Origin of the sequence: Rhodococcus parequi, assembly GCF_046042785.1 — a bacterium.
Taxonomy (GTDB): domain Bacteria; phylum Actinomycetota; class Actinomycetes; order Mycobacteriales; family Mycobacteriaceae; genus Prescottella; species Prescottella parequi.
The window spans coordinates 1-51,063 of the sequence record NZ_JBDLNV010000012.1 but is presented as its reverse complement, the minus strand read 5'-3'; the positions used below and the strand labels follow the sequence as shown (position 1 = coordinate 51,063).

Genomic DNA, 51,063 nt, shown 5'->3' with positions numbered 1-51,063 from the left:
CCGGCCGCTCCGGCACCGGCCGCTCCGGCACCGGCTGCCGAGCCCGCCGCAGAGCCCGAGCAGCCCGCCGAGCCGCAGACCGAGGCCGCACCGGCCGAGGCTCCGGCGCCGAAGCAGGAGGCGTCGACGCCGCCTCCGCCGCAGGCCAAGCCCGGCGCGCTGGGCTTCAAGTCCGGCGCCAAGGCACCGGGCCGCAAGAAGTAGTTCCGGAAAACGCGGAAAGCGCCCCCACCGTCCGCGGTGGGGGCGCTTTCCCGTTCAGGTACCGCGCGACCGCGGCCTCCGTCAGGACGTCACGACGGAGGCGGCGGCGGTCGCGATCGTCACGACCGACAGCACGACCAGCACCGCCGCGCCGGCCGGGCGCAACTGCGTGAACCCGTGCCGGAGGCGACGTCCGCGCCGGTGTGCCAGCCCCAGGATGACGACCATCGTGACGAGACCGAAGGCTCCGGCGAGGGCCCCGACGGGCGATCCCGAGTCGGTGAGCTCGTGCACCATGAGGATCGCCACGGCGGACGCGGACAGCGCCGTTCGCCGCCACGCCAGCGCGGTGCGTTCGGGCTGCAGACCGGGGTCGCGATCGTGGACGGCCGCGGCGCTCCCGCTCACGTGAGGATCATCGCGACCGTGGACACCACCGCGATGATCGCCGTCCCGGCCGCGAGCAGCATCATCAGCGGTGACGACGGCAGCGCTCGTGACCGCACCATCGCCTGCTGCACGCCTCGCCAGCGCACGAATGCGCCGACGGCCAGGACGGCCGCGAGGACGAGACAGCCGAGCGCCACGATCTCGGTCGCGACGGCGGAACCGAACGGGGACACCAGATGTCCGACCGCGACGCCGCCGGCCAACAGGCCGAACGACGTGCGGATCCACGCCAGGAAGGTGCGCTCGTTGGCGAGGGTGAATCGATAGTCCGGCTCCGTCTCGGCGTCCTCGACGGTCTGCTCGGGTAGGTGGGTTGTCATGCGTAGTACCAACTTTCGTCGCGCAACAGTTTACGCGACGACACCGCGGCGACTACGGTCGCCACAGCTCCAGGCGCGGCACACCGGGCGTCTCGAAACCCATGACCTGCCCGTAGAACGACAGCTCCGCCTCCCGGGCACTGACGATGGTCTCGACGCGCCGGAAGCCGTGCGCCTCGCCCTCGTAGGCGAGGTAGGCGTGCGGGATCCCCTTGTCCAGCAGTGCGGTACGAAAGCGCTCGGCCTGCGACGGCGGGACGATCGGGTCGGACAGGCCCTGCAGCAGCAGGACCGGGCAGGAGAGGCCGTCGACGTTGTGGACCGGCGCGCGCCGGACGTACAGGTCGGCGGCCTCGGGCAGCGGGCCGATGAGGCCGTCGATGTACCGGGACTCGAAGTCGTGGGTCTCCTCGACGAACTGGACCAGTTCGGCGACGCCGTAGTACGAGACGCCGCACGCGAACACGTCCGACGTCGTGAGCGCCGACAGCACCGTCCATCCGCCGGCCGAACCGCCCTCGATCGCGAGCCGGTTCGGGTCGGCCAGGCCCGCGTCGGCGAGTCCGCGCACCGCGGCGACGGTGTCCTCGACGTCGACGATGCCCCACTGCCCGCGCAGCCGGTTCCGGTACTCGCGCCCGAAACCGCTCGAGCCGCCGTAGTTGACGTCGACGACACCGATGCCGCGGCTCGTGAAGTACGCGTACACCAGGTGCACCGCGGGCGCGACGTGCGCGGTGGGACCGCCGTGCACGAAGGCGACGTACGGCGGCAGTTCACCCTCGGGCGCAGTGAAATTCGGGTTGCGCGGTGCGTAGACGAGGGCGTGCACCTCACGTTCGGGGCCCTCGAACGTGAGCGACTGCGCCTCCGGCAGGTACTCGACGTCCGGCAGGTCGTCGACCGACAGCCGGATGTCCGTGAGCGTGCCGGTGTCGAGGTCGAGCAGCCGCAGTCCGGACGCGACACGGGCGCCGCCGCAGCGCAGCAGGATTCGACGCCCGGCGACGTCGGCGATCTGTACCGACGCGATGCCGTCGAGGACGACGTCGGACAGGGCACCGGTGGCGAGATCGAGCAGCGCGAGGGTGTCGGTGCCGACGGTCCGCGTGGTGAGCAGGTTGCCGTCGCCCAGCGCGACGTGCCAGACGGCACCGAGTTGCCACAGGGGCGCACCGAAGTCGGCGTCGATGGGACGAACCGGGGTGATCTCACCGAAAAGGTTGATCCGGTAGAGGTTCCACCACCCGCTCCGGTCGCTGACCACGTGGAGCGTCTCGTCGTCGGCCCACTCGGGCTGGAGCACCGATTCCTCGGTGCCGCCGAGCAGCACGTTCACTTTTCCCGTCGCGAGTGTGAGAACGCGAAGTTCGGTTCCGTCCCAGGGCATCTGCGGGTGGTTCCAGGCGATCCACGCGAGTCGTGTGCCGTCCGGGGACAACCGCGGGTAGGCGAGGAAGTCGGACCCGCCCACGATCGATCGCATCGCGGACTCGTCGTCCCCGGCCGACCCGTCGAGCGGCACCGCGCAGATGTCGCGGATCACCGATCCGCCGCTGTGCCGCTCACGGACACACCACACCTCGTCGCCGACGATCGCGAGGTCGCCGTAGCGGTCCGACGACGGGGTGGACGTGAGCGGCGTGATCGGCACCGGCGCGACGTCGATGCGGGGGTCGAATCGGTGCAGCCGCTGGTCGCTGAACTCGGCGAACACGAGCGCGCCGTCGTCGGTGACGGTCCAGGCGCCGCCGCCGTACTCGTGGACGCGGGTGCGCGCGTTCCACGGCGCGGGCAGAACGTCCACCGCCTCGCCGTCCGCGCCGCGCCGGCGGATCGCGGTGCGCCCGCCCTCCGTGGGACGCAGTTCGGACCACCACACCTCGTCGCCGACGAAGCGCCCCCCGTCCACCGGATGGCCGCTCGCGGCCAGGTCGGCAGCACTGATCGGTGAAATCCACGATCCGAAGGGGGCGGTGGTGGCTGCAGTCGTCATGTGGACAACCCTAGCCACGGACGCGCCCCCACGACGTAGCGTTTGCCCATGACTCCGCAGATGCCCCGGCACCTGCCCGCGCGGTTCGTCGAGGCACCGGTCGCGCGGTTGGCGACGGTATCCGCGGACGGGGCGCCGCACCTCGTCCCGGTCGTGTTCGCGGCGCTCGGCGACGTCGTGTACACCGCGGTGGACGACAAGCCGAAGACGACCCGACGTCTGCGCCGACTGTCGAACATCGCCGCCACCGGGCGGGTCAGCCTGCTCGTCGACCACTACGACGACGACTGGTCGCGCCTGTGGTGGATCCGCGTCGACGGCGCCGCCGAGGTGGTGGCACCGCATTCGGACGCCGGGACCGCTGGCGTCGACGCACTGGTGGCCAAGTACCACCAGTACGAGTCGATGCGCCCGACCGGCCCGGTGATCGCGGTGCGGGTGTCCGGTTGGCGTGAATGGTCGGCGTCCTAGCCGATTCGCGCGTCGTACACCCTTGTGACACAGGGCACATCGGGTTCACGATGAAATGACCCTGTCTGTATTTCGTCCTGGAAGGACGGTTTTCTCATGACACGCAGGATTGCCGGAACTCTCGCTGCCTTCGCGATGATGCTCTCGCTGGCGGCGTTCGCCGCACCGGCGGCATCGGCCGAGGAAGCGACACCCGCGCAGGGATCGGTGGGGCTGTGCCTCGTCATCCCGCTGGGATCGCTCGTGTATCCCATCTGCATCTGACGTCGACCCTGTCGCCCGCGCGACATTTGTGACGATTCCCGACCGACCCCGAGCGCACCCTCCGATATCCGTTTGCGCTCGAGTGGAAGTATGGAGGCCGTGAGCACTCCAGAAACCGCCCGTCCCCGTCGGCCGCACCGCGCTCTCGAGCAGTCCACCAAGCTGCAGAACGTGCTGTACGAAATCCGAGGGCCGGTACACGCGCACGCCGCGCGACTGGAGGCGGAGGGACATCGGATCCTCAAGCTCAACATCGGTAACCCGGCGCCGTTCGGCTTCGAGGCCCCCGATGTGATCATGCGCGACATGATCGCGGCTCTGCCTTACGCACAGGGCTATTCGGAGTCCAAGGGCATCCTCTCCGCGCGACGTGCGATCGTCACGCGCTACGAGCTGGTGCCCGGATTCCCGGAACTGGACGTCGACGACATCTACCTGGGCAACGGCGTCTCCGAGCTCATCACGATGACGATGCAGGCCCTGCTCGACGACGGCGACGAGGTACTCATCCCCGCGCCGGACTACCCGCTGTGGACCGCCATGACGAGCCTGTCCGGCGGCACTCCCGTGCACTACCTGTGCGACGAGCAGAACGACTGGAACCCGGACATCGCCGACATCGAGTCCAAGATCACCGACAAGACCAAGGCGCTGCTGGTCATCAATCCGAACAACCCGACGGGCGCGGTGTACTCGGCGGAGGTCCTCAGCCAGCTCGTCGACCTGGCCCGCAAGCATCAGCTCCTGCTGCTGTCGGACGAGATCTACGACAAGATCCTCTACGACGACGCCAAGCACATCTCGCTCGCGACGCTCGCGCCCGACATGCTCTGTCTGACGTTCAACGGTCTGTCGAAGGCGTACCGCGTCGCCGGCTACCGGTCGGGCTGGGTCGCGATCACCGGGCCGAAGGAGCACGCGGCGGGCTTCCTCGAGGGTCTGGATCTGCTGGCGTCCACCCGCCTGTGCCCCAACGTGCCCGGTCAGCACGCCATCCAGGTAGCGCTCGGCGGCCACCAGAGCATCGAGGATCTGATCCTCCCGGGCGGGCGTCTGCTCGAGCAGCGCGACGTCGCGTGGGAGCGGCTCAACATGATTCCCGGCGTCTCGTGCGTCAAGCCGCGCGGCGCGCTGTACGCGTTCCCGCGCCTGGACCCGAACGTGTACGAAATTCACGACGACGAGAAGCTCGTCCAGGACCTGCTGCTGCAGGAGAAGATCCTCATGGTCCAGGGCACCGGCTTCAACTGGCCCGACCACGACCACCTGCGCATCGTCACGCTGCCGTGGGCGCGCGACCTCGCGGTGGCGATCGAACGGTTCGGCAACTTCCTGTCGAGCTACAAGCAGTAGCGGTCACGACACGAAGAACGCGACCCCAATACTGCGAGATTGCTGCGCTATAGGTAGATTGACCGATTGGCACCATCGTGTGCCCGTAAGCGCCTCGTCTTGCCCCCTCCCCCCCTGGGCGACGAGGTATCGGTGGCGGGGACGACCCCCCCTGCTCCCCGCCACCGTCGCTTACCGCCGTCCTCGCTAGCCTGATCCGGTGCGGAGACGAATCCGATGACATCCGAACTGTTCTCCCGTCGTGAGCAGAGTCCCGGCCATGGGCACGGGCACGGCCACGGACACGGGCACGGCCACGGACACGGGCACTTCGACGGGCCGGCGCCCGTCGGGCCGACCGCTGCGCGTGTCGTCGTCGGCCTCCTCGTAGCCATCGCGATCGCAGTCCTCGCCGGGGCCGTCCTCCTCTGGCCGAACAAACAACAGATCGACATCCCGCTGCCGTTCCAGAACGCCGGCGGCGGCGCGGTGACGACCGAGGCCGGCACCGTCGTCGCCCAGGACATCGCGCCGTGCGGCAGCCCGTCCGCCGGACGGGCCTTCTCGGGCGCGCCCGCCCCGGCACCGGACTCGGGGGCGGGATTCGACTGCCACCGCAGCGTCGTGACGATCGACTCCGGTCCCCACGCCGGCACTCGCACTCTCCTCGAGATCGTGCCGGGGCCGGGACAGCCGAACCTGAGCGTGGGCGAGCACGTCCGTCTGGTGCGGCAGACGGATTCGTCCGGCGCCCCGATCTATTCGTTCAACGACTACTCACGCGGCTTCCCGCTGGCCCTCGTCGTCGCCGCGTTCGTCATCGCGATCGTCGCGGTCGCCCGGTGGCGCGGTGTTCGTGCGCTGCTCGGAATCGTCATCGCGTTCGGTGTCCTGGTGGTCTTCACGCTGCCGGCGCTGCTCGACGGCAAGCCCGCGATGCCGGTCGCCCTCGTCTCGGGGGCCGCGATCCTCTTCGCAGTGCTCTACCTGGCACACGGGGTGAACCTGCGCACGAGTTCCGCGCTCCTCGGCACCCTCGCGTCCATGCTGGTGGCCGCGGTGCTGTCGGTGATCGCGATCCGGATGACACACCTCACCGGGCTCTCCGAGGAGCAGAACACCGACGTCCAGGCCTACATCCAGCACGTGAGCATCACCGGCCTCCTGCTGGCGGGCTTCATCATCGGCTCGCTGGGCGTCCTCAACGACGTCACGATCACGCAGGCGTCGGCCGCGTTCGAGATCGCGTCGATGGACGAATCCGCCACGCGACGCACCATCTTCGCGTCGGCCATGCGGGTGGGCCGCGACCACATCGCGAGCACCGTCTACACGCTGGTGCTCGCGTACGCCGGTGGCGCGCTCCCCCTGCTGCTGCTCTTCAGCGTGGCCGGCGGTTCGATGGGCGACGTGCTCACGGGCGACGCCGTCGCGATCGAGATCGTGCGATCGTCGGTGGGCGGCATCGCCCTCGCGCTCTCGGTGCCGCTCACCACCGCGATCGCCGCTCTGCTCGCCCGCCCCCGCGGCGCTGTGACCCCGCCCGCGCGACGCCGCGGTGGACGCCACTCACGCTGACCGACGACGCGTCAGAGCCCCGGGATCTGCGGGATCGGCGGCAACGGCAACGAGTCGAGCGGTGGCAACGAGTCCAGCGGCGGCAGCGGTGGCAGGTTCGGCAGCCCGGTGAGGGCGTCGAGCACGGTCGTCAGTGGATCCGGAGCAGGTTGCGCGGGCGTGCCCTGCCGGGGCGTGCCGTTCGCGACCGGCCGGGTGTCGGCCGGCGGCGCGATCCGCGGTGCCTCCACCGGGGCGGATTCCGGAGTCGCCACCGGACTCGACGGGGGCGCCGACGGCGGTGCGCTCGCGACCGTCACCGACGACGTCACCGGCTTGCCCGCCGATTCGTCCGGTGCCGAACCGAAAAGAGTTCTGCCGTAGCCGAGTCCGAACCCGACGACCGCGAGGAGAGCGAGCATCACCCCGGCCGCGCCGGCGCTGCGGACCTGGCGGCGGGACACCGCGCGCCGGGATCCGCGACGCCGGGAGCCGCCGCGGTGTGCAGCCGGTCGATGCGCCGGCGGGGCCGCCGGCGGCGCGTCCGCGGCGAGCAGCGCCGCGCCCGACGCCGCCGACAGCTCGGGATCGTCCGGCACGACGACGGGCAGGCCCGCCAGGTCGGCTACTCGCTCACGCATCGACGCGGTGCGGGCTCCGCCCCCGACGAGTACCACCGCGTCGGCCCCACGGCCCGACTGCGTCAACAGTTCGTCGGCGAGGTCGACCACTCCCTCGATCCCCGCAGCGCACACGGCGACCCGCTCGGTGGCGTGCACGACGCCGGTCTCCGCGTCGACGACGCTCACGGTCGACCCCGAGTACCCCAGATCGAGCACCACGACGGTTCCGAGGCCGGTCGGCAACCCGGTGGCAGCCAGATGCGCGAGGACTGCGGACAGTTCCGGGATCAGGCGATAGTCGACGACCCCTTCCCGGCGCAGCGCGGCGTCCAGGGCAGCGGCGCGCGACTCGTCGGTGTAGGCGATGCCGACGCAGGCCGTCGATCCGGATTCGTCGTCGCCCGCCAGCAGCACGCCGATCGACTCCGCGGCCAGAGTCTCCGGGTCGTGGCCGTCCACCACGAGTGTCCGATGCTCGGGAAATCCGGGGTCGCCGTCTGCACCGGGCGCTCGGCGGCGCACGATCCGGACGAATCCGGACCCCACCGACACTCCCAGAACCCCACCCATGAGCCGCCTTCGATCGAGGGCGCGCCCCGTCGAGGTTCCGACCCGGCGCGAACTGAACGAGCCGAGTCTATACAGTCGGACCTACACTCAGCCTCATGCACTTGCTCTTCGTGTGTACCGGAAACATCTGCCGGTCACCCATCGCCGAAAGGCTCAGCGCGGCATGGTCCGCACGCACCGACACCGCCGACATCACGGCGTCGAGTGCAGGAACGCGCGCGGTTGTCGGGGCACCGATGGAACCCACCGCAGCACAAACCCTTTCCCGCCTGGGTGGATCGTCCGACGGTTTCGTCGCGCGTCAGATCAATCCGGTCATCGCATCGTCGGCGGATCTGGTCCTGACGATGACCGAAGAGCATCGCGACACCGTGCTCACACTGAGCCCGCGGCATCTCAAGCGCACGTTCACGCTCCTTGAGGCTGCGCACATCGCCCGGTCGATCGGCCGAGGGACGGTCGCCGAACTGTCGGCCGCGCGGGGATCGGTCGGCCGGCCCGAAAATGCCGACGTCCCCGATCCGATCGGCCGCAGCGCGATCGTGTTCGGGGACGTAGGCAACCGGATCGAGTCGGCGCTACTGGACCTGCTTCCCCGCCTGAACGGGTAGCGGAGCCGGACTGACCTGCGTGGCAGGGCTTTCGATCTTCTGAACCGGCGCGTCCGAGTCGTAGTAGTACGAGTACTCGTAGGCGCCCTTGCCCTTCGACGGAGTCATCGTCAGGATCGTGCCGAGTACGGTCGCACCCACACTGCGGAGGTTTCCGACCGCGCGGGTCACCTGTTCCTTCTTGGTCTGCCCGTGCTTGACCACCACGAGCGCGCCGTCGACCTTGACCGCGAGAACGGCAGCGTCGGTGACGGGCAGCAGCGGCGACGCATCGATCACGACGAAGTCGAAACGCTCACGCAGATCGGCGATCAGCTTCTCGGCGTGGGTCGAGCCGAGCAGTTCGCTCGGGTTCGGCGGCAACGGGCCGGACGCGAGGACCGAGACGTTCGGGTAGGAGGACGACTGCAGGACGTCGTCCAGATCCGCCTGCCCGGCGAGGACGGTGCTGAGCCCGACCGATCCGATGAGGTCGAGGTACTTCGCGACGCGCGGGCGACGCAGGTCGGCGTCGACCAGGGCCACCGAGTAGCCGGCCTCGGCGATGGCGAGCGACAGGTTGATCGCAGTGGTCGTCTTGCCCTCGCCCGGAAGCGAACTGGTGATCGCGAGCACCCGCGGCGGGTTGTCGACCTCGAGGAACTGCAGGTTCGTGCGCAGTTCGCGGAAGGCCTCGGCGCTGCCGGAGTAGCCGTCGTGGAAGGCGATGGCGGCCTTGGCCTCCCGGTCCTTGTCGAACGGAACCGTACCCACCAGGCCGACACCGGCCAGCTCGTCGAGCGTCTCGCGGGACTTGACGGTGTTGTCGAGGCGGTCACGCAGGATCGCCAACGCGATACCGGCGAGCAGACCCACCACGAAGCCCAGCGCGACGTTGCGCTTGGTGTTGGGGCTGACCGCGCTCGTCGGCGTCTTGGCGGCCTCGACGACCGTCGCTCGTGCGACCGGTTCGACGCCCGCCGCCGGTGCCTCGAGCCCCTCGATCTTCACGACCAGTTGTGCGGCGATCGCATCCGCCAGATCCCGGGCGAGTTCCGGCTTCGCGTCGAGCACCGAGATGTCGAACAGCACGGTGTCCGGCACCGGGGTGGCCTTCACTCGCCCATTGAGGTCCGACGGGGTCAGATCGAGACCGCGCGAGTCGATGGCGTCCTGCAGGACGTCCGCTCCCGTCGCGAGCTTGGTGTACGACGCGACGCGCTGCTGCGAGAAGAGGTTGCCCTGGTAGGCCTCGTTGACCGAGGCACCCGACGCGGTCGAGACGAACAGGCGGGAGGACGCCTGATACATCGGGGTCGCCACGAGCGAGGCCGCCAACGCCGCGAGTAGACCGACGATTGTCGCCAGCGCGATGATCCTCCACCGCGACTGCACGATGCGTAGGTAGTCCTGTACTTCCATGTGCCCGATTCCCCGTCCTATTTCCTTTGCCAAGCTTTCGATAACCTTATGCGCGAGTCGATATCACGGCTCGCCTCCCGTCGTACTCTCGAGAAGTCCCGCCACGCGGCCCAGTACGTCGGCAGAACCCATCTCCGCGTGGGTGCAGTCCACGAGATGCTCTGTGATCGAGCCCGCCACGTACGGCTCCCACAGCCCTCCCAGGGCGGGCCGACTGTCGGGCTCCTGCGCCGCGACGAACAGTGTCACGTCGCCGTCGAAGATCCGGGGCCGGTGGAGGTACGCGATCGCCTCGAGTGCCTCACCGGTCCGCAGTACCTTCTCGACGGTCCGCGCGTCCAGCCCGTCCGGCGTCTCCGCGATGGGCACGTCATCACGCGGTGCGGCATCGGGGACCGCGGTGGCCGGCATCGCGTCCAGAATCGACAGGCTCGCCACGTCCTCTCCCAGGTCTCGCAACCGAACGGCCATCTCGTGTGCGATGTTTCCGCCCAACGACCACCCCAGCAGGTGATAGGGGCCGTGCGGCTGGATCCTCCGCACGTGGTCCACGTAGCGAGCCGCGAGCTCCCCGATCCCGCCCGGAAGCCGGTCCTCACCGGTCGCCTGGAGTCCGTACAGCGGCCGGGCACCGACCGACTCCGCGAGGCCCGCGTAGCACCACGCGAGTCCGCTGACCGGGTGCACACAGAACAGCGGTGGCGCAGTCGTGTTCGCGGGATCGTTCAACGCCACCACGGTTCCCAGCGGATCCGTCTCGCCGCCCCCGGCAACGACACGGTCCGCGATGGCCGCGACGGTGGGGTCGGCGAGGAGTTCGCGCAGCGCCACGTCGTAGCCGTGGTCCTCGCGCAATCGCGCGGTCAATCGTACGACGCCGAGGGAGGTCCCGCCGAGTTCGAAGAAGCTCCGGTCCCGAGGAACGGAACTCCGACCGAGCACGTCGGCCATCGCGGCGGCCACCGCCCGCTCCACCGGCCCTTCGGGTTGCGTCTCGTCGTCGACGTCGCCGGGGTGGTCGAGATCGGGAGTCGGGAGGGCGGCTCGGTCCACCTTGCCGCCCGGCGTCGTCGGAATCTGCTCGACGTCCACCACTGCGATCGGAACGAGATGGCGCGGCAGCACTCTCGCGAGATCGGCGCGCACCCGCGCAGCGTCGACGGTGGCCCCGGCTCTCGCCACCACGTAGGAGACCAGCGTGCGTTCGCCGGCTGCCCGCCGGATCGGCACGGTGACGGAGGCCCGGATCGGCGCGAGTGCGGCGAGGACCGCGTCGATCTCGGACGGTTCGACGCGCACGCCGTTGATCTGTACCTGATCGTCCTCGCGCCCCACGTACTCGACGGCACCGTCCGCCCGCACCCGTGCCAGGTCGCCGGTCCGGAAGAGACGGGCGCCGGGATCGAACGGGTCGGCGACGAATCTTCCCGCTGTCGTGCCGGGTGCCCCGTGGTAGCCGCGCGCCAGCCCGGCGCCGCCCACGTACAACTCCCCGACCACCCCGGCGGGCACCGGCCGCAGTCGTGCGTCGAGTACACGAACGGTCTTGCCGGCCATCGGAAGTCCGATTCCCACCGCACTGTCACCCGCGACGGCGCCGAGCGTCGCACCGACGGTGCACTCGGTGGGCCCGTATCCGTTGTACAGGCGGTGGCCGGCCCACGCGGCGGCCACGCGCTGCGGGAGGGTCTCCCCCGCCGACACGACGGTCAGCGATCGGGTGAACGCGCCCGGGTCCAGCGTCGAGAGCACCGTCGGTGTCAGGTTCACGTGGGTGACGCCCTCGTGCTCGATCAGCTGCTGCAGATCGGATCCCGCGTAGGTCGACTCGGGAGCGCAGATCAGAGTGGCACCGTGCGCATGGGCCGCCAGTAGTTCGAACACGGATGCGTCGAACGTCGGCGTCGCCGCCTGCAGCACCACCGATTCGGGCGTCACGCCGAGTACACGTTCCTGCAGGTCCACCAGCGTCACGAGGCCGTCGTGGGTGACGGCGACGCCCTTCGGTACGCCCGTGCTGCCGGACGTGAACAGCAGATAGGCGAGGCCGTCGCCCGACCCGGTCGCTGCACCGTCCAGCAGCGCGCGGCGACGCTGCGGCGGGTACGCCGGATCGATCGGCACCCAGGCCGCCCCGAGCCGGGTCAACGCCCACACCTCGACGACCCAGCGCGGCCCGCGGACCGCGTCGACGGGGACGATGTCGCCCGCGCGCACCCCGAGGAGCCGTAGCTCCTCCGACCGGTCCTTCGCTGCGGCAGCCAGTTCGGCGTAGGTCCAGCGGTCGCCGTTGCCGCGGAGCGCCACTCGGTCCGGGTGCTGCCGCACGGTCTCCGCGAGAATCTCGTCCAGGCGGCGCGCGGGCGGCGCGGTGTCCGCGACCAGTGGCGGGTGCTCCGGCAACGCCAGGTCACCGACCGCCGTGGACACGTCCGCGACGGCCTGCTCGAGCAGACCGATCCACGCCGCTGCGAGTCCGTCGACGGTGGCGGGGTCGAACAGGTCGGCGGCGTAGACGACGCGGAGGTTGATACCGTGCCCGTCGCCGCGCTCGGTCGTGTCCCACACCAGGTCGAACTGGGCGGGCGGCGCGGCCGCCGCGAGGTCGTCGACGATGTCCACGCCCGGCAGGCCGGGCACCGCGGGCACGGCCGTCGAATGTGCCAGCAACACCTGGAACAACGGGTGGTGCGCGGGGTTTCGCTCGGGCGCGACCCGGGCCACGACGTCGTCGAACGGGACGTCGGCGTGCGCGAAGGCACCGAGGTCGATCTCACGCACCCGACGGAGGAATTCGCCGAAGGACTCGGCGGGGTCCACCGCCGTGCGCAGCGCGAGCGTGCCGACGAACATACCGACGACGGAGTCCAGGCGAGCGTCGGGCCGTCCGCTGACGACCGTCCCGACAGTGATGTCCTCCCGGCTCCCGTAGCGGGCGAGCAGGGCAGCGAGGGCTGCGTGCAGAACCATGAACACGGTGACGCCCTGGGCGCGCGCAACGTCGGCGAGCGCCGCGTGCAGCTCGGGGCCGACGACCGCGTGCACGACGCCGCCGCTGTGGGTCGGTACGGCCGGGCGCGGACGGTCCGCGGGCAACGCGAGGGGGCCGCGGGGCGCGCCGGCCAGCACCCGCGACCAGTACGCCAGCTGTCGGCCGCCGACACTGTCCGGGTCGTCGAGGGCACCGAGCAGGCGGACCTGCCAGTGCGCGAAGTCGCGGTACCGCAACGGCAGTGGATCCCACTCCGGTGCGACACCGGCAACTCGCGCCGAGTACGCGTGTGCGACGTCGCGCAGCAGCGGCGCGACGGACGCACCGTCCACGGCGATGTGGTGCGTCACGGCGACCAGAATCCACTCGTCCTCGTCGGTGCGCAGCAGCGCGGCGCGCATCGGCGCCTCCGCCGTCACGTCGGCCGGCCGCGCGGTCATCTCTCCGATTCGCCGATCGATCTCGTGGCGTGGCAGACGATTGCGGACGATCCGCACCGCGAATTCGCCGGGCTCGGTGACGATCTGTCGTGTCTCGTCCGGGTAGTACGTCCGCAACACCTCGTGACGATGCACCACGTCGCACACAGCCGCCGCGAGCGCGTCCGGGTCGAGAGAACGGCCGAGTCTCGTGACGATCGGCAGGACGTAGTCGACGCTGTCGGGATCGGCGCGATGAAGCAGCCACAGCCGACGCTGCGCGGGCGCGATCGGTACCGGTTCTGTCTCGGTCCGGACGAGTCCGGGCCGGTCGGTCCCTGCGGCGGTGTCGAGGATTCGGCAGAGTGCCGCGAGCGTGGGTGCCTCGAGGACGGCGCGTGGTGCGACGTCCCGGCCGAGCAACGCCGCCAGACGACCCGCGACCTCGACGGCGGCGAGCGAGTGTCCCCCGACCGCGAAGAAGCCCGCGTCGATGTCGACGGTGTGTCCGAGGACGTCGGCGACCGTCGCACCGACCACTGCCTCCGTCGCGGAGAGTGGACGACTGCTGGACGTGTCGGCGAGGCCGCGCGCAAGCGCGGTCAGGGACCGGTAGTCGGTCTTGCCGTTGCTCGTCGTCGGGATCTGCTCGAGCACGTGCACGCGCGACGGCACCGACGTCGGTGGCAGCGATCGGGCCGCCACGCGCAGCACGGCCACGGGATCGATCCCGGCGCCGCACACGAACGCGACGAGCGCACCGTCCACCGCCGTCACCGCGGCCCGACTGATCCTGCCGTCCTGCAGCAGCGCCGACTCGACCTGTGCGGGCTCGACGCGTGCCCCGCGGATCTTGAGCTGGCGGTCGACGCGGCCGAGGAAACGCAGCCGGCCGTCGGCGCGCACCTGCACCCGGTCGCCCGTTCGGTACATCCGGCCGGGTCCGCACACGGAGGCGACGAATCGGGCCGAGGTCGCCCCCGGTGCATCCAGGTAGCCGCGGGCGAGACCGGCTCCCGTCAGGTAGATCTCGCCGACGCCACCGACCGGAACCGGACGCAGCGCGGAGTCGAGCACCAGGACGCCGGTGCCGGGAATCGGCTCCCCCAGCCCGGCGTCGGCGCCGATCTCGGCGAGCAGTGCCACGACGGTCGATTCGGTGGGACCGTACGCGTCGAGCATGCGGCGACCATCGCACCAGACCCGCGCGGTCTCCGGGGCCAGGCTCTCGCCACCGCTGGCCACGACGCGCAGATCGTCGAGACCGCCGGGCTGCATCGTCGCGAGCACCGCAGGCGTGGAGAGGAAGTGGCTGATCCGCCGCCGTCGCAGGAGGTCGTGGAGAGGCGCCCCCGCGAACACGTCCGGCGGCGCGACGACCAGCGTCGCACCGGATGTGTGGGCGAGCAGGATCTCGAGCACCGCAGCGTCGAAGGCCGGGTCGTAACCGTGCAGCACACGGTCCCCGGGGCCGACGCGGTAGCGGTGCCGGGCCTCGGCCGCGAGCGCCGCCAGGCCACGGTGCGTCACGGCGACCCGCTTGGGGATGCCGGTCGAGCCGGACGTCGTGATGACGTACGCGAGTGTGTCGACCGCCGCCGCAGAGTCCAGCTCGGCGCGGAGCCCGGACCGGATGTCCTCCGGACCGAAGGCGGCCCCCGCCTTCGTCACCGCCCACAACTGCCGCAGGCGTTCGATCGACCGCGCCGACGTGATCGCCACGACGTCGTCGGGGCCGATCCCGTCGTCGACCATCCGGCGGGCCGACTCGTCGGACTGCTCGTCCAGCTCGCGGTACGTGAGACGGTTCTCGCCGTCGATCACGGCGACGCGGTCCGGATGGGTGGCCGCGGCGACCCGCAACATCGAGGCCAGCGTCACGGGCGCACAGGCGGGCTCCGCAACCTCCACCGGGGCGGTGAACAGCGGCAGGCCCCCGACGGTGCTCTCCGGCGAGGCGGCGACGGCATCGACGACGGCGGTGAACTGGCGCACGAGCAACTCCGCGTCCGGGCCGCCGAACCGCGAGACGTCGTGCAGGAGCCGGCCCGTCAGGCCGCCGGACTCGTTGCGCCACAGCGTGAAGCGGAGGTCGAAGTCGGCGTGGGCCGGATCGGTCTCGCGCGCCTCGATGCCGAGGTCACCCACGCGCAGCGCGGGGACCGTGAAGTCCTGGAAAGCCAGCGCCACTTGCGGAGTCGGCAGCCCGGCCGATCGGAGCACCTCCTCGATCGGGGCCGCGGTGCGGTCCAGTGCGGTGACGTCGAAGTCGCGCACCTGTCCCAGCAGGCCGGCGAACGACATGCCCGCTTCCACCCGGGCGCGCAGCACGACGGTGTCCACGAACGGCCCCACCACGGACGCCAGTTGCGGGTATCGGCGCCCCGACACCACTGCCGCGATGCCGACATCGGCGTGCCCCGAGAGTCGGGACACCGTCGCGGCGAGTGCCGCGTGCAGCACCATGAACTCGGTCGCCCCACGTGCCGTGGCCAGGTCCGACAGCCGCCCGGCGACGTCGGGGCCGATCGCGAACTCGATCGCACCGACGGATCCGGGCTCCGCCCCGGGCGCGGCGGCCGAGGGCAGCTCGGCCGGGTCGAATCCCGACAGTGCATGTCTCCAGAACTCGACGTCACGACTGCGTACGGCCGCGTCGCGTTCCCACAGCGCGTAGTCGATGTACTGCAGCGGCAACGGTTCCCACCGCGGAGCCGTACCGCCGAGTCGCGCCTCGTACGCGGTCGCGATGTCCCGCACCAGAATCGCGACCGAGGCGCCGTCGGCAGCGAGGTGGTCGATCTCCACGTCGAGTGTGTGGGACCGGGCACCGTCTGCGCGCAGCACCACACGCAGGGGAGCCGCGTCGCCGTGTCCGTGGGTGTCCTCGGCCGGTCGGATCACCGCGTACGGGCCGGCGGCATCGTCGGCGTACGACGTCCGCAGGATCTCGTGACGCTCGACGACGTCGGCGAGCGCCGCCTCCAACGCATCCCGGTCCAGCGGACCGTGAAGTTCTACCAGGGCCCCGAGGCGATACCGATCGGCGCCGCCCGTCCGACGCTGCGCCCACATCCGTCGCTGAGCCCCGCTGAGCGGTAGACGCTCCGGCCGGGATACCGCGACCGGTCCGCCGTCCGCGGTCGCGAACCGGCCGGCGTCGATCGCGGCAGCGAGCCCGGCGACGGTCGGCTCGTCGAACAGCAGGCGGAGTGGCACCTCGCGCTCGACCCGTGCCCGCAGCTGGGACACGACGGCCGTCGCGAGCAAGGAGTCGCCTCCGGCGGCGAAGAAGTCGTCATGACGCCCCACCTCGGTGCGGAGCGCTGCGGCGTAGGCGTCCGCGACCAGTGCCTCCGTGGGAGTCGTCGGCGCGCTCGTGCGCTCGAACGCCGGTGCCGGAAGCCGCGCTGCGTCGACCTTGCCGTTCGGGGTCAACGGAATCGAATCCGTCGTGAGAATGGCGGTGGGGACCATCGGAGCGGGCAACCGGTCGACGAGTCCCTCGCGCAGCCGCGCCGGGTCGCAACTCTCCGGCACGACATACGAGTACAACGCGTGGCCGGCACCGTGCTCGCGCACCACCGTCGCGGCGTTCTGGACACCCGGCAGGCCTCGCAGGACGGCGTCGATCTCGGCGGGTTCGACGCGGACACCGCGAATCTTGACCTGATCGTCGGTCCGTCCACGGAAGTCGAGCATCGGACCGGTCGGGGTCTCGATCCACCGCACCAGGTCTCCGGTCCGGTAGTGGCGGCGCCCTCCGTGGGTGGCGACGAACCGCTCAGCGGTCCGGGCACGGCCTCCGGCGTACCCGGCGGCGAGGCGGTCACCGGACAGGTACAACTCGCCGGTCACCCCGGGCGGCACGGGCCGCATGCGTCGATCGAGCACGACCGCGTCGATGCCACGGGCGGGTCGTCCGATGAGGGGTCGGTCGGCCGGCGCCAGCGGGCCTGCCCACGTCGCGAAGGCCGTGGCCTCGGCCGGCCCGTAACCGATGTAGAGCCTGCGTCCCTCGCCCCACCGCGTGACCAGATTCGGCGAGACCCGCTCCCCGCCGAGCATCAGCGCGGCCAGGTCCGGGAACGGACCCGTACCGATGCTCGACGCCACCGACGGGGTCAGGCACGCGTGGGTGACGCGTTCGCCGGTCATCAATGCTGCCAGTTCCGGACCCCCGTAGGCGTGTTCACCCGCCACCACCAGCCGGGCGCCGGACATGCCCGCCAGCAGGATCTCCAACAGCGCCATGTCGAACCCGGGGCCGGAGACGTGCAGGACTGACGATTCGGCATCGGCGCCGAAGACCTCGCCGAGGTCGTCGCCGAAGGCACCGAGACCGCGTGCCGTGAGCGCGACGGCCTTCGGGCGCCCGGTCGTGCCGGAGGTGAACACCACGTACGCGACGTCGTCGGGCCGGGTCACCGGGTCCACGAGGTCCGCCGTGCCCGAAGCCGCGACATCGATCCAGTCGATGCCCGACGGCAGGGTGTCGATCCGCTCGCCCGTGGCGACTCCGATGCGGGCGCCGGACACCGAGAGCATCTGCCGGATCCGTGCGTCGGGATGATCCGGGTCGATCATCACGGGAGCCGCGCCGGTGCGGGCGATCGCCCACACCGCCGCGACCGACTCGAGCGAACGCGCAACCGCGCACGTGACCGGCACTCCGGGGCCCGCACCCCGCGAGACGAGTTCACGGGCGAGGGATTCGCTGCGGTCGACGAGTTCGCGATAGGTGACGGTGTGCTCGCCTGCGACGACCGCGACGCGGTCGAGATGGCCCACCGCACCGGTAGCAAGGAGCGACCACAGTCCCGCGACGCGTCCTCCGCCTCCGGACGCCGGAACCAGGGCGCTGTGTTCCGTGCCGGTCAGTAGGTCCACGTCACCGATCACCAGACCCGGATCGAGGGTCACGCGGTCGAGGAAGCGAACCAGGCGCGCCGCGAACGCCTCGACCGTTCCGCTCTCGTACAGGTCACTGCGATAAGCGAATTCGAAGTCGAGGCTGCCGGAGCCCTCGGTCACCGTGACGTGCAGGTCGAACTGCGTGCTCGCCGCTTCGATCGGTGCCGCGGACACGTCGAGGCCCGGGAGCGCGAACCGGGATTCCCCCGGGCGCCGGACCGTGAGCGCCACCTGGAAGATCGGGTGCCGCGACGAATGCCGTTCCGGGGCGATCCGCTCGACGATCCGTTCGAACGGGGTGTCGGCGTGTGCGAAGGCCTCGACGTCTCGCTCGCGCACGTGCTCGAGCAGGTCCGCGAAGGTACGGCCGGCCGCGATGTCGGTTCGCAGCGGCAGCGTCGAGGCGAACATGCCGACGAGTGAATCCAGTCGCGGATCCCCCCGTCCCGCCACGGCGGTGCCGATCACGATGTCCGTGGCGCCGTTGTGCCGGGCGAGGACCGCTGCCAGCGCGGCGTGAATGGTCATGAACACCGTGGAACGGTGGCGTCGACCGGTCGCGGCCACCCTCTCGGCCGGTTCACCGTCGAGGCGGACGGGGACGGTTCCGATCTCGGTGCTCACCATCTCCGATCGAATCCGGTCCTGTGGCAGTGACGATTCGGCGGGGGCGCCGTCGAGCACACCCATCCAGTGATCGAGATCCGCATCGGCGTGCGTGGACTGCCACCGCGCATGGTCCAGATAGTCGAGCGGCAACGGCGACCACCGCGGGCGCCGCCCCTCCACCCGCGCGCTGTAGGCCTCCGCGAGATCGGTCAGCAAGGGATCGAGCGACCATCCGTCGGCCGCGATGTGATGGACGACGATCGCCAGCACATGCTCGGTGTCCGCGGTGCGGTACAGCCGAAACCGCAGGGGCGGAGCCGCTTCGAGATCGAACGGCCGGCGGGCCAGAGACAGCACGAACCCTGTCAGGGCCCCGTCCGGAACGGCGACCGGGGCGAGATCGACGGCGGGAACACCGACAACGTGCTGGAGCGGCCCATCCGGACCCGTCGAGTACGTCGTGCGCAGGATCCGGTGCCGGCCCAGGACGTCGAGTACCGCCTCCTCCAAGGCGCCGACCACCAGATCACCCGTGAATCGCACCGTGAAGGCCAGGTTGTACACGTCGGATCCCGGATCGAGAAGGTGCTGGAACCACAGCCGGCGCTGGCCCGGGGAGAGCTGGCCGCTGTCGATCGACGTTGTGCTCGTGAGCAACTCGGGGCGACGGCGAGGACGTCCCACCCGATCCTCGAGCGTCCTCGCCAGGTCCGCGGCGGTGGCGGCCTCGAACACGTCGCGGACGCCGATCTCGACGCCGGTCGTCGACGTCAGTCGGCCCGCCACCTGGGTCGCGAGGAGGGAATTGCCACCGATGTCGAAGAAGTCGTCGTCGCGACCCGGCGCGGCGACGCCGAGCAGTCCGCTCCAGACGTCGAGCACGACGGCCTCGAACGGGGTGTGAGCTCCCGCCGTGACGAACGGAACCGTGGGAGTGTCCTCGGGGCCGGGCAGGCTCGCCGCATCGACCTTCCCGTTCGCGGTGAGCGGCAACGCATCCATCACCACGACAGCAGCCGGAATCATGTAGTCGGGCAGCACTCGGCGCAGGGACCGCACGATGGTCCGGGTGACGGGGCGGCGATCCGTGGGGGCCGCGCCGGGAACGACGTAGGCCACCAGCCGCCCGCCGCGCACCGCGACGGCGGCATCGACCACACCGGCGTCGCTGCGCAGGGCCCGGACGATCTCGCCGGGCTCGATCCGGTGCCCACGCACCTGCAGCTGATCGTCGGCCCGGCCTCGGAACTCGTACGTTCCGTCGTTGCGCAGACGTGCGAGATCCCCGGTGCGGTACCGGATCGCACCGTCCTCGGCGGCCACGAAACGCCCCGCGGTCAGGCCTGGGCGCGATCGATAGCCGCGGGCCACCTGTGGACCGCTCAGGTACATCTCACCGATGACGCCGGGCAGCACGGGACGCAGCGACCGGTCCAGCAGATCGATCCGCATCCCCGGCAGCGGGGCGCCGATGATGCTGCGGTCCACGGCAACGTCGGGCGCGACCTCGGTCCACGTCGTGTGCACGGTGGTCTCGGTGATGCCGAACATGTTGACGGCCCGGACCGCCGGATGTGCCCCCAGCCACGGCGCCACCCGGCGGACGTCGAGCGCCTCGCCCCCGAAGATCAGCAGCCGCAGGGCGAGATCGTCCGGGTCGCCCGCCACGTCGATCAGCTGACCGAACGCGGTCGGAGTCTGGTTGAGGACGGAGACCCGCTCCCGCACCAGCAGTTCACGTAGTTCGCGTGGATTCCTCGCCGCGAAGTGATCGACCACCACGATGCTGCCACCCGTGCCGAGCGGACCCCAGATCTCCCACACCGAGAAGTCGAACGCCGGCGAATGGAACATCGTCCACACGTCCGACGGCCCGAACCCGAATCCGGCGAACGTGTTCGCGAGCAGCGACAGGACGTTCGCGTGAGACACCGTCACGCCCTTCGGCGTTCCCGTCGACCCGCTCGTGTAGATGACGTATGCGGCCTGATCGCCCCGGACGTCGACGTCGACGGGTCCGCATCGATCAAGATCCGACCGTCCCGGTGTGGAACCGACCACGAGCGAGGGCCTGTCACCGGGGAAGCCGCCGTCGTGCAGAACCAACGTTGCCCCGGCCTGCTCGACCAGCATGTCCAGGCGTTCGCGCGGCTGGGCGAGATCGAGCGGCAGATAGGCCGCTCCCGACCGGACGACCGCGATCATCGCGACGATGAGGTCCACCGAGCGCGGTAGTGCCAGCGCCACCACGTCTTCGGCGACCACACCCGCGTCGCCGAGTCTGCGGGCGAGCGAGCGTGACCGGTCGTCGAGTTCGCGGTAGGTGACGCGCTCTTCTCCCGCCACCACCGCGACGGCGTCGGGGTTCTCGGCCGCTCTTTGCACGAACAACTCGGCCAGGGACGTCACGCCGACGCCCACGCCGCGCGGCAGATCGCCCGCCGCGGCGCCGGGGCGGGCGCCCAGGACGCCACCGCGCGCAGCCGGGTCGATCGCGTCGATCACCACGGCCGGGTCGTCGGTGACCGTCTCGAGCACCCGCACGAGCCACGCGGCCCACCTGCTGACCGTCTCGTGGTCGAACAGGTCGCGCGCGTACGTCAGCACACCGTCGATCCCGGCCGCCTCGCCCATCTCCGGGTCGCGCTCGCGGAGCGTGACCTCGAGATCGAAACGCGTCATGCCGCTGTGGAGTTCGCGAGCGCGGATGTCCAGTCCGGGCAGCGAGAGTTCGGCGGGCACGAAGTTCTCGTAGGCGAGCATCACCTGGAACAGCGGATGGTGCGCACGCGAGGTCCGCGGGGCCACGTGTGCGACGACGTCGTCGAACGGAGTCTCCGCATGGGAGAGCGCGTCGAGGTCGTCGCGGCGGATCCGTCCGAGCAGGTCCACGAACGACCGGGCGGGATCGACGGTGGCGCGCAGCACGACCGTGCCGACCAGCATCCCCACCAGTTGGTCCAGGCCGGGGCCGCTGCGCCCCGATACCGGTGTCCCGACACAGATGTCGTCGGTGCCGGAGAGCCGCGCGAGCAACACCACCAGCGCGGCGTGCACCACCATGAACGGGGTGGCGTCGTACTCCAGCGCCACCTTCTCCACCGCCGCGTGCAGCTCCGCCGGGATCGCGAAAGTGACGGCTCCCGCTGCGGCAGAGTCGGACTCCCCGTCCCGCGACCGGTCGGAGGGCAGCGCGAGCACCTGCGGTGCCGTCTCGAGCCGCTCGGTCCAGTACGCGAGATCGTCGTGGGCGCGACTCCCCGGATCCGACGGATCGCCGAGCAACTGCCGCTGCGCCCGCGCATAGTCGGTGTACCGAATCTCGACCGGCGCCCAGTCCGGCTCCGCTCCGCGGCGCCGAGCTCGGAACGCCTCCGCCAGATCGCGGTACAGCGGCACCACCGAAAGTCCGTCCAGCACCGCGTGGTGCGCGACGACGGCCAGGGTGTGGGACGTGTCCCCGGTCCGGTACAGCGCTGTGCGCACGGGTTGCGCGGTGGTGATGTCGATCGGGCGGGACGCCAACTCCTGCACACGGTCCGCACAGCCGTCGGGCGCCTCGACCACCTCGGGGACCGGCAACGCGTGCTCGACCATCTGTACCGGCCGGCCGTCGACGTCGCGGAGAACGGTGCGCAGCGCCTCGTGGCGGTCGAGCACGTCCGACACCGCGGTCCGCAGCGCGTCCGTGTCGAGGTCCCCCGTGATCTCGAGGACGAACGCGATGTTGTCCGCTGCGGACGGACTGCGACGGGCGACGACCCACATCCGCTGCTGCGCCGGCGACAGCGGGGCAGGTTCGTCGCTGCTGCTCGGTTGCCACGGAACCGGCGACTCCGTGACCCGGTCGAGGACCGCGGCCAGGCCCGCGACGGTCGGGTTCTCGAAGACGTCCCGTACCTCGATGCGGGTTCCCGTCGTGGCACCGACCCGGGACACCAATTGCGTCGCGAGCAGCGAATTGCCGCCGTAGACGAAGAAATCGGAGTCGCGCCCGAGCGCGTCGTCGCCACCGAGGATCTCGGACATCATCCGCGCGACGGCCCGCTCACCGGCGGTGTGGAACTCCCCGCTCTCCGGGCGCGGAGCGACCGGGACCGGCAGGGCGGCGCGGTCGATCTTGCCCGCCACCGTCAACGGGACGCGTTCCAGTACGGTCACCACGCCGGGAACCATGTGCCGCGGAAGCCGTCCCGCGGCGAAGCCTCGGAGCAGCCCGGCGTCCAGGTGCCCACGGCCGTGGACGAAGGCGGCGACCGCGCCGTCGTGCTCGACGGCGATGGCGGTGTCGACGTCCGGATGCGCGGTGAGCGCGGCCTCCACCTCGCCGAGTTCCACACGGAAGCCGCGGATCTGGATCTGGCGGTCGGAACGGGCGACGAACTCGTACTGCCCGTCGGTCCGCCGTCGCACCAGGTCACCCGTGCGATACATGCGTCCCGGACCGAGCACCGACGCGACGAACCGTTCGGCGGTCAGGGCGGGGCGGCCCAGATACCCCCGGGCGAGCCCCGGACCGGCGATATACAACTCCCCGACCGCTCCGACCGCGACCGGCCGCAGTTCGGCGTCGAGCACGGCGGCGACGGATCCGTCGACCGGCACGCCGATCGGCGGAGTCGACAGCCCGTCGATCGGTCGGCTGATCGTCGCGACGATGGACGACTCGGTGGGTCCGTAGAGATTGAGCAGCGTGCGCCCCGGCGCCCATCGGGCCGCGGTGTCCGACGACCACGCCTCGCCGCCCAGCCCCAGGACGCGCACGCCGTCGAGACCGTCCGGGGCGATCTGCGCGGGCACGGCAGGCGTGGAGAACCAGTGCGTGATCCGTTGTGCACGAACGATGTCGGCGATCCCATCGGGACCGTGCACGCCGTCCGGCACCACGACCAGGGTCGCGCCGGATCCGAGGACGAGCAGGTACTCGAGGATCGACGCGTCGAAGGCGGGTGACGCGGCGTGCAGCACGCGGGATCGTTCCGTGATGCCGAACGACCGCCGCAGGGCCGTCGTCAGCGGACCGAGACCACGGTGCGTCACGACCACGCCCTTGGGGAGGCCGGACGAGCCCGAGGTGTAGATCGCGTACGCCGGGGCGTCGGGGTGCGGCGTCGGGAAGTATCCGTGTGCGAGACGTCCTGTGGTGCGTCTCGTGTCGGGGTCGATCCTGTGCGCACCGTCGGGAAGACCGGCGTCTGCTCGTGCGATCACGAACCGTGCGCCGCTGTCGGCGAGGATCGTCGTGATGCGGTGCGCCGGCTGATGCGGGTCGATCGGCACGAAGGCTGCCCCGGACCGGGCAACCGCGAGGACCGCGGTCACGGCGTCGACGGAACGCGGCAGCAGGACCCCGACGAACTCCCCGCACTGCACGCCCAGAGCGAGCAGGTGCCGGGCCAACGACTCCGCCTCCGGCGTGATGTCGCGTGCGGCTCCCGTCGCGTCGACGACGCGGGTCGGTCCGTTCGCGATGTCGGACAGCGTGATCGGTGTCCGCGTCACGGCGAGACCGTGGTCGGGGGCCCCGCCGGTCACGAGATCCGCGATCCGCCGGTTCGGGTCCGCGGCAACCCTGCCGAGGATCGTCTCGAGCAGATTCGCCCAGCCCTGTACCGAGCGTCGGTCCAGGACGGCCGAGTCGTACACGAAACCGAGCTCGAGGCCGTCCGAGGTCTCGCGCGCGGCGATCTCGAGGTCGGAACGTGCGTCCGTTCCCGGCACGGGCCGCCCGCTGACCTCGAGGCCCGGCCACGCGAGGGCGGGATCGGCGAAGCTCTCGTACGCGAGCATCGCCTGCAGCGGGACGACGCCGCAGGCCTCCTGGACGAGGTCGAACGGTGTCGTGCCGTGGACGAACGCCTCGACGTCGAAGTGCCGTACGGCAGTGACGAGGTCGGTGAAGGCCGCGTCGCGATCCACCTGTGCTCGTAGCGCGACGGTGCCCACGAACATGCCGACCAGCGGTTCCAGGAGGGGATCGTTGCGGCCGGACTCAGGGGTTCCCACCAGGGTGTCCGACGTTCCGGTGACCGCCGACAGCAACACCGCGACCGCCGAGTGCAGCACCATGAACACCGTGGCGTCGATGTCTCGGGCGACACCGCCGAGCATCGCCCGTACCTCGGAGTCGAGGTGCACCGTGATGCGCTCGGCGCGACCGGGTGTTGCCGGCCGTGATCGATCCAGTGGCAGGCGCTGGACGGCGGCAGCGCCGTCGAGCGCCCGCTGCCAGTACGCGAGATCGCCGGCGCGGACCCCGGACTCGAGCAGGTCCCGCTGCCAGCGCGCGTAGTCCGCGTAGTCCACCGGCAACGGACTCCAGCCGGGCGCCTCGCCCGCGCACCGAGCGGTGTACGCGGCGGTGAGGTCGGTGATCAGCGGCGTGAAGGAGAGTCCGTCGAGGGCGATGTGATGAGCCACGACGAGGAGTTCGTGATGCCGGTCGTCGAACCGGTGCAGGGCGAATCGGATCGGAACGTCGTGCCCGAGATCGAAGGGTCGCGAGACGAATTCGTCGGTGAGTCCGTGGGATTCGGCATGGTTCCGGAACTCGACCGTCTCGAAGCTCACGGCATCGTCGGGCGCCACGAGCCGGGGCCGCGGTTCGCCGTCGGTGCCCTCGGCCAGCACCGTCCGCAGCTGCGTGTGCCGCCGCAGGACGTCACGTAGGGCGTCGCGCAACGCCTGTTCCGACAGCGTTCCCGCGAGATCGAGGACGAACGGGACGTGGTAGGCGGTGCTCGTGCGATCGATACGGTGCTGCAGCCACAGTCGCCGCTGAGCCGGGGCGGGGAGGGCGGAGCCGTCGCCGGCGGCGTAGAGCGCCGGGCGTTCCGCCGCGCCCGCCACGACGGCCGCCAACCCGGTGGCAGTCCTCCGGGCGAACACGTCCCGGACGGAGACGTCGCGCCCGGTGACAGCGGAGATCCGGGCCGCGAGGCGCGAGGCGCTGAGCGAGTTTCCGCCGTGGTCGAAGAAGTCCGCCGATGCGTCCACCTCGACACCGAGGATCCGATGCATCGCGTCAGCGACGAGTTCCTCCACCACACCGTGAGCCCTCCGGCCCTGCACGCCGTCCGGTGTGGGAGCCCGGTCGGCGAGGGCCGCGCGGTCGACCTTGCCACTCGCGGTCAACGGCAGGGCGTCGAGAAGCACGACCTCAGTGGGAACGGCGTGCGCCGGCAAACGCTCGGCGAGCCACTCGCGCAACCGATCGGGCCGGAGCCCCTCACCGCAGACGAAGGTCACCAGCCGTTCGTGGACCGCGACGGTGGCGGCCGCGCGGACACCGCGACGCGTGACGAGCACCGCGTCGACCTCGCCCGGTTCGACGCGAATTCCGCGCAACTGGATCTGATGGTCGACACGTCCGACGATGTCGAGGTCGCCGCTCGCGCTCCATCGGGCCAGGTCCCCGGTGCGATACATCCGGCCCTCACCGAAGGGCGAGGCCACGAACCGCGCCGCGGTCGATGCGGGCTCGCCGGCGTACCCACGGGCGAGCGACGACCCCAGCACGTAGACCTCGCCGACGACACCGGGCGGGCAGGCCCGCAGGCGCCCATCGAGGACGACGATCGACGAACCGTCCACCGGCCGGCCGACCGGAACCGACGGTGCTCCGGCGAGCATCGTGGGGTCGATGCGATCGCTGACCGCCGCGAGGATCGTGGTCTCGGTCGGGCCGTAGGCGTTGACCATGGTGCGGTGCTCGGCCCACCGCCGGGCGACGGGCACCGGCAATACCTCGCCGCCGGCATCCAACATGCGCAGCGCCGGTACCCCGTCCGACGGGGTCGCCGCCAGCACCGCGGGCGACGACAGGACGTGCGTCACGCCTTCCGCCGCGATCAGCTGGGCCAGTGGGTCACCCGCGACCACGTCGCTGTCCGCGATCACCAGGGTGGCACCCGCGTCGGCAGCCGTCAGGATCTCCTGGATCGAGGCGTCGAACGACAGCGATGCGATGTGCAGCACGCGCGAATCGGGAGTGGCGGTGTAGCCGGTACGGAGGGTCGCGAGCAGACCGGCGATGCCGCGGTGTGAAACCACCACCGCCTTGGGGCGTCCGGTCGACCCGGAAGTGTGGATGATCCACGCGGGGTTGTCGGCACGGAGTGGCCGTACCCGATCGGCGTCGGTGACCGGGGCCGTCGACAGGCCCGGCGCCTCCGGCTCGACAACCAGGACGTCCCCCGGCACCTCCACGTCGCGGCCGATGGCGACCCGGACGAGGCTCAGGTGTTGCGCCAGCCGCAGAGGCGGAAGAGTCGGGTCGACCGGGACGTAGGCGGCGCCGGACTTCGCGATCGCCCACAGCGCCACAACCGAATCGATCGATCGCGGCAGCAGCACCGCCACCGCCGCCTCCGGCCCACATCCGAGCGAGATGAGCCGACGGGCCAACGCCGAGGACCGCGCGTCGAGCTCCGCGTAGGTGATCTCCTCACCGGCCGCGCGCACCGCGACCCCGCCGGAGTGGGCGTGGCGGGCGAGGGCGTCCGGAAGCAGCACTTCACGGGTCGATACCGGCCGCCCCTCCGCGGGGGTGAGTCCAGTCGTCTCGCCGGGAAGGCCGAACGGCACGTCCGAGACGAGCTGCGCTCCGGACGCAGCGAAGGCCGCCAGGAAGGCGAGCAGCCGACGGTGATGCCGGAGAAGGGAATCGGCGGAGTACCGGGACGGGTTCGCTTCGAAATCCACGCGGGTGACCCGGTCCGCTCCGCCGGGGTACACCGTGAGCGACAGATCTTCGACCGGACCCGTCGACAGGACGAACAGTTCTCCCGTGACGGGACCGAACTCCACGGTCTGCGGGAACTGCAGGATGTTGACGATCGGCCCGAACACTCCGCCGAGTCCCGTTCGTCCCTCGCCGTCGGGCAGGTCCCGAAGCATCTCCTCGTAGCGGAAGCGCTGGTGGCGAAGCGCACCCGTCATCTCGACCTGTACCCGCCGCACGAGGTCCTCGACCGTGTCCGACGGAGCCACCCGCACCCTCAGCGGCACGACGTTCGACACCGATCCCGCTGATCGGCGCAGCAGCGCGGTCGTGCGCGCGGACACCGGAAGACTCAGCACGACGTCGTCCACACCGAGTACCCGGGAGAGATAGGCGGCGAAGCCGGCGACGATCGCCGGAACGTCGGGCATCGCCGCCCCGCTGCCGCCGGTGAGTGTGCCGGCGGGGAGTTCACCGGGCGAACGCAGCGCGGGGGTCGAGACCGGGCCCGGCCGATCGGCGATCGAAACGGATGGCGGCAGGTCGACCAGTCGTTGCTTCCAGTACTCCCGATCCGACGCTTCCCGGGTGGTTCCGTTGTAGGCGACGACGCTCCGCCACACCTCTTCGACGGGCGCCGTCGACGTCGGCGGAGGTTCGACGCCCTCGACCAGAGCGGCATACACCTCGGAGATGCGGTCCGTCAGGACCTGCGCCGCCGACCCGTCCATGACGATGTGGTGGGCGAAGTAGTGCAGGTAGTGCAGTCCGTCGCGGAGGCGGATCAGCGTCATCTCCGCGAGGCGGTCCGAAAACAGGTCGATCGGCCGGGTGGTGCGCTCGGTCATCCAGTCGAGAGCGGCCGCATGCGGATCGTCGGCGTCCGAGAGATCCAGGAAGTGCGGCCGATCATCGATATCGGGTACCGGAGTCTGCAGTACGTCCCCGTCGACCTCGACGAGAACGACGGTCCCCGAACCGATGTCGCGAGCGGCCTGATCACAGGCCTCGATGAACAGTGCGCTGTCGATGTCGCCGCGCACCTCGAGGTACTCCGCGACGGTCATGGCGATATCCGGCAACAGCTGCTGCGCGACCAGAAGCGCCTTCTGTGCCGGCGCCAGCGGGAACGGACGCACGCCGACCCCCTCGTTTCCGAACAGGCGTCCCGACAACCCCGTCCCCGAACTGCGTTGCCGCCCCGACGAAGCCCATCCGATCCCACCTGCCAGAATCGGACGGATCCAACTTACTGTGCGTGCGAACCGTTCACCACTTGAACGCTCGATCAGTCCGGATACGGGTTAGCCTGCCTGACAGAGCACGAGCGAAGGGGGCTCACCGCGTGGAGCAGACGAAGTCCGAGGATTCTCCGGTCGACATCGGGGAGGAAGCGCCGTCACGGCGTCGCACGAATCGACGCAGAACCGTTCAACCTGCAGCGACACAACGAAAACGCCGGCGCCGAATTGTCATCGGCACCGCCTCCGCAGCGGCCGTGGCGGTCGCCTGGGGCGGTTATGTCGCGTACGAGGCGAACCAGATCAAGTTGAATCTTGAACAGGCAGCCGGTTTTGCGACACAGACGAAAGATGCTCTACTGGCGGGTAACTCGGAGGAGGCGGCACGCTCCGCCGACGACGCGGACCGATACGCCGCCCGCGCGAAGGACGCCACCGATTCGGTCAGCTGGCGAGTCGCGTCAGCGATCCCGGGCATCGGTGGACCGTTCGACACCACCCGGCAAATCTCCGACGTCGTTCAGGGACTCACCTCCGACGTGCTCAGGCCCGCCGTCCAGGCCGGCGCGGCTCTGTCCCCGGACCAGCTACTGCTGGACGGCGCACGCATCAACCTCGCCGCACTCCGGGACGCTGCCCCGGTGCTCACCGAGACTGCCGCCGCTGCCGACGACCTCGCCACGCGGGCGTCGGGGATCGACAGCACGTTCGTGAGCCAGATCGATGTTCCTCGAGAAGAACTCGTGAATCAGACCGCCGAACTGTCGTCGCTTCTCGGCAACGTCTCGACAGCTGCGGACATCGCACCCGCGATGCTCGGGGCGGACGGACCCCGCAACTATTTCATCGGATTCCAGACCAACGCGGAGGCCCGCGGAACCGGTGGTCTTCTCGGCGGCTTCGGCGAGTTGCACGCGGTGGACGGCGGTGTTCGGGTCGACGAACTCGCGAGCAACCGGGAACTGTCACTCGCCGGCAAGCAGGGAATAGACCTGGGACCCGATTTCGAGCGTCAGTACGGTCAGAGTCGACCCACCACGGACTTCCGGAACAGCAACGCCAGTTCGCACTTCCCCTACGCCGCGCAGATCTGGCGGTCGCTGTGGGCCCAGGAATCCGGAATGCAGGTGGACGGCGTCATCGCGACCGATCCCGTCGCCCTCAGCTACGTACTGGACGTCGTCGGCCCGGTCGTCCTGCCCGACGGTGAGAAGGTGACGGCCGACAACGTGGTGGAGCTGACGGAATCGACTGCCTATACCCGGTTCGGCACCGACAACAACGCGCGAAAGCAGTACCTGCAGTTGATTGCAGGCAAGGTCGTCGAACGAATGACCGGCAAGATCTCCCACCCGCAGGCCCTGCTGGAGGCACTCGGAAAAGCGGCGAGCGAGGGCCGTCTCGCGGTGTGGAGCTCACACCCCGACGAACAGAGTGTACTGGCCGATACGGCACTGGGACATGTCGTTCCGGAGGACGACGCACCCTACGCCGGTGTGGTCGTGAACAATCTGGGCGGCAACAAGCTCGACTACTACCTGCACCGCGAGATCGAGTACACGGCAGACAGCTGCTCGGGCGACACCCGCGCCACCACGGTGAAGGTCCGGTTGACCAACACCTTGCCGCCAGGCGACTACACCAAGTATGTCGCCGGCATGTTCGACAACCCGATGGGCGCACCCGCCGGCACCAACCTGACCAACCTGTCCCTCGTCGCCACCCAGGGAGCGAAGCTCGGCAAGGTCACCGTCGACGGCAAACCTGCCTTCGCCTTCACCGGCGCCGAACTCGGGCACCCTGTCTACGATCTACAGTTCCCGATTCCGCAGGGCAAGACCGTCGAGGTCGTCTACGAACTGACCGAGCCGGCATCCTCGAAGGCACCGGTCGTGCCGGTTCAGCCCCTGGTAGATTCGGCCGTCGTCACAACGGATGTCGCTGTTTGCGCAGAATAGCCCCGTTGTCGGCGCCTCTCGTGGGCATCCGACCGCACGGCGCGCAGACTATCCAAACACCCAGAAACTTGCACCAACGGCGGCACACATAGCCAGCCAGAGGGCGGCGCCTGTTCGGAGAGAACGCCCGGGATAGGCGCCGCCCGAACTTGCGATAAGCAGCACCAGCAGTACAACTTCACGGACAACAACGAACGCGCCCGCCCACAGCAGTGAATGTGCCGCTACCACAGCGATCGGCACCGCCATCGGAATGCCCAAGAACTTGATCGGGGCGGCCCACTTCGTACGGCCCGCCGCGACCAGTACGACGGTCATACTCCACGAGAATAGGGTTGGGATGATTGTGAGACTAATAATTCTCGCCGTGGCGAGGGCATAATCCCACTGGGAGCTTAGTATCGGGCGCAACACGAGGTCGATTCCTAGGAGGGTGACCGCGGTCGCGCCGGCAGAAATTAGCACCGCCTTCGCCAGCACCCGATCAGCGCGTTCACCTATTTGCCTAGGAGTCAAGTCACGATTTGTGAGAAGTTCCGGGCGAAGCACATTCGCCGTCGATGTGGAGACGGCATCACCGCCGCTGCGAGCAACCGAATTCGCAACCGAAAAAAGACCCAGTGCAGTTGACCCCGCCACTGGCCCCATCAGCACCCGGTCCGTCTGACTCTGAAACCATGCGAGCACGGAGTACATCGCAAGATGCCCGAATTCCTTCCCGAGGGGTGGATGAGAACACTCTTCGCGAGTCTCCTGCGCAGCGGGAAGGGATCGCGCTGCCTTTACGGTGAGCAATGTGAAAGTGAGTTCAGTGATCACTATCTGCAGCGAAGAAGCGAGAAGGCTGCGGGTAAGCAAAAGAACCGGAACGCTGATCGCGAAGGACGCAGCAGTCCCGATCAGTTGGTAGGTCGCCAACTCCCTCCATTTGCCAGCCATCTGCATTCGAGCGATTGCCATCACGCGGGCCGCCATGAGCCCCGGAACTGTGACCAGAGGTATCAAGAAGACAACTTGGCCACTCACTTCCGTCGGCGTAAAAGCGAATATTGCGACGAGGCTTACCGAGAGAAACACCATTCCAGCGACGGTGGAAATCCAAGCATATCGGCGCAGGAACTTTTGACCACTCTCTGCAACGACCGCCGATACCGCAATTTGCCTGATCGCGGTGTCGCTGGCCGCCTGATAGAGCGTAGTGGCAAGAATTCCGAGCGCGTAAACGCCGACGATCTCCGGCGTCAAGAATGCTGCCAGACCCAGCATAATGACCGCTGAGGCGGCTCTCGGCAACACGCGTTCCAGAAAGGCCCAAACGAGAGATTTCACAACACACTGCTATCAAGCACTGATCTTGACTTTCATCGCAGCTTCAAAACTGTTGGCAAATGTCAGAGGCGGTTGAGCCGCGCCGAACCATGTTTCTGCGTACTTCGACAGCTTGCGGTTGTTGTTGTCTACAGCAACAACTGGACGGCCCATCTGCAACGCGATCAGCATGGCATGCAATCTGTCAGTGACGATGTACTCGCCTGCCGCCAGCAGGTCAACCCCTCGAGCCAGTCGCTGCGCAGCGATCGCCCGCCACTGGGCGACCGAAGGGTTGAGGAGTTGTCCGACTGGCCCCAAGTACTTCGTCTTCCAACGCAGGCTTGTCTGATAGCTGAGCGGGAAGGGGTCCCGCGGCCAGTCGAAGGAGCCGGAGATCGCAGCGCTTCCTGCGGATTCGCGGTCCCGGCGCGCCAGGACAGCAACCCTTCTCACGGGATCGGGTGCAGCGATCGAACCAAGATGATGGACCGCATCCGGCGCGAGCAGCACAGATTCGAGAACCCCGGACAGTGCGGTGATGCCTTCGCGATCCCTCACACTCATCCTGAGAGCACGCCGCGAGGCAAACTTGACGGCAAACTCACGTCGGGCCTGCTCTGTGTTGAAGTGGATCGATTGGGGTGCCTGGATTAGCAGCGTCGAGTCGCGCAGGCGCGTCGCCAAGCCGTTGCGATGCCTGTCGATCCCGTCAAAGAATCCTGCGATGTTTCCGCCACCATTGATGACGACCGGAATACGGGACTGATAAGCCGACCTTCCGAGCGTTCCGATGCAGTACGTTCGGCGGATCGAAATACCGGACCGAGCGAAGAACTCGTACTGCCCAAGGGCTATTGCAGAGTCTCCCACATTCGGATAGTCAGGAAAGTCCACATAGACGATTTCCTCCACACCCTCGTAAAGCTGCGCATACTTGTCCGCAGCGATAGATTTCATCTTCTCGATGTAGTCCACGTGGCCTCCTCGGTCCTACTGGCGCGCAACTGTCGAATACCGTCATCAGCTCTTGGTCAATGGCCGTGCCGGGTTCCCCGCGACCACGGTTGCTTCGTCGACATCCCTCACGACGACACTGCCGGCCCCTACAATCGCACCACTCCCGACCCGAATCGGACCTATCAAACATGAGTTCGGCCCAATACTGACGTTGTCACCGATGCGAGGCGGAAGACTTCCGTCCTTCGAACCGAGGGTGGTGCTTTGACGAAGCGTCACACTTGAGCCGATCACAGTCCTGTTGTGAACAACAAGCCCGATCCCATGATGAATCGACAAGTTGGGCCCGATCCGCGTAGAAACCGGAATATCAATACCACAGAACCCCAGAGCAGCCACCCGGTAGAGCGCACAAACTAGCAGACCGGACAACCGAGCCGATAAACCCTTTCTCATGCGGATCGCTTGACTCAACCGAAGCAGTGCCAGCACGATCTGAATATGCGGCCGGCCGCTGTTGGCATCCCAGTCCTGAAGAATGCCAGAGCGCATCATAGATATCATTTCGCACCTGCTACTAGAGTATTTCTATCGACATCTCGGCCTTGGAACGTGACTGCGCCAGACTCTGAACGCCGAGACGAACGCACCAGGAATGCTGTCGAAACCACGAGCAGGTAGACCGCAGCTGTGTATCCAATGAGGTTGCTCACTACTCCGTTCACGGCACAAAAAGCGACCAGCCCAGCCAGGACTGCGCCTTCCCATCGCCCGCGTTTGGCCAGCCGAATCGATTTGACAAACAAGAACACGATCAGCGTGACGAGGGCAGCAAGACCAATCAGCCCCATGTCGACGAGAGTCTGGACGTAGATACTGTGCGGTGGCCCCCCCAGGGGCATGATCATGTGACTCGATGCGCCGAGACCGAACCCGAAAACTGGACTGTCACTGGAAATTTCAATGAGTCTTCGCCAGTTTTCCAATCGCCATTGAAAGGAGTCCGGCTTGTCCATCACCGAGACGGAACGCCCCCAATCGAACTCCGACACCCGTGATGCAAGGTCGAAGATCTTGTAGAAGGCGTACATGCCAAGTGCCCCGATGCCGGTAGCAACCGCTCGGTAGCCGAAAGCCAGCCCGGGCTGCGCCCAGAGCACCACCAGCACGCCGGCCGTCGCGCCGACAATTCCACCGAGGCTACCGGTTAGCATCAATGCGGCTAGCGCACCTGCCAACATGATGATGGAGCAAAGATCTCTGCGAGCGAGGGCCATCGCTGCCAGCTGGACTACCAAGATGCCGAAGAAGGCGCCGGCGGTATTGGGGTGACTGAAAGTACCAGCCATCCGGCCCGCTGCATTGACAGCGCCAGGGAGAACTCCTGCCGCGCCGATCAGACCGATGACGACGGCGGGCATGCCCATGATCATCAGGGCCTTCGAACTGTCGACATCTGTGCGCCCAGAGACAGCGAGCAGGAAGAGGCTCAGAACAGAAAGCACTCGGATGCCCTCGGTCAGCAGAGTGTTGCTCGCACCGAAGTGGAACGTCGCGATCGTAACCCAGAGTACAACTGCACCCGAGCACACGAAGATTCGTCTTGAGTACTTTTGTAGGCCTACAGGGATATTCGTCTCACGCAGGAAGAACAGCGCCGCTGCGTAGATGGCCATCAGACTGCACGCAAACCCAATCGGCGACAGCGCAGCAATCCGCGCCCCGGTCGAGATTCCGAAGTCACACAGGGAACGTGTGACCACGAGCGCAATCACCACCACATGAGGAGGCACCACTGGGAGCAACAGCAACACCGACAATGCGACTACGGCAGCGACGATAGTCAACACAGCTGCGACCTCCCTGCCGACGACCGGCTCAACACTCAGCCGCCCTGTACCGGAGTTCGAGACTCTGCTTCGCAGACTTGCACGTCCGGCGGATTCGAGTGACCTCAGGACCGGGCTGAGCTTCCGAAAAGTGGCGTTCGACTGCATTCACGAGACACTCGGCGCGCGAGGCGAACTCTCGCGGCGCCTTACCTGTACGTAGGGCGGAAACGCTGTCTCCCGCCAACCCCAGTAGGGACTCGCTGAGAGCACTGTGCGATTCGACTAGCAGCTCTTCCGTCCTCGACCGCGCCTTCCAGTTTGCATCCTTCGTTACCTGCTGGGTGTGATGCCGGTACAGCAGGACCGGATACGCCGTGCGCTCGAGTCGATATCCGTGAGAGGCAGCTCTCAGCCAGAGGTCATAATCTTCGGCGCCCACATTGCGGTAAAGACCGAGATGTTCGATCGCCGTGCGTCTGAACATCGCCGTTGAGTGTGCAAATGGGTTCTCCAGCAGCAAGAGAAAGGGCGCGGAGTCGGATCCGATACTGCCTGGCCGCGTGGGCTTCAGCCGCAAACGCGAGGGGCCGAGGTGGACTACAGGCGAGAAGATGAAGTCGGTGCCGGCCGTCATGCGTCTCCGCTGCTCTGCGAATCGCCAAGGAAGAGAGATGTCGTCTGCATCCATGCGGGCGATCCACTCGCTGTCAGTCGATGCGATCAAACGGTTCAGACCAGCCGCGAGGCCGCTCGATTCTGCACCGGTGATCACCCTCAACCGCCGGTCCCGAAGGCTCGAGAGAAGCTCCGCGGTGCGGTCGGTGCTGGCGTCGTCGAGTACGACCAACTCGGAGTCTCGTGGCATTGCGATCAATGTTGAGCGGATTGCCGACTTGACGAACTGCTCGCCATTCTTGACCGGCAGTATGACTGAGATCCTCGGCATCGTTCTCAACCCCTCTCGTCGATAGGCACTGTCGCCCACAAACGAGCTAGCTCGGCAGCGATGCCTGCCGGCATCACCCCTCGCGAGCCTGACATGGAGATGACCCGTGCCGGCGCTCCCGCCACGACCCCGAATCTCGGAACATCCTTGTTGACAACGGAGTTAGCTCCGACTACAGCGCCCGAACCCAGATTGACCCCGCCATACAAGACTGCTCCGGGGCCCACGTATACGCCGTCCCCCAGTTGGGGCGCTTCGCCGTTCACCTCGCCCAGGTTGGTCGCCGAATGGATACGGCAGAAGCGGCCCGCACGGACCTTGTCATTCACAACGACACTGCCGTAGTGCGGCACAGAAAGCCCCCTTCCGAACACCCCGGCGGGGATCGAGAGCCCCATCCAGATCCCGAGAAGTTTCAAGTACGCTCGGCGCGCTTCAGCGATGACCCGACAGAGACGACCCTGGCTTTGCAGGAACTCCACATCGCGCATCACGCGCTGGTAGTAGAGGGTGGGGTGTTTCAGCCGATAGTGGAAACGCCAATTGGCCAGCCCGTAAGCGAGCAGATCGGCCCTCTTGAAATCTTTCAAATCGCCGTGGTCAGTGATGCGGTCATGCGCATGCGACTGTGATTGGCTCAGCACTTCAGTTGCCGGCATTGGTCGCACATGCCCATTCGTAATGACGCCGGAGCCCCTCAGCGATCCCGACTTGCGGTTCCCAGCCCAGATTTGCTCGGATCGCGTCGGTGGACCCGCCCGTCCTGAACACGTCTCCGCGAACGGTGCCTTCCCGGCGAACCTCCAGCGACGAACCATGCAGTTCCTCGATGATACTCAAAGCCTCATTGACCGAGACATTGCTACCGCCAGCAACATTCAGCACCGTTCCAGGCTTCACATCGGCAGCACCGGCCGCGATGTTTGCCCTCACGACGTCGTCGATGAATGTGAAGTCCCTCAACTGCTCGCCCGAGCCGAACACGGTGATCGGCTCGCCTCTCACTGCCGCAGTCGTAAATCGAGTGAACGCCATATCGGGTCGCTGTCCAGGTCCGTAGACCGTGAAGTAACGCAGCGACGTAGTCGGTAACCCGAAATTCTCCGCGTACAAGCTGCACAGATGTTCAGCAGCAAGCTTGGTCACACCGTAGGGGCTCATCGGCTGAGGCCGGTCCTGCTCGCTTGTAGGATACGTTTCTGCGTTTCCGTACACGGACGACGAGGACGCATACACCAAACGGGACAGCCCCCGGCAATGCACCGCTGCTTCAAGAAGCTTCTGAGTTGCCGAAATGTTCGCATGGACGTACTCGTCGAAGTCCGAGCCCCAAGACTTCCGAACGCCTGGTTGGCCGGCCTGGTGGTAGACGACATCGACAGAATCGTCCAGCACTTCGATCAGGTTCAGGTCGTTCAGGTCCGACTCGAGAAATGTGAAACCGGGGCGACTGAGCCGCGCCAGGTTCGCCCTCTTCAGTTCAGGCGAGTAGTAGTCGGTGATCGAATCGATCCCAACCACCTCGTGACCCTGGCTCAACAACTCTTCAGCAAGATTCGAACCGACGAATCCGGCCACACCGGTGATGACTGCGCGCATTACCCCTCTGTCCCAGCCGTCAAGCGGCTGACGCGTTGAAGATTCGTTCAATGACAACTGGCGCCTGCAACCCGGCTACCGTCTGGACCGCCGCACTGCTGTCGCATTCGAGCGAGTCCACAATCGCTGCTGCTAGAAGACGCGGATCCCGCTGTCTTACGGTGTAGCCGTTCGTCCCATCCACAATCAATCGCCCAGTGTCCGAACCCTCAGTGACAACCGCAGTCAGTCCGGAGGCGAGTGATTCGACCAACACGCGTGGATACCCCTCATAGCCCGCGTGAGAGGTCATGAGGAAGACGCCACACTCAGCCATTACCCGAGCGACGTCGGCCGGTGCCAGCCTTCCGTGAATCGTCACGCGACTCCGCAATTCTTCTGGCATCGAACGAATCTCCGCCTCGAGTGCGGGGAGGAGCGTACCTCCGCCGACGACATCCAACTTCCAGGCATCACCCAACGTTGCAAGTTCTGCGAACGCTGCGATGGCAAGCAGGGGATCCTTCGGTTCTTCCACTCGACCCACCCACAGCACCCTGTGTGGATCCCGGTCTTGGGCAACCTGCTGTATGACCCTCGGGTCGAACCATGTGGGTGAGAAGATCGTGTTCGGGTTGTGCAGCCCAAGTTGCTGTGCGTAGTCAGGGTTGAATACGACGACATCATCAGCCCGACGAACCACGTGGTGTTCCAGCGCGGCGTGGACCCTGCTCGCATACCGCCAGATCGAATCCGAGGTGGACCCCGTCAAACCGGAGTCCTGTGTGTGGACGAAGTAGGCAAGTGGGCGACGAAAAACCGTTTTGAGGGCCACCGCTGTATCCATTCGATGAGCCTGGAGCAGCCGAAACTTCGGAATACGTCGGCGGTACTTCATCGCGCCCAGCACCAAGCGCAACGAGTGAGGCACCCTTCGCTTCTGGTTCCCCGGGTCCAGGTGTGCGACGGGAAGAAACCAGAACTGTCGATCGCCCACGACGTGGCTCTCCCACCGTCCGAGAACCCGGTCGCGCTCGTTTTCGGTCGAGGCGGCGTCGATGCCGACGATCCCAATCTTCGTGCCCTCTGGGAAGTATCTGCAAATGCCGCGCAGGCAAGTGTCGATACCTCCCGGCGACGGATTTGCAGGGTCGAACTGGTGGACGATCAGGCGGTCAAGCTCTGGCGGAATGGGCTCGACCATCGCAATTCCTTGTTCAGCTTGCGCACGCCGCTGTGCGACTACGGTCCTCACAAAATGCGGGGCGGACTGCGCGTACCTCCGCGCGAGCTTCTTCGGCTCTGTGGCGAGCCGGTGAAGCCACTCGAGCTTCAGCCTCTGCATCGCCACAGGTGCCCGCTTGAGAGTGCCGGCAGCAAATTCGATCGATGCGCCCACACACAGGACGACGCCACGGTCGATCGTCTCCAGCAGCTCTAGGGCTAGAGATTCCTGCCGAGGAACCCCCAGACCGACGAAGATGATCTCCGGTCGTGCGTTCGCGATCCGCTCGAGCAATTCATTGCGGGCAGACCGATTCTCTAGTTCGCTCCGGGGAGCGCATTCGATCGAGACGACATCGAGGCTCGGGTTGGCCCGCGTCAGGTTCTTCGCTGCCAGGACAGCCGAGTCTCCTGCGCCGCCAACCAAGGCAACCGATACAGGCCGCCTACAAAGCTCGATTAACAGATCCGACCCTGGAACGCGCTCGGAATCGAGCTTCCCACGACTGAGGTGGCGGATAGCGCTCACCACCGGCCAGCCGTCGGGAGGAGAGAAGTCCGCGCGGTCGTATGCCTGCTGGAGGATCGGACAAGTCTCTACTTGTTTGACATGCGCGATATTCGGTGTGACCACAAGGTATGGCTTCTCCCCGCGGGCCATCTCGACAATCGTCGCGACGGCCGCTTGGAGACTCGAGGGCATGGTGTGGATACGCCCGAGAGGTTGACGCGGTATCGAATCGAGAAGCACAGCTACCGTCCCATGCCCCTGTAGTTCCAACCTGCGTCGCGCCAAACAGTCGGATCGAGACAATTGCGTCCGTCGACAATGCTGCGTTGACGAACCAGCTTGCCGAGCCTCGCCGGCTTCAGGTCGCAAAACTGCTTCCACTCAGTCAACACGAGTATTACGTCCGCACCCTCGACCGCTTCGTTCACATCCGCTGCGTAGCTGAGTGTGGGGAAGTTGCGGCGAGAATTCTCCATTGCTTTGGGGTCGTAGACCGTGACAGCCGCACCTTGAAGCTGAATCTGCCCCGCCACGTTAAGCGCCGGTGAATCACGCACATCATCAGACTCGGGTTTGAACGCCGCACCGAGAACTGCGACGCGGGTCCCGAGAAGGTTTCCTCCACAGGCCTCGCGTGCCATCTCGACCATCCGGGTACGTCGGCGCATGTTCACTGCGTCGACCTCACGAAGGAAAGTCAGCGCATGATCCGCGCCGAGCTCGCCTGCGCGAGCCATGAAGGCACGGATGTCCTTGGGAAGACATCCACCTCCGAAGCCCAGCCCTGCGTTGAGGAACCGGCGGCCGATACGAGCATCGTGGCCGATCGCGTCCGCGAGGACTGTGACATCGGCATCGACGGCTTCACAGACTTCCGCCATCGCATTGATGAAGGAGATCTTCGTGGCCAGGAAGGCGTTGGCAGATGTCTTGACCAGTTCTGCAGTCGCAAGGTCGGTCACCAGGAACGGGATTCGCTCATCGAGAAGCTGCGCATAGATCTCGCGGGCAACCTCCTCGGCGCGTCCCGGACGCTCACGATCGAGGCCCAGCACGAGGCGGTCCGGGTGGAGTGTGTCCTGCACTGCAAACCCCTCGCGGAGGAACTCAGGGTTCCACGCGACTTCCACCTCGACTCCGGCCGGCGCCAATGCGCGAGCACGCTGACCGAGACGAGCGGCCGTGCCGACGGGAACCGTCGACTTTCCGAAGATCACCGCAGGACGCTTCAAGAGGGGCGCCAAAGTGTCGATCACCGCGTCGACATACGTCAGGTCCGCCGCGAATTCGCCCTTCTTCTGAGGGGTTCCGACACCGATGAAATGCACATCGGCGAACTCCGCAGCTTCCTCGTAACTGGAGGTGAAGCGCAGTCGTCCCGCCTCGATGTTGCGCTTGAGAACCTCCTCGAGCCCCGGCTCGTAGAACGGGACCTCACCGGCCTCGAGTTTGGCCAACTTCGATTCATCGACGTCGACCCCCAGCACGTGATGCCCGAGTTCCGCCATACACGCAGCATGGGTCGCGCCAAGATAGCCGGTACCGAATACCGCCATGGGAGTGCTCATTTGATCTGCCTCAATCCTGGTGATGTGGGGGGTCGACGAAGTCCCGCTTCCGACGTGGAAAGCAGTTTCGTCATCGAGTGGTTTGCCCAGGCCGAGGCCGTCAATATGCTCCACTGCCCGCCGTGACGGCGCGGACGGTCTTGCCGACGATGAGGACATCCTGCATCATCGACCAGTTCTCGACGTACGAAAGATCCAGTCGTACAGTCTCATCCCACGACAGGTCACTGCGGCCGCTGACCTGCCACAGTCCGGTGAGGCCGGGCTTGACGAGCATGCGCCGGCGGACAGTTCCGTCGTAGGCCTCGACCTCGCGGCGAAGCGGCGGCCGCGGGCCGACGACGCTCATCTCGCGACGGAGCACGTTCACGAACTGCGGCAGCTCGTCGAGGCTGTACTTGCGCAGGAACTTTCCGACCGGGGTGATGCGGGGGTCGTCCTTCATCTTGAACAGGACACCGGCGCCTTCGTTCTGACCGAGTAGGGCGGCGACCTGCTTGTCGGCGCCGTCGACCATGGTGCGGAACTTCAGCATCGGGAACGGCTTGCCGTTGATCCCCATTCGCTCGGACTTGTAGAGCACGGGGCCCCTGCTGGTCGTCTTGACTGAGATCGCGGCGATCAGCATCACCGGAGACAAGGCAACCAGAGCCGCCAGAGAGAAGCACATGTCGAAGGCGGTCTTACCGAAGCGCTTCGCGCCGTGGTAGCGCGGCTTCTCGACGTGGATCAGCGGGAATCCGGCGACGGGGCGCATCACCAGGCGCGGGCCGGCGACATCCACGACGCCGGGCGCCACGACCAGATCGATGTTGAGCGGTTCGAGGTCCCAGACGAGCCCGCGAATTCCGTCGTGCCCCAGCTGCTCGGTGGCCGTCACCACGACCGTGTCTGCACCGCAGGCCTGCAGCGCATTCACGACGGTGTACTCGTCGCCGAGAACGGGGATCGCCCGGCCGTCGACGACGACGTGTTCCTCGTCGCGGTGGCCGTAACCCGGTACACAGACACCGACGACGCGGTATCCGGAGGCCGAATCGCGCTCGAAGTTGCGTGTCATCGTCAGCACCGACTCGCGGTTGCCGACAACGAGAACCGATGTGTGGCAGTCACCCTGACGGCGCTTGTGGGTGACGACCTTCCGCATCACCCAGCGCCCGAGCATCAGACCGGCCAGTCCCGCCGGAAACGCGATCGCCAGGTAGCCTCGCGCGATGTCGATGCGGAACAGCAGGCTGATCATGCCGATCAGCCCGAACAACTGGAAGGTGGCGACACCGATCCGCCGATACTCCTCGGCGCCGGCGCCGATGACCCGGGTCGACCGGGTGCGGTGGATCACCAACATCGCGATCCACAGGACTGCCAGGGCAACCGACATCATGGTGTAGCTGAAACCGGAGATGGTGTTCGTCGCGACCGACTGCGCCTCGGTTCCGAAGCGGACGACCTGCGCGGCCGCTACCGCACCGGCGACGATGACCGCATCGATGATCCGTAGGCGACTGACGTAGCAGTGCTCCCACTTGCTCCGCGAATTATGTTGGGGAGAAGATTCATCCACCAAGCGAAGCGGAGAGGACGACCCGTCCCCCGCCTCCAGCCCGGTCCCTGTTTCCAGGTAACGCGAAGCCGTCACGCCTTCACCTCCATCGACCATTCACACGAAATGACCCCCGACGGGTCGATACGTTGTCGAACCCGGGCCGGCACCCGACCGAAGTCGAACCACCAACCCGTCCCATCCGTTCCAGTCCCCCCGGCCCGGCGCCCGAAGGCGACGACACCGGTAGATGTCTCCACCGCCAGACCCCGAGCAAGGCTGGGAAGGCGATGGATTCATCCCCGAAACAGATGCGCTTCGGGTGCGAGTTCCGCTTTGCACCGTCCGCTGTACGCAAACGTTCTAACACGCCCCGGTGCCCGCCAAAAGTCGAACGAACCAGGTCCGAGAGTTGGGCGTTCGTCCGGTTCGGCGCCGACGCGGATTGGACAAACGTCCACAATGAAGGTCGGCGAGAGCACAAAGTCCCATCCGAAATTAACGGGGAGACTGACCCTTTAAGAAATCAGGTACGGCAGTACTACTACCGGGTAACCAAACCGACCTGCGGAGACCATCCGCACTCGGTGCCTGATCCTCTGCCACCTGGTACCGAGAACGCACTACCAGAACTGCCGAGCGCACACCCGGGGGGACCTTCGACTAGGGCGGCAGCCGTCTGAATCGATGCACAAGACTGCCGTATCCCAGCAGGCGGAGAACACTTCTGGACACCTGTCAATGTGATGGAAAACACAAGCGCCGACTTGGTCGCCCGACCGTCGACGCGGATCGGCAGTCGTTCCGCGTGATCGGTGCCTGAAACTTAAACTATGCCAATGGAGCTCGCGCGGCGCCGTCCACCGGAGCGGTCAGTTGGTGCGTCGGCCGGGATGGGTGGGGAAGTTCAGGTAGGCGCGTGACGGAGTGGGCCCACGCTGCCCCTGATACTTCGATCCGACGGCGGAACTCCCGTAAGGATTCTCGGCCGCACTGGTGAGCCGCAGCAGGCAGAGCTGACCGATCTTCATCCCCGGCCACAAGGTGATGGGGAGATTGGCGACGTTGGACAGCTCGAGCGTGATGTGCCCGCTGAATCCCGGGTCGATGAACCCGGCGGTGGAATGCGTGAGCAAGCCCAGGCGGCCGAGACTCGACTTACCTTCGAGCCGTCCCGCCAGGTCGTCGGGAAGCGTGCACACCTCGAGGGTCGAGCCGAGGACGAACTCTCCGGGATGGAGCACGAACGGCTCGCCCGCGACCGGTTCGACGAGCGACGTCAGCTCGTCCTGCTGCAGCGCCGGGTCGATGTGCGTGTACTTCGTGTTGTCGAAGACACGGAAGAGGCTGTCGAGGCGCACGTCCACGCTCGAGGGCTGCACCATCTCAGGCACGAACGGGTCGATCCCGAGTCGTCCGGATGAAACCTCGGCGCGGATGTCACGATCAGAGAGCAGCACAGCACGAGGCTACCGGGGCCCTGTGTGTGACCGGAGCGGACCTCGTTGTTTCGCCTGCAGGTGGACGCGCCTCGCGAGGGTCGGAGACCGGCCGACGAGCTTCTGCTACAGTTGCCGCTTGCAGGCTTCGAATCTCTGGATTTCAACAAAAGCCCTGCTCGCCGATGTAGTTCAATGGTAGAACATCAGCTTCCCAAGCTGAATACGCGGGTTCGATTCCCGTCATCGGCTCTCTTGATCGTCGGAGCTATCACGCAGCTCGCTGTACTTACCGAGGACGCGCTCCTTCTCTGCCCCGAAGGGGTAGCCGGCGCACATCGAAGAACCCATTCCCAGGCCGGCGTGATGCATGGCCCGCTGGATGTCCTCGTCGATCTCGCCGAGGTCGCCCTCCCCTCGAATACCCACCGACACGACCACATCGAAGCGTTGCGGCTGCGGCTCCCCGCGGTACCCATCTGAAGCTTCGACATCGAGTCGGACCGGGTCGAGGATCTGCCACCTCGCCCACCCGCCGACCTGATCCTCGAGCGTGGACGCGATGACCTCGATTGCCGCGGCGGCGTCGGCGTCGGTGGTGTCGAACTGGAACTCGACGATCTCTTGCTCTGTGATCGGCCACGAACTCGGTGGTGTGTCCCAGAGGCTTCCGGCTCCCACCGGTCTTCCGTCGACAGGACCGAGGTCGTCGGCGGTCGATTCGACGATGCACAACATCGGGTGCGAGAAGAGCGCCGCCAGGCGTGCATGGCTCGCGAAGATGGTCAGCAGCACATCTGCTGTGTGACGGTCGAGGTCCACCAGGGTGTCGTAGCCGGCGAGTGCGAGCACCGTGCCGGTGGTGCGCGGGTCGCTGCCGGATCGGAACTCCCCGACGTCGTTCATCAGATCGTTGAAGGCGTCGAGATTCTTGCCGTAGATGGCGGGGAACGACAGCACATCGGCCAACGCCGCGTGCACGTCGGCGACTGTATTGCACTGCTGCACATCGATCCGATGGATCAGGTAGCCGAGTTCGTCAAGGCGCCGCACAGCGCAATCGAGGCCGAATCGACCGTCGTACCTGAACACGGACCCGTTCCGCAACAAGCTCCAGTCGAAGCGCTGCCGTTGCCTGTTGAAGAGCTCTCGATCAAGCGGGTCGAAGACAGGACCGCGAGGCATACCCGAATCGTAGATCAGCGGCGGCTCCGGCTGAGGCGTGTCGTCGGTCCCTCATTTCCTCACACACGACAGTCCTGCGGTGTGCCGATCTCCACGACGCGCGCCCATTCCGGCGGCAGATTCGGGACGTAGTGATCGTCCGACCAGTAGTGGGGACTTACTCGGGGGAACAGACCGACCACCGTTCGGCAGCCCGCCGGCCGACTGCTCGGCCACGGGGTCTGGCCATCGGTGAGCACGACCACCACGTCGGGGCTCGGGCGGCCGCGCAATGCCTTCGCGAACCCGGCACGCAGATCGGTGCCCCCGCCGCCGAAGAGCGGGATGTTCTCGGCCCGGCACAACGGGTGCACGACCCGAGCGGCCGCGTCGCACGACAGCACCGTCACGAGATCGCGGCGCCCGCCCACGGCTCGCGTGATGGCTGCCACCTCGAGCAGTGCGCTGCCCAGGTCCGCGTCGCTGACCGATCCCGACGTGTCGACCACGACGCTGACCCGCGGTGGTGTGCGCCGCAGACTCGGCAGGATCGCGCCCGGCACCGCCGCCGAGCGGCGCGCCGGGCGCCGGTAGGTGTAGTTCTCCCCGGTGCCGGACGAGGAGGTGGCTGAGCGGATCGCCGCACCCAGCAGGGCCCGCCACGGCTGTGTCGGGTGCAGTGCCTCCTCCGCCCACCGCTGCCATCCGCGGGGCGCCTCGCCGCGGCGTCGGGCGATGTTGTGCGCCAACTGGAATCGGGCTGCATCACGCTGCTGATCGCTGAGCCCGTCCGCGCCGTCGGGGCCCAGTTCCCACTCCCGGCGAAGCCCGTCGGCGCCGCTGCCGCAGTCGAGCCACGTCAGACCGTCCGTGCGTGGACCGAGACGGAACTGGCCGAGGTAGTCCTCCATGAGCCGCCCGCCGGGCAGGCCCAGGGTCGACGGTAGAACGGCGTCGTCGGGCACCGGCAATCCTTCACCGAACGCGTCGTCGTTGATCTCCGCGTCGGCAGCGAGGTTCATCCGGAGCCGCTCCGCGCGTCCGGTGAGGTCGTGTGCACGGGCGTACCGGTCGCTGCGGCCGTGGTGATCGCGCAGCAGATGCGACACCCCGTGAACCAGGTGCGACGCCAGCTCCTCCACCGGCCGCCCGGCAACGAAGGCAGGAGAGGCGTAGCAGCGCCAGTATCGGTCCACGCTCATCGTCGGCACGCGCGGCGAAGCAACGATGTGCAGCGCATACAGGTCGGTCGCCAGGTACGGCCGGGTGCGGGCGGCGTGCAGCCGCGCAGCGTAGATCTTCTCGGAATCGAGCGCCGACTCCGTCGTCATCGTCATCGTCATCGTCGCCGTCATCGAATGTTCTGCGCAGCAGCCTGTTCCGCAGCCCGGTCGGCGGCCACGGACACCGATACGACGTCGGCGAGCTGGTCTATTCCCGTCGGCACCTCCCAGTCGTCCTGCCGCAGCGTGGCCAGGGTGGTCGCGGGGACCACCACGAGGTCCGGTGGTCCGGTCTGCACCGCGGTGACGAGCAGCGTCCACGCCGCGTCCCAGCGGGACCTCTCCGGTCGTCGGCGGACGGCCGCGACCACCGCGTCGAGCACGGCCTGACGCAGATCGCCGCGCTCGGGCAGAGCGGCCGCGGCCGGATCCGCGAGCAACGTCTCGGGATCCGGCAGGTCCATGCGTTCGAGGGCTGCCAGCAACTCGAAACCGGGACCGTCCCCGACGCTGCCGCGGACCAGCAGGGACAGCACGTCCGTCGACGACGACGCGGCGGTGGCGAACGCGATGAGCCGGACCGTCATGTCCCAGCTCCGCGGCGACGGCCAAGCACCGCCGCGGCGGGTCTGGCTGCCGGGAAGTTGATGCACGAGCGTGGGGCGGGCGTCGAGCAGATGGCAGACTGCGCGGCGTCCGAATGCCACTGCCTCCGAGAACTTCTCCACATCGAGTCGTGGCAACGTCGCGCGAGGCCAGGTGCCGCCGAGTCCGCGCACCACCACATCGTGGTCATGGGTCCAGTGCAGGTGCACGAAACGGTTGGCCAACGGCGGGCTCAGCTCCCACCCGTCCGCTGCCGACGACGGCGGGTTGGCCGCAGCCACGATGCGGACCCCCGGCGGCAGTTGCAGCGCACCGATTCGTCTCTCCAGAACCAGCCGCAGCAGGGCCGCCTGCACGGCGGGCGGCGCCGTCGACAGCTCGTCCAAGAACAGCAAACCCCGTCCGGCCTGTACGAGCCGAACGGCCCAGTCGGGTGGGGCCATCGGCACACCGTGTGTCGCCGGATCCTCACCGAGCACGGGCAGGCCCGAGAAGTCCGACGGCTCGTGCACGCTCGCGATGACGGTGGTCAGCGGCAAGTTCAGGGAATCCGCGAGCTGGGTCAGGGCGGCCGTCTTGCCGATTCCCGGCTCACCCCACAGCAGCACCGGTAGGTCCGCCGCCACCGCGAGGGCGAGGGCCTCGAGCTGATCGTCGGGTCGCGGTTCGGTGGTGACGGTGTCGAGCATCGCCGACAGCGCTGCGACACTGTCGAGTTCGGTGGTGGTGGACGGGTGAGAAGGCAGAACGGAAGACATGGATATCACCTGTGGAATCGAGAGCGGCTGCAGGCGCGGCAGTGCCGCCACACTGCGGGACAGAGGTTTTCGTGTGTAGCGTGGTTATGGCGGTCAACGCGGATGGGAACGCCGCGACCGCCGGCGGCGGCGGCGCCGAGGATCCGTCGAGGGCGGCGTTTCGGACGGCGCGGAACGGAACTGCTCGTACGCGTCGCGACGGTCCGCGGAGGCGCGGAGCTCGTCCAGGAGGGGCCCGTCCCGGAGAACGGCGTCCGGGCCGAGTAATCGCTCCACGACGGCCAACGCCCCGACGGTGTCGCCGTGGTCCAGCCGCTCACGAACACCGGGAAGACAGTCCGGGTGGCGATGGGCGCGGTCGATGGCCTGCAGACACGGTAGGGGCGTGCCGCCGAGCGCGGCGAGCAGTTCCTCGCGCCGAATCTCGGCGGGGTCGTGATCGAGAGCGGTCAGCGTACCCTCGGCCAGCCCGATCCTGTGCCGCTCGCCCCGGCAGTCGACCAGGTGAAAAGGACTTTCCCCCTTCACCTCCCGGGCCCGCCCCGGCGGCGACCACCCCGGCATCAGGGCGGCGGCGACCAGCGGGTGCAGCCGGTCGGCGGTGATCGCGCCCGAGCGGATCAGCTCGAGATCGGGCAGCGTCCTGACCGCGGCATCGGGCAGTACCGGTAGCGCGGCAACCCGACCGCTCGGATAGTCGTCCACGAGCCGCAGGGCGGCCGGCTCGACGCCGGACGCGATCGGCTCCACCACGAGATCGGCCCGCTTGCCGAACCGCACTCGCACGGCGCCGTCGCGGTGCCCGTCCGCGCGGAGGAGGATTCCGACTTCGGCCGCCCAACGATCGACGGCGCAGCCCTCCGGAACTCCCTCGGCCCAGACCGGATCCGGCGCAGGCTCGCGCAGGAATCGTTCTGCGCCAGAACGTAATCGCAACTCGCCCGACCGACGGACGTCCCACAGGTGTCGGTGAAGGTCCAACCGGTAGCGCCGGTTGGGACGGGGGTGTGGGTGGGAATGTCCGGCGAGAGTCGTGTCTTCGCACAGCGTCAGCACGATCCGCTGCCCGCCATCGGCCCAGGCGGGAGCGGTGCGTACCACGAGATTCACCGAAGCGGTTCCGCCATAAGGTTTTCGGCGGACGCGCGGCCCGTAGCGAGCCAGTGCGACGGTGAGACCGGGCCGTAGGAGCCCGTCCGGGGCCACCCGCGGCAGATGCCAGCGCAGTAGATCCGGCGCCAGATGCACCAGGTCGGCCAGAACCTGCGTCGCGATCTCACGGCCGTGGGTGCGCGCCAGCTCTCGCAGATCGATATCGGCGTCGAAACCTGCTGCGCTACAAGCGCCGAACCAGTCGCCGGCGAGACGTCGCCCGGTTGCGATCTCGATCATGGACGGCGGCACGGCGAACTCGCGCACGCGCAGCCAGAAGGACAGTCGGGGATCGATCCCGTTCACGGTCGGAGGGTGCATCAGCACTCACCGTGTGTGAACTGGGCCCCCAATCTTGCATCGGAGTAAGTTGTCATCGACGCAATCGTAGCGCGCCGCAGCGAAGTCGGCCAGCACGACGCTTCGTCGCCGCTCCGCCAGTGGGGTCGGACCAGGCGCCGGGGACCGGCCCTCGCCAGCCCCGAAGCAGCCGTTCCGCCCGAGCCAGGGACTCGCCCCGGCTGGGACGCCACGCTCACGCTCCCTGTCACGTCGACACCCCCACTGATTCCTCGGACGGACGGCGACTGTCCTCCCCCACGCCTGGGTAGAGTCGGCGCGTGACGCCACCACGCCCGCTTCGGAACTGTTGTCCGATCCGCTGCGGCACGGGGCCGCGATCAAGGGCTATTGAGATCGCCGTGGGTTCCGAAGCCCGACGTCTCCGGTCCGGGCGTAATGAATCCGTCGAACCGAGCGATGATCGGGACATGAAAACTTCACATCGACTTGCTTCAGTCGCAGCCGCCGGGACCCTCGGCGCTGCAATGTTCGTCGCGGCGCCGGGCGTGGCCAGCGCCGCCGATCCCTGCATGCTCGGGTGGTCGAATGTGGGACCGCGAACATGCGCCATGACCGACGTGGGCATGGCCCCGGTATGGACGCTGGGCAACGGGTTGTGTGCCGGCATGCTGACCGCTTCCGGGAATGCGTTCGACGGGCCGCTGTGGGAATACTCCTCCGCGCCGGGCGCCGTTCACTCCGTCGAACTCCGCATCGCGCAGGGCTTCTCGCCGCTGGGAGAGTGGGCGTCGACCACCCTCGCCTGTGACGTGACCGCGATCGTCGACTGGCAGAACTTCGACACCGGCCGGTCGGGCACCGTGAGTCGCTACGTGCCGGCGAGCAATACCGGCACCAGCCCGGCGTTCGTACACGTCGACACCGGTCCGGGCCGAGTGCGGCTCACCATGCGGACCGATCACCCGAGCATCCCGGCTTCGACGGACGTGGTCGTTCCCTGACCCGCCCCGAGGCGGCTGTCGCTCGATCTCACGACGACCAGAAGGGGCAGAGCGTGCGCGCTCTGCCCCTTCTCGTATCGGTTACCGATCCGATCCGTCAGCCCCTCGCCGACCGCACCGGAAGCAGCGGCCGCCACGGCCAGTGCTGAGCGAGCCGGCCCCGCGCCCGCAGGAAGCCGAGACCGAGCACGAGTCCGAAGATCAGGTGTCCGATCAGGGAGAGCGTGATCGTCGTCGGCGTCAGCGGAAACATGTCGTGCTGGCCGCGCGCCGACAGCGCCACCGTTGCGATGAGCCCGGCCCACACCGGGAACACCGCACCGGCGACGAACGCGAGGAGGACGGTGGCGCGGGACCGGTGCTGCAGTCCGAGCGCGAGGGCGATGAGGAAGAAGGCGATGCCGATTCCGCCGCCGTCGCCGAAGTAGCGCCACACGTAGCCGACGATCGCGCCGGTCTGGGTGTCGGTGCCCGAGTGGAGCCAGGTGCCCATCTTCGGGATGAAGTCGTTCCACAGACCGAGCAGGTACACGGTGTCGAGCCGGAAGACGTCGTAGACGAGGCACGCGAACATCCCCCAGCCGAGCCCGTAGCCGACGATGCGGTCGACCGGATGCGGGGCGATCACGCACAACACGACGACGACGGCCGCGAGCGGAATGATCAGCAGAGCGCCCGTGGCGGTCATCGACACCACGCCGAACACCTGCGCGGAGATCGCCAGGAGCGGCAGGGACGCGAGCAGCAGGTACATCCCGATGCGGGCGAGGGTCCAGTGATGGCGGACGGTCTTGCAGACGGGTTCCCCCGCCGGCAGTACGGTGCCCGACGGTCCGCGTTCGTACGCGTCGGAAACGATGGCGGGGACGGAGGTACCGAGAATTCGGGGCATGTAGGCGGGTCCCTTTCGGTCGAGGAGCCTCTCTCGACGAGTCGTCGAGTTCCGAGATCCAGCGTCCGTCGGGAGCCCTACCTGGGGATAGACACCCGAGGGGTGGGGAGAGCCCCCCATACGCCCGCGCCGGCCCGATCCGGCGTGCCGCGCTCAGCAGTCGAATACCGACCAGCAGATGTCGTTCCGTCGCCGCTGATCGTCGATGACGAGCTCGCGAATCGACTCCGGTAGCTGGTCACGTTGCCACCGGCATTCGAGCCGGCCCGCCGCCTCGGCCTCGCCGTCCGGCGCGGCAGCGCGGACTGCCTTGATCGCGTACGCGGCCGCGCCGAGGTCGTGCGCCGCCACGTGGGCCACGGCTCCCGCCTGGCCGGCGGCGTAGGCGGCGTGGTGCTTGT

Annotated in this window: 31 protein-coding genes and 1 tRNA gene; 9 read left to right on the top strand and 23 right to left on the bottom strand. The window is 67.8% G+C overall.

What is annotated here, in order from left to right; translation table 11 throughout:
- Positions 1 to 204: hypothetical protein (locus ABEU20_RS24520; protein WP_420166995.1), on the top strand; the 204-nt coding region annotated here is incomplete at its 5' end.
- Between the two features lie 81 nt (positions 205 to 285).
- On the opposite strand, the gene ABEU20_RS24515 is transcribed toward ABEU20_RS24520, so the two are convergent.
- The 3 genes from ABEU20_RS24515 to ABEU20_RS24505 are packed head-to-tail and all read right to left on the bottom strand — an operon-like array spanning position 286 to position 2,970.
- On the bottom strand, positions 286 to 612 hold the full coding sequence (locus ABEU20_RS24515) for a DUF202 domain-containing protein (protein WP_420166994.1): 327 nt from the start codon (positions 610 to 612) through the stop codon (positions 286 to 288).
- The gene (locus tag ABEU20_RS24510; RefSeq protein ID WP_420166993.1) at positions 609 to 974 is read right to left on the bottom strand and encodes a YidH family protein; all 366 of its coding nucleotides are present in this window, start codon (positions 972 to 974) and stop codon (positions 609 to 611) included. Before ABEU20_RS24510 ends, ABEU20_RS24515 begins: the two co-directional genes overlap by 4 nt.
- Positions 975 to 1,026: 52 nt before the next feature.
- The gene (locus ABEU20_RS24505) at positions 1,027 to 2,970 is read right to left on the bottom strand and encodes a S9 family peptidase (RefSeq protein ID WP_420166992.1); all 1,944 of its coding nucleotides are present in this window, start codon (positions 2,968 to 2,970) and stop codon (positions 1,027 to 1,029) included.
- Between the two features lie 48 nt (positions 2,971 to 3,018).
- On the opposite strand from ABEU20_RS24505, the gene ABEU20_RS24500 reads away from it, so the two are divergent.
- From ABEU20_RS24500 to ABEU20_RS24485, 4 genes are all read left to right on the top strand, one after another.
- Positions 3,019 to 3,441 carry a TIGR03668 family PPOX class F420-dependent oxidoreductase gene (locus ABEU20_RS24500; RefSeq protein ID WP_420166991.1) on the top strand — a complete coding sequence of 141 codons (423 nt, stop codon included), beginning with the start codon at positions 3,019 to 3,021 and terminating at the stop codon, positions 3,439 to 3,441.
- Positions 3,442 to 3,537: 96 nt separating this feature from the next.
- On the top strand, positions 3,538 to 3,705 hold the full coding sequence (locus tag ABEU20_RS24495; protein ID WP_420166990.1) for a hypothetical protein: 168 nt from the start codon (positions 3,538 to 3,540) through the stop codon (positions 3,703 to 3,705).
- Between the two features lie 90 nt (positions 3,706 to 3,795).
- Complete coding sequence (locus ABEU20_RS24490; RefSeq protein WP_420166989.1) at positions 3,796 to 5,058, top strand: pyridoxal phosphate-dependent aminotransferase; 1,263 nt, start codon at positions 3,796 to 3,798, stop codon at positions 5,056 to 5,058.
- Positions 5,059 to 5,274: 216 nt separating this feature from the next.
- Positions 5,275 to 6,615 (top strand): YibE/F family protein, encoded by a 1,341-nt coding sequence (locus ABEU20_RS24485; protein ID WP_420166988.1) that lies wholly within the window; start codon positions 5,275 to 5,277, stop codon positions 6,613 to 6,615.
- 11 nt (positions 6,616 to 6,626) lie between these two features.
- On the opposite strand, the gene ABEU20_RS24480 is transcribed toward ABEU20_RS24485, so the two are convergent.
- Positions 6,627 to 7,787, bottom strand: coding sequence for an FGGY-family carbohydrate kinase (locus ABEU20_RS24480; RefSeq protein WP_420166987.1), 1,161 nt, complete (start codon positions 7,785 to 7,787; stop codon positions 6,627 to 6,629).
- A 95-nt stretch (positions 7,788 to 7,882) separates the two neighbouring features.
- Here ABEU20_RS24480 and ABEU20_RS24475 point away from each other — a divergent pair, with 95 nt between their 5' ends.
- Positions 7,883 to 8,398: an arsenate reductase/protein-tyrosine-phosphatase family protein gene (locus tag ABEU20_RS24475; protein ID WP_420166986.1), complete on the top strand. Its 516-nt coding sequence runs from the start codon at positions 7,883 to 7,885 to the stop codon at positions 8,396 to 8,398.
- Here the strand turns inward: ABEU20_RS24475 and ABEU20_RS24470 are convergent.
- Together ABEU20_RS24470 and ABEU20_RS24465 are read right to left on the bottom strand one after the other, a co-directional pair.
- Entirely contained in the window at positions 8,366 to 9,799 is a 1,434-nt protein-coding gene (locus ABEU20_RS24470; protein WP_420166985.1) for a polysaccharide biosynthesis tyrosine autokinase, read from the bottom strand. The genes ABEU20_RS24475 and ABEU20_RS24470 overlap by 33 nt on opposite strands.
- A gap of 63 nt (positions 9,800 to 9,862) precedes the next feature.
- Entirely contained in the window at positions 9,863 to 28,594 is an 18,732-nt protein-coding gene (locus ABEU20_RS24465) for a non-ribosomal peptide synthetase (RefSeq protein WP_420166984.1), read from the bottom strand.
- Between the two features lie 242 nt (positions 28,595 to 28,836).
- Between ABEU20_RS24465 and ABEU20_RS24460 the strand changes: the two genes are divergently transcribed.
- Complete coding sequence (locus ABEU20_RS24460) at positions 28,837 to 30,654, top strand: DUF4012 domain-containing protein (protein WP_420166998.1); 1,818 nt, start codon at positions 28,837 to 28,839, stop codon at positions 30,652 to 30,654.
- Positions 30,655 to 30,702: 48 nt separating this feature from the next.
- Here the strand turns inward: ABEU20_RS24460 and ABEU20_RS24455 are convergent, their stop codons facing one another.
- The 11 genes from ABEU20_RS24455 to dcd all read right to left on the bottom strand — a co-directional run bounded on the left by ABEU20_RS24455 (position 30,703) and on the right by dcd (position 43,584).
- Complete coding sequence (locus tag ABEU20_RS24455) at positions 30,703 to 31,983, bottom strand: oligosaccharide flippase family protein (RefSeq protein ID WP_420166983.1); 1,281 nt, start codon at positions 31,981 to 31,983, stop codon at positions 30,703 to 30,705.
- 12 nt (positions 31,984 to 31,995) lie between these two features.
- Positions 31,996 to 32,940: a polysaccharide pyruvyl transferase family protein gene (locus tag ABEU20_RS24450; RefSeq protein WP_420166982.1), complete on the bottom strand. Its 945-nt coding sequence runs from the start codon at positions 32,938 to 32,940 to the stop codon at positions 31,996 to 31,998.
- 45 nt (positions 32,941 to 32,985) lie between these two features.
- Positions 32,986 to 33,378, bottom strand: a complete 393-nt coding sequence (locus ABEU20_RS24445) for a serine acetyltransferase (protein WP_420166997.1) — start codon at positions 33,376 to 33,378, stop codon at positions 32,986 to 32,988.
- 104 nt (positions 33,379 to 33,482) lie between these two features.
- On the bottom strand, positions 33,483 to 34,772 hold the full coding sequence (locus tag ABEU20_RS24440) for an O-antigen ligase family protein (RefSeq protein WP_420166981.1): 1,290 nt from the start codon (positions 34,770 to 34,772) through the stop codon (positions 33,483 to 33,485).
- A gap of 28 nt (positions 34,773 to 34,800) precedes the next feature.
- A complete protein-coding gene (locus ABEU20_RS24435; RefSeq protein ID WP_420166980.1) occupies positions 34,801 to 35,700 on the bottom strand; it encodes a glycosyltransferase family 2 protein in 900 nt (299 codons plus the stop codon).
- A 5-nt stretch (positions 35,701 to 35,705) separates the two neighbouring features.
- Positions 35,706 to 36,359, bottom strand: a complete 654-nt coding sequence (locus ABEU20_RS24430) for a serine O-acetyltransferase (protein WP_420166979.1) — start codon at positions 36,357 to 36,359, stop codon at positions 35,706 to 35,708.
- On the bottom strand, positions 36,346 to 37,299 hold the full coding sequence (locus ABEU20_RS24425; RefSeq protein WP_420166978.1) for an NAD-dependent epimerase/dehydratase family protein: 954 nt from the start codon (positions 37,297 to 37,299) through the stop codon (positions 36,346 to 36,348). The genes ABEU20_RS24430 and ABEU20_RS24425 overlap by 14 nt, the downstream gene beginning before the upstream one ends.
- A gap of 19 nt (positions 37,300 to 37,318) precedes the next feature.
- Positions 37,319 to 39,205, bottom strand: coding sequence for a WecB/TagA/CpsF family glycosyltransferase (locus ABEU20_RS24420; RefSeq protein ID WP_420166977.1), 1,887 nt, complete (start codon positions 39,203 to 39,205; stop codon positions 37,319 to 37,321).
- A gap of 50 nt (positions 39,206 to 39,255) precedes the next feature.
- A complete protein-coding gene (locus ABEU20_RS24415) occupies positions 39,256 to 40,581 on the bottom strand; it encodes a UDP-glucose dehydrogenase family protein (RefSeq protein ID WP_420166976.1) in 1,326 nt (441 codons plus the stop codon).
- Between the two features lie 100 nt (positions 40,582 to 40,681).
- Complete coding sequence (locus ABEU20_RS24410; protein ID WP_420166975.1) at positions 40,682 to 42,241, bottom strand: sugar transferase; 1,560 nt, start codon at positions 42,239 to 42,241, stop codon at positions 40,682 to 40,684.
- Positions 42,242 to 42,996: 755 nt separating this feature from the next.
- Positions 42,997 to 43,584: a dCTP deaminase gene (gene dcd / locus ABEU20_RS24405; RefSeq protein ID WP_225017299.1), complete on the bottom strand. Its 588-nt coding sequence runs from the start codon at positions 43,582 to 43,584 to the stop codon at positions 42,997 to 42,999.
- Positions 43,585 to 43,744: 160 nt separating this feature from the next.
- Between dcd and ABEU20_RS24400 the strand changes: the two genes are divergently transcribed.
- Positions 43,745 to 43,815: transfer RNA gene (locus tag ABEU20_RS24400), tRNA-Gly, on the top strand.
- Here the strand turns inward: ABEU20_RS24400 and ABEU20_RS24395 are convergent.
- The 4 genes from ABEU20_RS24395 to ABEU20_RS24380 all read right to left on the bottom strand — a co-directional run bounded on the left by ABEU20_RS24395 (position 43,807) and on the right by ABEU20_RS24380 (position 48,793).
- Complete coding sequence (locus ABEU20_RS24395) at positions 43,807 to 44,616, bottom strand: barstar family protein (RefSeq protein WP_420166974.1); 810 nt, start codon at positions 44,614 to 44,616, stop codon at positions 43,807 to 43,809. The genes ABEU20_RS24400 and ABEU20_RS24395 overlap by 9 nt on opposite strands.
- Positions 44,617 to 44,807: 191 nt before the next feature.
- The gene (locus tag ABEU20_RS24390) at positions 44,808 to 46,058 is read right to left on the bottom strand and encodes a vWA domain-containing protein (RefSeq protein ID WP_420166996.1); all 1,251 of its coding nucleotides are present in this window, start codon (positions 46,056 to 46,058) and stop codon (positions 44,808 to 44,810) included.
- A gap of 20 nt (positions 46,059 to 46,078) precedes the next feature.
- Positions 46,079 to 47,314, bottom strand: a complete 1,236-nt coding sequence (locus ABEU20_RS24385) for an AAA family ATPase (RefSeq protein ID WP_420166973.1) — start codon at positions 47,312 to 47,314, stop codon at positions 46,079 to 46,081.
- 93 nt (positions 47,315 to 47,407) lie between these two features.
- Positions 47,408 to 48,793 carry a hypothetical protein gene (locus ABEU20_RS24380; RefSeq protein ID WP_456300338.1) on the bottom strand — a complete coding sequence of 462 codons (1,386 nt, stop codon included), beginning with the start codon at positions 48,791 to 48,793 and terminating at the stop codon, positions 47,408 to 47,410.
- A gap of 584 nt (positions 48,794 to 49,377) precedes the next feature.
- On the opposite strand from ABEU20_RS24380, the gene ABEU20_RS24375 reads away from it, so the two are divergent.
- A complete protein-coding gene (locus tag ABEU20_RS24375; protein ID WP_420166971.1) occupies positions 49,378 to 49,770 on the top strand; it encodes a hypothetical protein in 393 nt (130 codons plus the stop codon).
- A 97-nt stretch (positions 49,771 to 49,867) separates the two neighbouring features.
- Here the strand turns inward: ABEU20_RS24375 and ABEU20_RS24370 are convergent, their stop codons facing one another.
- Positions 49,868 to 50,662, bottom strand: coding sequence for a hypothetical protein (locus ABEU20_RS24370; RefSeq protein WP_420166970.1), 795 nt, complete (start codon positions 50,660 to 50,662; stop codon positions 49,868 to 49,870).
- 153 nt (positions 50,663 to 50,815) lie between these two features.
- The coding region (locus ABEU20_RS24365; RefSeq protein ID WP_420166969.1) for a putative immunity protein at positions 50,816 to 51,063 on the bottom strand (248 nt) is incomplete at its 5' end.

Coding starts and splice junctions, on each gene's coding strand:
- ABEU20_RS24490 (WP_420166989.1), top strand. CDS start 3,796: ATGGAGGCCGTGAGCACTCCAGAAACCGCCCGTCCCCGTCGGCCGCAC.
- ABEU20_RS24435 (WP_420166980.1), bottom strand. CDS start 35,700: ATGCCGAGGATCTCAGTCATACTGCCGGTCAAGAATGGCGAGCAGTTC.
- ABEU20_RS24470 (WP_420166985.1), bottom strand. CDS start 9,799: ATGGAAGTACAGGACTACCTACGCATCGTGCAGTCGCGGTGGAGGATC.
- ABEU20_RS24425 (WP_420166978.1), bottom strand. CDS start 37,299: ATGCGCGCAGTCATCACCGGTGTGGCCGGATTCGTCGGTTCGAATCTT.
- ABEU20_RS24475 (WP_420166986.1), top strand. CDS start 7,883: ATGCACTTGCTCTTCGTGTGTACCGGAAACATCTGCCGGTCACCCATC.
- ABEU20_RS24510 (WP_420166993.1), bottom strand. CDS start 974: ATGACAACCCACCTACCCGAGCAGACCGTCGAGGACGCCGAGACGGAG.
- ABEU20_RS24390 (WP_420166996.1), bottom strand. CDS start 46,058: ATGACGACGGAGTCGGCGCTCGATTCCGAGAAGATCTACGCTGCGCGG.
- ABEU20_RS24410 (WP_420166975.1), bottom strand. CDS start 42,241: ATGGTCGATGGAGGTGAAGGCGTGACGGCTTCGCGTTACCTGGAAACA.
- ABEU20_RS24445 (WP_420166997.1), bottom strand. CDS start 33,378: ATGAGAAAGGGTTTATCGGCTCGGTTGTCCGGTCTGCTAGTTTGTGCG.
- ABEU20_RS24480 (WP_420166987.1), bottom strand. CDS start 7,787: ATGGGTGGGGTTCTGGGAGTGTCGGTGGGGTCCGGATTCGTCCGGATC.
- ABEU20_RS24375 (WP_420166971.1), top strand. CDS start 49,378: ATGACCGACGTGGGCATGGCCCCGGTATGGACGCTGGGCAACGGGTTG.
- ABEU20_RS24495 (WP_420166990.1), top strand. CDS start 3,538: ATGACACGCAGGATTGCCGGAACTCTCGCTGCCTTCGCGATGATGCTC.
- ABEU20_RS24505 (WP_420166992.1), bottom strand. CDS start 2,970: ATGACGACTGCAGCCACCACCGCCCCCTTCGGATCGTGGATTTCACCG.
- ABEU20_RS24370 (WP_420166970.1), bottom strand. CDS start 50,662: ATGCCCCGAATTCTCGGTACCTCCGTCCCCGCCATCGTTTCCGACGCG.
- ABEU20_RS24500 (WP_420166991.1), top strand. CDS start 3,019: ATGACTCCGCAGATGCCCCGGCACCTGCCCGCGCGGTTCGTCGAGGCA.
- ABEU20_RS24430 (WP_420166979.1), bottom strand. CDS start 36,359: ATGCCGGCAACTGAAGTGCTGAGCCAATCACAGTCGCATGCGCATGAC.
- ABEU20_RS24420 (WP_420166977.1), bottom strand. CDS start 39,205: ATGCCCTCGAGTCTCCAAGCGGCCGTCGCGACGATTGTCGAGATGGCC.
- ABEU20_RS24415 (WP_420166976.1), bottom strand. CDS start 40,581: ATGAGCACTCCCATGGCGGTATTCGGTACCGGCTATCTTGGCGCGACC.
- ABEU20_RS24485 (WP_420166988.1), top strand. CDS start 5,275: ATGACATCCGAACTGTTCTCCCGTCGTGAGCAGAGTCCCGGCCATGGG.
- ABEU20_RS24385 (WP_420166973.1), bottom strand. CDS start 47,314: ATGTCTTCCGTTCTGCCTTCTCACCCGTCCACCACCACCGAACTCGAC.